Origin of the sequence: Aquamicrobium sp. LC103, from assembly GCF_001014615.2 — a bacterium.
Classification (GTDB): domain Bacteria; phylum Pseudomonadota; class Alphaproteobacteria; order Rhizobiales; family Rhizobiaceae; genus LBCQ02.
The window spans coordinates 1-50,381 of sequence record NZ_LBCQ02000003.1 but is presented as its reverse complement, the minus strand read 5'-3'; the positions used below and the strand labels follow the sequence as shown (position 1 = coordinate 50,381).

75 protein-coding genes, 1 tRNA gene and 1 pseudogene (1 of these 77 running past the window's edge) are annotated in these 50,381 nt (G+C 59.5%); 46 read left to right on the top strand and 31 right to left on the bottom strand.

Annotated elements, in window-relative coordinates:
- From XW59_RS06605 to XW59_RS06545, 13 genes are all read right to left on the bottom strand, one after another.
- Positions 1 to 676, bottom strand: partial view of an ERF family protein gene (locus XW59_RS06605; protein WP_052958022.1) — the 5' portion only. It extends 149 nt beyond the left edge of the window; only the first 676 of its 825 coding nucleotides appear in the window; the start codon lies at positions 674 to 676; its stop codon lies beyond the left edge, outside the window.
- Positions 673 to 978 (bottom strand): hypothetical protein, encoded by a 306-nt coding sequence (locus XW59_RS06600; RefSeq protein WP_136068016.1) that lies wholly within the window; start codon positions 976 to 978, stop codon positions 673 to 675. The genes XW59_RS06605 and XW59_RS06600 overlap by 4 nt, the downstream gene beginning before the upstream one ends.
- Positions 979 to 1,052: 74 nt before the next feature.
- Positions 1,053 to 1,268: a hypothetical protein gene (locus XW59_RS06595; RefSeq protein WP_047144267.1), complete on the bottom strand. Its 216-nt coding sequence runs from the start codon at positions 1,266 to 1,268 to the stop codon at positions 1,053 to 1,055.
- Entirely contained in the window at positions 1,265 to 1,399 is a 135-nt protein-coding gene (locus XW59_RS29780; protein WP_281406221.1) for a hypothetical protein, read from the bottom strand. The genes XW59_RS06595 and XW59_RS29780 overlap by 4 nt, the downstream gene beginning before the upstream one ends.
- Positions 1,396 to 1,770, bottom strand: coding sequence for a hypothetical protein (locus tag XW59_RS06590; protein ID WP_136068018.1), 375 nt, complete (start codon positions 1,768 to 1,770; stop codon positions 1,396 to 1,398). The genes XW59_RS29780 and XW59_RS06590 overlap by 4 nt, the downstream gene beginning before the upstream one ends.
- A gap of 14 nt (positions 1,771 to 1,784) precedes the next feature.
- Positions 1,785 to 1,970: a hypothetical protein gene (locus XW59_RS06585; RefSeq protein WP_047144269.1), complete on the bottom strand. Its 186-nt coding sequence runs from the start codon at positions 1,968 to 1,970 to the stop codon at positions 1,785 to 1,787.
- Positions 1,970 to 2,323 (bottom strand): hypothetical protein, encoded by a 354-nt coding sequence (locus XW59_RS06580; RefSeq protein WP_047144270.1) that lies wholly within the window; start codon positions 2,321 to 2,323, stop codon positions 1,970 to 1,972. Before XW59_RS06580 ends, XW59_RS06585 begins: the two co-directional genes overlap by 1 nt.
- 834 nt (positions 2,324 to 3,157) lie before the next feature.
- Positions 3,158 to 3,682: a YcxB family protein gene (locus XW59_RS06570; RefSeq protein ID WP_047144271.1), complete on the bottom strand. Its 525-nt coding sequence runs from the start codon at positions 3,680 to 3,682 to the stop codon at positions 3,158 to 3,160.
- Positions 3,683 to 3,887: 205 nt separating this feature from the next.
- Entirely contained in the window at positions 3,888 to 4,334 is a 447-nt protein-coding gene (locus XW59_RS06565) for a hypothetical protein (protein WP_047144272.1), read from the bottom strand.
- Positions 4,318 to 5,148 carry a hypothetical protein gene (locus tag XW59_RS06560; protein WP_136068020.1) on the bottom strand — a complete coding sequence of 277 codons (831 nt, stop codon included), beginning with the start codon at positions 5,146 to 5,148 and terminating at the stop codon, positions 4,318 to 4,320. Before XW59_RS06560 ends, XW59_RS06565 begins: the two co-directional genes overlap by 17 nt.
- A gap of 272 nt (positions 5,149 to 5,420) precedes the next feature.
- Complete coding sequence (locus tag XW59_RS06555; protein ID WP_047144274.1) at positions 5,421 to 5,603, bottom strand: hypothetical protein; 183 nt, start codon at positions 5,601 to 5,603, stop codon at positions 5,421 to 5,423.
- Entirely contained in the window at positions 5,600 to 5,920 is a 321-nt protein-coding gene (locus XW59_RS06550; protein ID WP_170990104.1) for a DUF4236 domain-containing protein, read from the bottom strand. Before XW59_RS06550 ends, XW59_RS06555 begins: the two co-directional genes overlap by 4 nt.
- Positions 5,921 to 6,204: 284 nt before the next feature.
- Positions 6,205 to 6,651: a hypothetical protein gene (locus XW59_RS06545; protein ID WP_052958023.1), complete on the bottom strand. Its 447-nt coding sequence runs from the start codon at positions 6,649 to 6,651 to the stop codon at positions 6,205 to 6,207.
- Between the two features lie 322 nt (positions 6,652 to 6,973).
- Here XW59_RS06545 and XW59_RS06535 point away from each other — a divergent pair, with 322 nt between their 5' ends.
- The 6 genes from XW59_RS06535 (at position 6,974) to XW59_RS06515 (ending at position 10,953) form a co-directional block, all read left to right on the top strand.
- Complete coding sequence (locus XW59_RS06535) at positions 6,974 to 8,386, top strand: ParB/RepB/Spo0J family partition protein (RefSeq protein ID WP_137326989.1); 1,413 nt, start codon at positions 6,974 to 6,976, stop codon at positions 8,384 to 8,386.
- Complete coding sequence (locus XW59_RS06530; protein ID WP_047144276.1) at positions 8,383 to 8,694, top strand: hypothetical protein; 312 nt, start codon at positions 8,383 to 8,385, stop codon at positions 8,692 to 8,694. Before XW59_RS06535 ends, XW59_RS06530 begins: the two co-directional genes overlap by 4 nt.
- Positions 8,691 to 8,858: a hypothetical protein gene (locus XW59_RS29285; protein ID WP_170990103.1), complete on the top strand. Its 168-nt coding sequence runs from the start codon at positions 8,691 to 8,693 to the stop codon at positions 8,856 to 8,858. The genes XW59_RS06530 and XW59_RS29285 overlap by 4 nt, the downstream gene beginning before the upstream one ends.
- Positions 8,859 to 9,075: 217 nt before the next feature.
- Positions 9,076 to 9,465: a hypothetical protein gene (locus XW59_RS06525; protein ID WP_052958025.1), complete on the top strand. Its 390-nt coding sequence runs from the start codon at positions 9,076 to 9,078 to the stop codon at positions 9,463 to 9,465.
- A 129-nt stretch (positions 9,466 to 9,594) separates the two neighbouring features.
- Positions 9,595 to 10,374, top strand: a complete 780-nt coding sequence (locus tag XW59_RS06520; RefSeq protein WP_047144277.1) for a DUF5131 family protein — start codon at positions 9,595 to 9,597, stop codon at positions 10,372 to 10,374.
- Between the two features lie 15 nt (positions 10,375 to 10,389).
- Positions 10,390 to 10,953, top strand: coding sequence for a hypothetical protein (locus XW59_RS06515; RefSeq protein ID WP_052958026.1), 564 nt, complete (start codon positions 10,390 to 10,392; stop codon positions 10,951 to 10,953).
- A gap of 47 nt (positions 10,954 to 11,000) precedes the next feature.
- Here the strand turns inward: XW59_RS06515 and XW59_RS06510 are convergent, their stop codons facing one another.
- From XW59_RS06510 to XW59_RS06500, 3 genes are all read right to left on the bottom strand, one after another.
- On the bottom strand, positions 11,001 to 11,816 hold the full coding sequence (locus XW59_RS06510; protein WP_047144278.1) for an HNH endonuclease: 816 nt from the start codon (positions 11,814 to 11,816) through the stop codon (positions 11,001 to 11,003).
- 86 nt (positions 11,817 to 11,902) lie between these two features.
- Entirely contained in the window at positions 11,903 to 12,130 is a 228-nt protein-coding gene (locus tag XW59_RS06505) for a hypothetical protein (RefSeq protein WP_047144279.1), read from the bottom strand.
- Positions 12,131 to 12,187: 57 nt separating this feature from the next.
- On the bottom strand, positions 12,188 to 12,439 hold the full coding sequence (locus tag XW59_RS06500) for a DUF982 domain-containing protein (RefSeq protein WP_047144280.1): 252 nt from the start codon (positions 12,437 to 12,439) through the stop codon (positions 12,188 to 12,190).
- A 170-nt stretch (positions 12,440 to 12,609) separates the two neighbouring features.
- On the opposite strand from XW59_RS06500, the gene XW59_RS06495 reads away from it, so the two are divergent.
- Genes XW59_RS06495 through XW59_RS06485 form a run of 3 tightly spaced genes read left to right on the top strand, consistent with a single transcriptional unit; the run spans position 12,610 to position 14,593 of the window.
- Positions 12,610 to 13,287, top strand: coding sequence for a hypothetical protein (locus tag XW59_RS06495; RefSeq protein ID WP_047144281.1), 678 nt, complete (start codon positions 12,610 to 12,612; stop codon positions 13,285 to 13,287).
- Positions 13,287 to 13,844 (top strand): hypothetical protein, encoded by a 558-nt coding sequence (locus XW59_RS06490; RefSeq protein WP_047144282.1) that lies wholly within the window; start codon positions 13,287 to 13,289, stop codon positions 13,842 to 13,844. The genes XW59_RS06495 and XW59_RS06490 overlap by 1 nt, the downstream gene beginning before the upstream one ends.
- Positions 13,841 to 14,593 (top strand): hypothetical protein, encoded by a 753-nt coding sequence (locus XW59_RS06485; RefSeq protein WP_136068022.1) that lies wholly within the window; start codon positions 13,841 to 13,843, stop codon positions 14,591 to 14,593. Before XW59_RS06490 ends, XW59_RS06485 begins: the two co-directional genes overlap by 4 nt.
- Positions 14,594 to 14,619: 26 nt before the next feature.
- Here the strand turns inward: XW59_RS06485 and XW59_RS06480 are convergent, their stop codons facing one another.
- Both XW59_RS06480 and XW59_RS06475 read right to left on the bottom strand, forming a co-directional pair.
- Positions 14,620 to 14,904, bottom strand: a complete 285-nt coding sequence (locus XW59_RS06480; protein ID WP_047144283.1) for a DUF982 domain-containing protein — start codon at positions 14,902 to 14,904, stop codon at positions 14,620 to 14,622.
- A 27-nt stretch (positions 14,905 to 14,931) separates the two neighbouring features.
- Positions 14,932 to 15,336, bottom strand: coding sequence for a DUF982 domain-containing protein (locus XW59_RS06475; RefSeq protein ID WP_348639297.1), 405 nt, complete (start codon positions 15,334 to 15,336; stop codon positions 14,932 to 14,934).
- Positions 15,337 to 15,359: 23 nt separating this feature from the next.
- On the opposite strand from XW59_RS06475, the gene XW59_RS06470 reads away from it, so the two are divergent.
- The 7 genes from XW59_RS06470 to XW59_RS06440 all read left to right on the top strand — a co-directional run bounded on the left by XW59_RS06470 (position 15,360) and on the right by XW59_RS06440 (position 20,434).
- Positions 15,360 to 16,799, top strand: coding sequence for a DnaB-like helicase C-terminal domain-containing protein (locus XW59_RS06470; RefSeq protein WP_047144284.1), 1,440 nt, complete (start codon positions 15,360 to 15,362; stop codon positions 16,797 to 16,799).
- A 592-nt stretch (positions 16,800 to 17,391) separates the two neighbouring features.
- Entirely contained in the window at positions 17,392 to 17,772 is a 381-nt protein-coding gene (locus tag XW59_RS06465) for a hypothetical protein (protein WP_047144285.1), read from the top strand.
- Positions 17,773 to 18,040: 268 nt separating this feature from the next.
- Positions 18,041 to 18,229, top strand: coding sequence for a hypothetical protein (locus XW59_RS06460; protein ID WP_136068024.1), 189 nt, complete (start codon positions 18,041 to 18,043; stop codon positions 18,227 to 18,229).
- Complete coding sequence (locus XW59_RS06455) at positions 18,226 to 18,648, top strand: hypothetical protein (RefSeq protein ID WP_047144286.1); 423 nt, start codon at positions 18,226 to 18,228, stop codon at positions 18,646 to 18,648. Before XW59_RS06460 ends, XW59_RS06455 begins: the two co-directional genes overlap by 4 nt.
- Before the next feature lie 25 nt (positions 18,649 to 18,673).
- On the top strand, positions 18,674 to 19,237 hold the full coding sequence (locus XW59_RS06450; protein ID WP_047144549.1) for a hypothetical protein: 564 nt from the start codon (positions 18,674 to 18,676) through the stop codon (positions 19,235 to 19,237).
- A gap of 5 nt (positions 19,238 to 19,242) precedes the next feature.
- Positions 19,243 to 19,320: transfer RNA gene (locus tag XW59_RS06445), tRNA-Met, on the top strand.
- 187 nt (positions 19,321 to 19,507) lie between these two features.
- On the top strand, positions 19,508 to 20,434 hold the full coding sequence (locus XW59_RS06440) for a manganese catalase family protein (protein ID WP_047144287.1): 927 nt from the start codon (positions 19,508 to 19,510) through the stop codon (positions 20,432 to 20,434).
- A gap of 92 nt (positions 20,435 to 20,526) precedes the next feature.
- Here XW59_RS06440 and XW59_RS06435 read toward each other — a convergent pair whose 3' ends face one another.
- Positions 20,527 to 20,733 carry a hypothetical protein gene (locus XW59_RS06435; protein WP_136068026.1) on the bottom strand — a complete coding sequence of 69 codons (207 nt, stop codon included), beginning with the start codon at positions 20,731 to 20,733 and terminating at the stop codon, positions 20,527 to 20,529.
- 268 nt (positions 20,734 to 21,001) lie between these two features.
- On the opposite strand from XW59_RS06435, the gene XW59_RS06430 reads away from it, so the two are divergent.
- Positions 21,002 to 22,462, top strand: coding sequence for a hypothetical protein (locus tag XW59_RS06430; protein ID WP_047144289.1), 1,461 nt, complete (start codon positions 21,002 to 21,004; stop codon positions 22,460 to 22,462).
- Positions 22,463 to 22,638: 176 nt separating this feature from the next.
- Here the strand turns inward: XW59_RS06430 and XW59_RS06425 are convergent, their stop codons facing one another.
- Together XW59_RS06425 and XW59_RS06420 are read right to left on the bottom strand one after the other, a co-directional pair.
- A complete protein-coding gene (locus XW59_RS06425) occupies positions 22,639 to 22,953 on the bottom strand; it encodes a hypothetical protein (RefSeq protein WP_052958030.1) in 315 nt (104 codons plus the stop codon).
- A gap of 295 nt (positions 22,954 to 23,248) precedes the next feature.
- Positions 23,249 to 23,581, bottom strand: a complete 333-nt coding sequence (locus XW59_RS06420) for a hypothetical protein (protein ID WP_047144291.1) — start codon at positions 23,579 to 23,581, stop codon at positions 23,249 to 23,251.
- Between the two features lie 281 nt (positions 23,582 to 23,862).
- Between XW59_RS06420 and XW59_RS06410 the strand changes: the two genes are divergently transcribed.
- Complete coding sequence (locus XW59_RS06410) at positions 23,863 to 25,260, top strand: ISL3 family transposase (protein WP_136068028.1); 1,398 nt, start codon at positions 23,863 to 23,865, stop codon at positions 25,258 to 25,260.
- Positions 25,261 to 25,428: 168 nt separating this feature from the next.
- Here the strand turns inward: XW59_RS06410 and XW59_RS06405 are convergent, their stop codons facing one another.
- Entirely contained in the window at positions 25,429 to 25,851 is a 423-nt protein-coding gene (locus XW59_RS06405; RefSeq protein ID WP_047144294.1) for a hypothetical protein, read from the bottom strand.
- On the opposite strand from XW59_RS06405, the gene XW59_RS06400 reads away from it, so the two are divergent.
- Positions 25,850 to 26,314, top strand: a complete 465-nt coding sequence (locus XW59_RS06400) for a hypothetical protein (RefSeq protein ID WP_137326988.1) — start codon at positions 25,850 to 25,852, stop codon at positions 26,312 to 26,314. The two genes, XW59_RS06405 and XW59_RS06400, sit on opposite strands and share 2 nt — an antisense overlap.
- On the top strand, positions 26,244 to 27,749 hold the full coding sequence (gene terL / locus XW59_RS06395; protein ID WP_246666018.1) for a phage terminase large subunit: 1,506 nt from the start codon (positions 26,244 to 26,246) through the stop codon (positions 27,747 to 27,749). The genes XW59_RS06400 and terL overlap by 71 nt, the downstream gene beginning before the upstream one ends.
- Positions 27,750 to 27,789: 40 nt before the next feature.
- On the opposite strand, the gene XW59_RS06390 is transcribed toward terL, so the two are convergent.
- A complete protein-coding gene (locus XW59_RS06390; RefSeq protein WP_047144296.1) occupies positions 27,790 to 27,996 on the bottom strand; it encodes a hypothetical protein in 207 nt (68 codons plus the stop codon).
- Between the two features lie 271 nt (positions 27,997 to 28,267).
- On the opposite strand from XW59_RS06390, the gene XW59_RS06385 reads away from it, so the two are divergent.
- Positions 28,268 to 29,629, top strand: a complete 1,362-nt coding sequence (locus XW59_RS06385; protein WP_047144297.1) for a phage portal protein — start codon at positions 28,268 to 28,270, stop codon at positions 29,627 to 29,629.
- Between the two features lie 7 nt (positions 29,630 to 29,636).
- Here XW59_RS06385 and XW59_RS06380 read toward each other — a convergent pair whose 3' ends face one another.
- Positions 29,637 to 30,041, bottom strand: coding sequence for a GFA family protein (locus XW59_RS06380; RefSeq protein WP_082137458.1), 405 nt, complete (start codon positions 30,039 to 30,041; stop codon positions 29,637 to 29,639).
- Between the two features lie 30 nt (positions 30,042 to 30,071).
- Between XW59_RS06380 and XW59_RS06375 the strand changes: the two genes are divergently transcribed.
- From XW59_RS06375 to XW59_RS06360, 4 genes are read left to right on the top strand one after another with little or no spacing between them, the layout of a single operon-like run.
- Positions 30,072 to 31,265 carry a DUF2213 domain-containing protein gene (locus XW59_RS06375; protein WP_047144298.1) on the top strand — a complete coding sequence of 398 codons (1,194 nt, stop codon included), beginning with the start codon at positions 30,072 to 30,074 and terminating at the stop codon, positions 31,263 to 31,265.
- A 13-nt stretch (positions 31,266 to 31,278) separates the two neighbouring features.
- Entirely contained in the window at positions 31,279 to 31,776 is a 498-nt protein-coding gene (locus tag XW59_RS06370; RefSeq protein ID WP_047144299.1) for a hypothetical protein, read from the top strand.
- Between the two features lie 26 nt (positions 31,777 to 31,802).
- Positions 31,803 to 32,774 carry a DUF2184 domain-containing protein gene (locus XW59_RS06365; RefSeq protein ID WP_047144300.1) on the top strand — a complete coding sequence of 324 codons (972 nt, stop codon included), beginning with the start codon at positions 31,803 to 31,805 and terminating at the stop codon, positions 32,772 to 32,774.
- A gap of 15 nt (positions 32,775 to 32,789) precedes the next feature.
- Positions 32,790 to 33,125 carry a hypothetical protein gene (locus XW59_RS06360; RefSeq protein WP_047144301.1) on the top strand — a complete coding sequence of 112 codons (336 nt, stop codon included), beginning with the start codon at positions 32,790 to 32,792 and terminating at the stop codon, positions 33,123 to 33,125.
- 38 nt (positions 33,126 to 33,163) lie between these two features.
- Here the strand turns inward: XW59_RS06360 and XW59_RS29280 are convergent, their stop codons facing one another.
- Complete coding sequence (locus tag XW59_RS29280) at positions 33,164 to 33,340, bottom strand: hypothetical protein (RefSeq protein WP_170990102.1); 177 nt, start codon at positions 33,338 to 33,340, stop codon at positions 33,164 to 33,166.
- A gap of 66 nt (positions 33,341 to 33,406) precedes the next feature.
- Between XW59_RS29280 and XW59_RS06355 the strand changes: the two genes are divergently transcribed.
- A complete protein-coding gene (locus XW59_RS06355; RefSeq protein WP_047144302.1) occupies positions 33,407 to 33,871 on the top strand; it encodes a DnaT-like ssDNA-binding protein in 465 nt (154 codons plus the stop codon).
- Here the strand turns inward: XW59_RS06355 and XW59_RS06350 are convergent.
- The gene (locus tag XW59_RS06350) at positions 33,868 to 34,329 is read right to left on the bottom strand and encodes a MucR family transcriptional regulator (protein ID WP_047144303.1); all 462 of its coding nucleotides are present in this window, start codon (positions 34,327 to 34,329) and stop codon (positions 33,868 to 33,870) included. The genes XW59_RS06355 and XW59_RS06350 overlap by 4 nt on opposite strands.
- 76 nt (positions 34,330 to 34,405) lie before the next feature.
- Here XW59_RS06350 and XW59_RS06345 point away from each other — a divergent pair, with 76 nt between their 5' ends.
- Positions 34,406 to 34,834 carry a hypothetical protein gene (locus XW59_RS06345; RefSeq protein WP_052958031.1) on the top strand — a complete coding sequence of 143 codons (429 nt, stop codon included), beginning with the start codon at positions 34,406 to 34,408 and terminating at the stop codon, positions 34,832 to 34,834.
- Positions 34,835 to 34,839: 5 nt separating this feature from the next.
- Here the strand turns inward: XW59_RS06345 and XW59_RS06340 are convergent, their stop codons facing one another.
- On the bottom strand, positions 34,840 to 35,142 hold the full coding sequence (locus XW59_RS06340; RefSeq protein ID WP_047144553.1) for a helix-turn-helix transcriptional regulator: 303 nt from the start codon (positions 35,140 to 35,142) through the stop codon (positions 34,840 to 34,842).
- A 34-nt stretch (positions 35,143 to 35,176) separates the two neighbouring features.
- Between XW59_RS06340 and XW59_RS06335 the strand changes: the two genes are divergently transcribed.
- Genes XW59_RS06335 through XW59_RS06325 form a run of 3 tightly spaced genes read left to right on the top strand, consistent with a single transcriptional unit; the run spans position 35,177 to position 37,133 of the window.
- Positions 35,177 to 36,238, top strand: coding sequence for a phage minor head protein (locus tag XW59_RS06335; protein ID WP_047144554.1), 1,062 nt, complete (start codon positions 35,177 to 35,179; stop codon positions 36,236 to 36,238).
- Entirely contained in the window at positions 36,238 to 36,690 is a 453-nt protein-coding gene (locus tag XW59_RS06330) for a hypothetical protein (protein WP_047144304.1), read from the top strand. The genes XW59_RS06335 and XW59_RS06330 overlap by 1 nt, the downstream gene beginning before the upstream one ends.
- Complete coding sequence (locus XW59_RS06325) at positions 36,687 to 37,133, top strand: phage tail terminator-like protein (RefSeq protein WP_047144305.1); 447 nt, start codon at positions 36,687 to 36,689, stop codon at positions 37,131 to 37,133. The genes XW59_RS06330 and XW59_RS06325 overlap by 4 nt, the downstream gene beginning before the upstream one ends.
- Here XW59_RS06325 and XW59_RS06320 read toward each other — a convergent pair.
- Complete coding sequence (locus XW59_RS06320; protein ID WP_047144306.1) at positions 37,130 to 37,453, bottom strand: addiction module antidote protein; 324 nt, start codon at positions 37,451 to 37,453, stop codon at positions 37,130 to 37,132. The two genes, XW59_RS06325 and XW59_RS06320, sit on opposite strands and share 4 nt — an antisense overlap.
- Position 37,454: 1 nt before the next feature.
- Positions 37,455 to 37,745 (bottom strand): type II toxin-antitoxin system RelE/ParE family toxin, encoded by a 291-nt coding sequence (locus XW59_RS06315; protein WP_047144307.1) that lies wholly within the window; start codon positions 37,743 to 37,745, stop codon positions 37,455 to 37,457.
- 113 nt (positions 37,746 to 37,858) lie between these two features.
- Here XW59_RS06315 and XW59_RS06310 point away from each other — a divergent pair, with 113 nt between their 5' ends.
- From XW59_RS06310 to XW59_RS06300, 3 genes are all read left to right on the top strand, one after another.
- Positions 37,859 to 38,311 (top strand): hypothetical protein, encoded by a 453-nt coding sequence (locus tag XW59_RS06310; protein WP_047144308.1) that lies wholly within the window; start codon positions 37,859 to 37,861, stop codon positions 38,309 to 38,311.
- Positions 38,311 to 38,763 (top strand): hypothetical protein, encoded by a 453-nt coding sequence (locus tag XW59_RS06305; protein ID WP_047144309.1) that lies wholly within the window; start codon positions 38,311 to 38,313, stop codon positions 38,761 to 38,763. Before XW59_RS06310 ends, XW59_RS06305 begins: the two co-directional genes overlap by 1 nt.
- A gap of 80 nt (positions 38,764 to 38,843) precedes the next feature.
- Positions 38,844 to 39,050 (top strand): hypothetical protein, encoded by a 207-nt coding sequence (locus tag XW59_RS06300; RefSeq protein ID WP_047144310.1) that lies wholly within the window; start codon positions 38,844 to 38,846, stop codon positions 39,048 to 39,050.
- Here XW59_RS06300 and XW59_RS06295 read toward each other — a convergent pair.
- Positions 39,047 to 39,316: a hypothetical protein gene (locus tag XW59_RS06295; RefSeq protein WP_047144555.1), complete on the bottom strand. Its 270-nt coding sequence runs from the start codon at positions 39,314 to 39,316 to the stop codon at positions 39,047 to 39,049. The genes XW59_RS06300 and XW59_RS06295 overlap by 4 nt on opposite strands.
- Positions 39,317 to 39,371: 55 nt before the next feature.
- Here XW59_RS06295 and XW59_RS06290 point away from each other — a divergent pair, with 55 nt between their 5' ends.
- The 12 genes and pseudogenes from XW59_RS06290 (at position 39,372) to XW59_RS06235 (ending at position 49,313) form a co-directional block, all read left to right on the top strand.
- On the top strand, positions 39,372 to 41,675 hold the full coding sequence (locus XW59_RS06290) for a tape measure domain-containing protein (RefSeq protein WP_052958034.1): 2,304 nt from the start codon (positions 39,372 to 39,374) through the stop codon (positions 41,673 to 41,675).
- Positions 41,675 to 42,340 (top strand): hypothetical protein, encoded by a 666-nt coding sequence (locus XW59_RS06285; RefSeq protein WP_047144311.1) that lies wholly within the window; start codon positions 41,675 to 41,677, stop codon positions 42,338 to 42,340. The genes XW59_RS06290 and XW59_RS06285 overlap by 1 nt, the downstream gene beginning before the upstream one ends.
- A complete protein-coding gene (locus XW59_RS06280) occupies positions 42,337 to 42,927 on the top strand; it encodes a hypothetical protein (protein ID WP_047144312.1) in 591 nt (196 codons plus the stop codon). Before XW59_RS06285 ends, XW59_RS06280 begins: the two co-directional genes overlap by 4 nt.
- Positions 42,920 to 43,324 (top strand): hypothetical protein, encoded by a 405-nt coding sequence (locus XW59_RS06275; protein WP_246666017.1) that lies wholly within the window; start codon positions 42,920 to 42,922, stop codon positions 43,322 to 43,324. Before XW59_RS06280 ends, XW59_RS06275 begins: the two co-directional genes overlap by 8 nt.
- A 16-nt stretch (positions 43,325 to 43,340) precedes the next feature.
- The gene (locus XW59_RS06270; protein WP_047144314.1) at positions 43,341 to 45,899 is read left to right on the top strand and encodes a phage tail protein; all 2,559 of its coding nucleotides are present in this window, start codon (positions 43,341 to 43,343) and stop codon (positions 45,897 to 45,899) included.
- Entirely contained in the window at positions 45,896 to 46,336 is a 441-nt protein-coding gene (locus XW59_RS06265; RefSeq protein WP_047144315.1) for a hypothetical protein, read from the top strand. The genes XW59_RS06270 and XW59_RS06265 overlap by 4 nt, the downstream gene beginning before the upstream one ends.
- On the top strand, positions 46,336 to 46,794 hold the full coding sequence (locus tag XW59_RS06260; RefSeq protein ID WP_047144316.1) for a hypothetical protein: 459 nt from the start codon (positions 46,336 to 46,338) through the stop codon (positions 46,792 to 46,794). Before XW59_RS06265 ends, XW59_RS06260 begins: the two co-directional genes overlap by 1 nt.
- On the top strand, positions 46,787 to 47,227 hold the full coding sequence (locus XW59_RS06255) for a hypothetical protein (protein ID WP_136068030.1): 441 nt from the start codon (positions 46,787 to 46,789) through the stop codon (positions 47,225 to 47,227). The genes XW59_RS06260 and XW59_RS06255 overlap by 8 nt, the downstream gene beginning before the upstream one ends.
- Before the next feature lie 56 nt (positions 47,228 to 47,283).
- Positions 47,284 to 47,499 (top strand): hypothetical protein, encoded by a 216-nt coding sequence (locus XW59_RS06250; RefSeq protein ID WP_047144318.1) that lies wholly within the window; start codon positions 47,284 to 47,286, stop codon positions 47,497 to 47,499.
- Between the two features lie 2 nt (positions 47,500 to 47,501).
- Positions 47,502 to 48,560, top strand: a complete 1,059-nt coding sequence (locus XW59_RS06245) for a hypothetical protein (RefSeq protein ID WP_052958035.1) — start codon at positions 47,502 to 47,504, stop codon at positions 48,558 to 48,560.
- Positions 48,560 to 48,850, top strand: a pseudogene (locus tag XW59_RS06240) (hypothetical protein); the annotation flags it as partial. The gene XW59_RS06245 and the pseudogene XW59_RS06240, both read left to right, overlap by 1 nt.
- A 130-nt stretch (positions 48,851 to 48,980) precedes the next feature.
- Positions 48,981 to 49,313: a hypothetical protein gene (locus XW59_RS06235; protein ID WP_047144319.1), complete on the top strand. Its 333-nt coding sequence runs from the start codon at positions 48,981 to 48,983 to the stop codon at positions 49,311 to 49,313.
- Positions 49,314 to 49,567: 254 nt separating this feature from the next.
- Here XW59_RS06235 and XW59_RS06230 read toward each other — a convergent pair whose 3' ends face one another.
- Positions 49,568 to 49,786 carry a hypothetical protein gene (locus tag XW59_RS06230; protein ID WP_047144320.1) on the bottom strand — a complete coding sequence of 73 codons (219 nt, stop codon included), beginning with the start codon at positions 49,784 to 49,786 and terminating at the stop codon, positions 49,568 to 49,570.
- A 166-nt stretch (positions 49,787 to 49,952) separates the two neighbouring features.
- Here XW59_RS06230 and XW59_RS06225 point away from each other — a divergent pair.
- On the top strand, positions 49,953 to 50,381 hold a 429-nt coding region (locus XW59_RS06225), incomplete at its 3' end, for a lysozyme (protein WP_137326987.1).

Genomic DNA, 50,381 nt, shown 5'->3' with positions numbered 1-50,381 from the left:
CCTGTTCTTCGGTGATCGGTCCGCCGGACTGGCCCGATGCTTTGGCATCGTCATCCTCGGACGCAGCCAGGCCGAGCGCGGCCTTGAGCGTCATGCGCTGGAGATAGGTCAGGGTGCTCCCGACCTGCTGGAGGCTGTTCTTGTTGCCGCTGTCGTCCCGAGGGCCGGTCAGGGTCGTTTCCTCGGAATACCCAAGACGGTGCGAGACGATGCACGTCACGCTGATTGGCGCGTTGACCTCCGACTGGACGCGGTAGCGGTAAGAAAGCCCGTGCTTGCCGAGCACCGGATTGATGGTGCTGGCGATCTCGGCAAGGTCTTCGTGCCGATAGTGCGTCCGCCCCTTGCTCGACGTGAAATCGACTGTCCGGTTCTTGCGGATCGTCGGGATTTCCGCCTTGGCAGCGGCCATTGCCTCGTCGAAAGCTTTCCGGCCCTGATTGGCCTCCCATCGCTCCTGCAGCGCCAACAGCTTTTCGAGCGTGCCAGGATCGGCACCCATCGCCAAAGCTCGGTCGATCATCGCCATCGGCGTTGCGGTGGCTGGCAGATTGTCCTGCTGCTGGCGAGCGGCGAGGGACTGCCCTGCCTGCGCCACGACGCGTCCGGCTGGCTCGGAAACGTGCTCGAACGTCTCGACTTCTTCTGCTTCAATGGTCTGCGGTTCGGCGTTCATGTGCGCCTCCTGTCTGCTTCGTCGTTGATGATTTCCGCCACGATCTGGCGCGCGCCGCCGAACCCATAGATGCGGGCGAGGTCGCGGAACGTCGTGCGGAGCGTGTATTCGAGGAACCCGGTCGGCTTCTCGGGCGCGGCGGCAAGCCGGTCGCCCAGATCAGCAGCCGCGGTTGCGATGGCGCGGGTCTCGCTCCTGCATGCGCAATGCGGCTCTATGAGCGGCCCCAGCGTTCGCGTAGGTCTTGTTCGAAGTGAAGTAGAGGTTCCCAATGCGAACCTGGACGCGGTACTCGTGGACAAGGCGAAAGCTATCCACCTTGCCGAAGATGTTGTCGGTGCGTCGCTCGTACCTGCTTGTCTGTGTCGCGCGGGCTTCAAGCATCGGATGCCTCTCCGGCGGGCAGCGGCCACTGGCACAGGTACGCGAAGCGCTTCCAATGACCGGCCGCGTTGTGTTCGATGGTGATTTCGCCGTCGGCCCGGTACTGTCGCGCGTAGTGCATTATTTCGGCTTCAGCCTCGATAGTGAGCGGGCTTGTAACCTTTGCGACCGTCTGGCCATTCTGGCGGATGCGGAATGAAATGCTCATCGAGGCATACCTTCTGCTGCGCCCACGATCAGCGCCGCACCAAGGCAGGCGCACATGATCAGCGTGGGGAAAACGGGGAGGGAGGCGAGGCTGTCCGTCACTTGCCACATGAAGCGGTCGAGGGAGGTCATGACTGCTCACCCTTGGCTAGGAGAAGGGCAGATCGGATCGCGCTCGTGGCCTCATCAAAGGCGTTGGCGAAGTCGTTCGGGTCCACGTCTGCGGGATAGTGGAGGGAGGGAGGGTCGGAATCCTCCACCAGCATGAGTAGAGCGGACTGCGATTTCTCCAATGCCTCCACCAGCTTCTCGCGGACAGGATCGGGAGCGCGGCGATTCCATGCGGCGGCGACCTTCTCGGGAGTTGCCGCTTCGATCGAGAACGGCGGGATGGTCTTGCACCGATGGACGATCCGATAGACGCCAAGGATTTTCGTCGCATCGACAATCTCCGATGGCGTTTCTCCGCAAAACGGACAGCAGGCCAGCGGCGTATGCTTCACTGTATCGGCTGGCATCAGGCGGCTCCCTTTGGCTGGTTCGCCAGATCAGCGCGCGCGGTCACGCCCATCAGGACGCGCAAGAGCGCCGTCTGCTGATGTTTTGCGGTCGGGTCATTGAGGCTCTGCGCTAGCGCCCCGTTGATCAGGGCAAGCTTCTTGAGCGCGAGCACTTCAATCGGTGTGATTTCGATCGAGGCCATCACGCCGCCTCCGTCTTGACGATGGCCCACCCGGTCAGATCGCCGGCGAGAACACGGTCAAGATCAGCTAGCATCGCCTCGGCACGAGCCTGTTGCACGTCCGACCAGCCGAGCTTTTCAGCCTTCGCGATCCACTGGCGAAGCGCCCAAGCCGCACCCTCGATCGTTGCGTCGAGACGCGAGGCGAATTCCAGGCGGGCCAGAGTTTTGAATTGGTCGGCATCCGCATCGCCGCGGGCGCGCTTCATGCGCAGCACGTCGCGGAGGAGCGTTGGCTTTGCCTTGGGCAGCAGGCCCGGCTTCAACGCCGAGATCAGGCCATCGCGGGTCTGAATTCTGGCTTCTGCGTTCATCGTTCTTCCCCATCAATTCGAGCAGATCGGCCAAGGGCTTCTTCGTGCTCGGTGGCGCCATTCGCGGCGGGTTGATGGATGAAACGTACGTTATGTACGATTGATCGTCAAGTACGTTTTGTACGATTTTGGTTGATCTGGTCAAAATGTACGACTATGACTCGCTGCGCCTGGCCAGTTTGAGTTTGCCTGGCAAAGCGGCGACCCGGTGCAATTCCGGTGCAGGTGAAGCCGCTGGCGCGGGAAGCGAAAGTCCTACCGTGCTGCCTGAAAGTGAGGACGGATTGCCGAGAGGCGTCCTGGCGCGTGTCCCATCCCGGCTCCGGCCTTCAGGACATCGGCTATCGCTTCTCCCGCCTCGTGGCTAAAGCCATGGGGTAGGGGGAAGCTTTGGCCGGAACCCTCCCTCACCACCCTTCAAAACCTTGGTAATCTGACGGAGAGATCAGTTCTCAAGATGGTTCTGAACCCTAGAAAGGAGTGATGGTGTGGCCTACCATGGGACAAGGGGCAACGGACCAAAATCGGAGGAATGATGCGACAGTGCCTTTTTGCCGTTCTGCCTCTTCTGGTTGCCGCGTGCAGCCAAGCGCAAACATCTGCGCCGCTCCCTGGCAGCGATCGGGACAGTCACGGCTGCATCGGGTCCGCCGGCTATTCATGGTGCGAGCGGACGAAACAGTGCGAACGTCCTTGGGAGCTGGCGCAATCTAGGGGGTTCGAGAATACCGCCGAGGCATACCGATCGTTCTGCGACTAGGGGATGGGCTCTGAATAGCAGAAGGAATGGTGCTGGTGGGCAGGTTGGACAGGAAGACAGTCTGCTCCTGCTAGCTAAATTCGACGCAGTCCGGATTTCTCAAGATGGCCAATCAGATCCTCGGCCTGCTCACCGCTCAAGGCGTGGCGCGGCAGCATCTGAAAGAGAACCGGTGACTGCATGAGGAGCACCATCTTCTCATCGGCGCTCCAGCCGAAGTAGTCGCTCCAGGGGATGGTATTCGTCACCGTGGCGGTTGAGGCAAAATAGGCGTCCCGGGTCCATGATGCCTCGATGGGGTGTTGTAGGGTCTTGTCCTCACGATAGATTTTGCGCGCTTGCCACGGGATTAGGAGGAAGTAAGCAAGAAGTGGCCAGATGGCTGTTCCGACCATCACGACGATCGCCACAGTGGTCGGGGTAGGATCGAAGCCCGAAGCGATCATTGCGATGAGGCACAGAGCAAACATGGCCGCGATGAAAAGCTTGGGCCCGCTTTTGGTAACCCAGTAACGACGCATGTGCAGGCGAAGTGCGTTCGCATAGTCCTCGGCGGTGATGGTAAAGGATGCGGACGTCGATGGGGTCGCAGTGATCATGACGCGAGGAAAAGTCGATGCGCCTCAAACTGTCAAGCTAGAGGATTGGCTGTCAGCGGTCTGAACCAAAAAGAAACCCTGCCTCAGGGCAGCGTGACGAGGTTTCCTTAGGTGTGGTGTGTGATCCACGGCAGTGCTTCCGGCAGGCGGTTGCTTGCGCGAGGCTGGGTAAAAGACGAAATCTCCGCCGGAGCGGATCGGAGCGTTAAAGGTCTGGTTTCAGAGCGAAAACAGCCTCTGTAAGAGCGGTCAATATCAACACATTCCACACAACAACAAGGATCGCGGTTCCATTGAATAGGGTCTGTGACCAATCGTTTGTCGCGAGGATCGGCTTGAAGATCACGAGCGCAACCGAAAAAACAAACAGCCAAATTAGGGCGAAGGCTGCACGGCGAATGCCCGTCCTGGTATCAACGAAACTGTTTTTGTTCTGGTGCTTCTCTTCGATCTGATTGAGGGAGAGATGCAACTGTCCTGCGGAGGCCAGTGTGATCGTAACGATGACGCCGAGCACGCTCAGAAGGCCATCGCCGACGAAACCGAAAAGAAAGACGTTCTTATTGCTGAGCAGTTCGGGGGCAACCAGCGCCAAAACGCAAACCAAGCCTGCAACGACGATCAGAACGCAGACACTAATCGGGGTGCTCATTGCGCATTGCCTCCCAAATTCGCTCAATGATAGAGGATTTCTTTCCTAAATTCTCCTCAATTATTATCACTCTCGCCTGATTTTTGGTGCTGAACCGCTTATTGGATTTGGTGAGTGCCGAAATGTTTCCGCCACCCTCAGTTGTGTATTTTGCCGTTTGCTTGGTGCGGTCAGTTAAGAGGTGCAGCCCGTCGTCACTTTCGAGGGTCAGGTCGACTTTCATCGCCTTTTCGTTTTCCTTGAGCTCTCGCAGTTCTCGATCGAGATTGTCCCGTATGCCGAACATATTGGGCGGGTACATCTCAAAAGAGACGCGCTTGATCTGCCCTTCGTTCTCCTCAACAAAGCGCCAGAATGTTGCCGGGTCGACTATAGGATTGGGTTCGAGCACGTACGGCTGAGATGGCGCGCGCTTGTTGACCGCCGACGCGAGTGAGCGGAGCACAGCTATCGGCTTCTGCATTTCTCGAGCTATTTCTATCGCCGCTTTCTGCCCATCTGAATGTGGACGCGGATCGATGACGATCTCCCCGGCTTTCCAAGCCGGCCGCTCAACTTCAGCGAATCCAGCCTCCGGCGGCTCGTTCTCAGGTACAAGGTACCGTCTGCCTATACGGCCCGTAATAAATTCATTCTTCGCGACGTCGTCATTCGGGACATAGTGGAAAACTGACCCGTAATGCATGAACTCGATGCTTTGCGAAAAAAGCCGCCGCAGCCATTGTTCTCGGCTCGGAGGGCTCCCCCTCCAGTCGTCAAACAAGTCGGTTGACTCTCGTGCCAGCAGCACAAGGCGCGCAAGTTGTAGTCTCAATGCCCTCTCGACGCCACATGGGCGTCGCCCCCTATTATTGGCGCTCCACTCGAGCCGCTACCCTATTGCCCCCTAGGCCTAATCACTTCCCTTTCAGCCCCGCCGCTTCCATGTGGCATGGCAGCGGTTTCGATCCACGCCGCAGCCTTCGGCTGGATTTCCAGTTCACCGTCGAGCCATGCACCAATCAGCGACACGTCGCACTCAAATACCCGGGCTAGCATATCTGGCGACCAACGGATCAGGGAGGCTCTCGTCAAGCCGGTCCGGGGTCATGCGCTTCCCGCCACCTCACTGCCCTCATCCATTTCGTCCAGCATCTCCAGATAACCCGTCCCGATCAGCCAATCCCGCAACGCTGCAGCAGCAGCATCCTCAAGTGACCTGCCGTTCTCGTTTGCGAATCGCCGCAGCGCCAGGCGCTCATCAGTGGAGAGTTCGATGGTGATGGTCATGCCATCGCGCCAATCGCTATGACTGCAATGGTAAGCAGGAACAGCGCTGCGGCCAATGAGAGCATGATCCTTGCGCTTGTGGTTGGTGGCGCCGGCGAGGCTGTGATTTTCTCGGAAGCCCTGCGGCGCGGTGGCGCGATCTGCTCGCTTACGTGGATGCCTGAGCCAGGTATGCCGGCGCTGACATGCTTTCGCCCATTCGCATTAACCGTATAGCCCAAGCCTTTCGGCCCGATCCGCGCCGATGCACCTCGATGCGTAACGTTCAGCCGAACACCGGGCGCGATTTTCAATGTGCGGCGGAACTTAAACGCCATTCCCCAGCCCTCCCAAGATTCCCCGCACCGATTTAAACGGCACTTAGCGAAATCCACAAGCAGGAATATGTTCCTCATTCGTTCTTGACTTATGGTGTCAGGAACGTTTTCCTATTGCGAGCATTGCCAAGGGTTTGGGAACGGCGGGATGGCGATAAAATATGTGCCGCGCTATGGGTCGCGGAATGAGGAAATCATTGCTGAGCTCCGGCAAGTCGCAGGTGCGGCCGCGCCACTGGATCCCAAGACTGTCGTAAAGCGAAAGACGGCCGAAATCGCGGTGGCTATGGCGCTTTTACACGGGGGCGATTGGCGGATTCAGATTGATCACGACGCTGGCTTTGTGATGGTTGTTCGTCGTTAGCGAGCTGAAAGCCCTCGATCGCAGCTAGTAGAACCTTGATGTTTGCTGTCGTAAGACCGTCGATGCGCCCGAGCAATTTGCGAATCTCCTTCGGGTCGCTCACCTTCTGAGTGGAGGGGGGGCTTTCATTCGCCGGCGCAGATGTTTGACCAGCCTCGCCGTAAAGGTACCAACCGGCTGTGCGCCCAAACACCTCCGCATATTTCTCAGCCGCCTTGCGGGAGATGGGGCGGTGACCATTGGCGTTGCTGATCATGAGGTCTTGGCTAATGCCAAGTGCGCGCTGGTTCGCACGCCACGCCTCGGTGGGCTTTGTGTAGCCGGCCTCACGAATTGCCTGCATCAATCGGTGCTTTGGTTCAGTCATTCGTACACAATGGCCGATTTGTGTCGTTCAAGGTGTACGATTTAAGCTTGACTGTCAGTCGTACGTAATGTACGAAAACCCGCATGACACGCGAACCAGCTTCCATTTCAGCCTTAATAGATACCTGGCCGACCATTGCCGAGTTCGCCTCGGAAGTTGGGTGTGGGTACGAGGCAGCACGGCAGATGAGGCGCCGCGAGAGCATCGCTCCAGAGCATTGGGCTGCGGTCGTCGTCTCGTGCGAACGCCGCGAGATCGAGGGTGTTACATTCGAATGGCTAGCTCGCCAGCGGACTAAGGCGACCGCTTCCGGAGAAGCCGCATGATCTCCTACGACTCCATCAAGTCGGGGGAGGTGGCGGCGCCGGTGAGCGAAGCTGTCCGCGATCTCGATATCGATCTCTCCGAGATCAAGCTTGACCAATCGGCGCAGCCACGCGAGAGCCTGAACAACGACCGCATCGCGGAATACGCCGAAGCCATGAAGGCCGGCGATCAGTTCCCGCCTCTGACGGTCTTTCATGACAGTGATACCTACTGGCTGGCCGATGGCTTCCATCGGCACTACGCGGCGCAGCACGCCGGCCGGAAGCATGCCCGCTGCAATGTCCGCCAGGGCGGCTTGCGAGACGCGATCCTCTGGAGCGTCGGCGCCAATGCGAAGCATGGGCTGGCGCGGTCGGACGAGGATAAAAAGCGCGCCGTCATGCGCCTGCTCGATGATGCTGAGTGGTCTACTTGGGCCGACCGCGACATAGCCAAGCGCTGCCTCGTCTCGCATCCGTTCGTCGCCAAAATCCGGAAGGCTCATGCCGGTCTCACTGGAAACGTTACCAGTGAGAGAACCTACACGACCAAGCACGGCACAGTCGCCACCATGAAGACGGCCGGCATCAACGCCAGTCGCACTCAATTCCAAGCGAAAGCCTCCGAGGACAACGGCAGCATCACCGGCGGGGCCGGCACTGTGACGGGAGAGGCGAGTAGGCTCGCATCCGGGCGAACGGATGCAGGGGAGGCGACTTCGGTCGACCTCCCCACCGATTCCGCCGACGCGATCGAACGTGCATGGAAGCACGGATACCTGATCGGCTTCGGTTCCAGCGCAGAAGGATGGAACGGCGAGTATCCATTCCAAGGCGACGATATCGCGCTCAACAGCGACCCCCGATGGGTTGAGTGCCGCGACCTCGCGTTCGACGCGCACCGCCACGATCTTCTCAAATCCTCCGACGGCATGGCGTCCGGTTCGGAGCACCCCAGCGCCATTCGCAACGGGCCAGACATGGAGCAAGACGATGTAGACCGCAGCGCATTGCGCGCCAGCAGCGCCGTGGAAGTCGGCGCAACCAATTCGCCCGATGGGGCAACAGTTTCGGCCAGCAGTGGCCGTCCGGAGGGCAGTGAGCGGTTGCAGGTACTTCGCGAGCCCACAAACGCGGCAGAACCTGACGGGTGCGATCCCGAGAACAGCGCAGATGACGGATGGGATGTTGAAGCCGCTGGTGGAGCAGCGTCCGTCATCACCAATTCGCCGTCCTCCCAAGCGGCGGACCGCGCCCCGGAGGTATCCCCCCCAGCCTCCGAGGCATCCATTCTCAAGACGTTGAGCAAGGCTGATCAGATTCGCCGGCTCCGTCCTCATTGTCAGCATCCTGGTTCTGATCTCTGCGGCGGTTCTGGCAGGTCACACTGCCACGTCTGCAAGAAGGCGATGGAAGGGGAGGCGGCATGAACTCGCTGGTCGCCACTGCAGCAGAGATCATCCGCACCGATCCAGCGCTCGCCGCCGAGATCGCTCGGCAGATGGCGCCGAAGCCGGCCGGCGGGCTCACCCATCGCCAGCGTGAAGTTCTGGAGTTCATCCGGGCCTACTGCTCTGCACATGGCGTAACGCCCTCCTACAGCGAGATCGCGGCCGCGCTTGGCATAGCTTCGAAGGCAAGCATTGCGCGCCTTATCGGAGGGCTGGTGGAGCGCGGGTTTATCGATCGCATCCCGCATCGGCCGCGATCGATTGTCATTCGCGAGGTGGCGGCATGACGATCATCGCATTCCTCACGGGGCTGGTTCTAGGTGGGCTCACCGTAGGGTGGGCAGCGAGCCAGCAAATCCGTGAAGTCAAGGCTGAGGCGCTTCGGCTTATCTCCGCCAAGCATTCCATTGACCTCTCTGTAGAAGACGCCGCGCGGCAAGTAGAGGTCTGATGCGAACGGGTCGTTGTCATTCGAGGGTTTCGGTCTGGTCGCCCTGGGGCAACCAGCCGTTTCAAACAGATCAAGCTGCACAGGCTGAGGTTGGCGCTTCGAACTGTGCATTCGTGATCCCTTTCCTTCCGTTTTCTATCAGGCCTTTCCTGACCGGCACTCAGAACCAAGCCGGTCAGTCCCTTGACGCTCACGAGAGTGCCAAAGGGGATTTGTCATGCGTAACAAAAATCGCGGAACGGACGACATCATGCATGTGACGCGTATCGATGATCCGATCTGGCTTGGTGAGGAAGCCAAGCGCATGTCCACGGAGCTTCTTCGCAAGGAGCACCGCGGCCCGGGCGACACCATCGAGGCGGCAGCTCACCGCCTCCAAACGAAGCACCGCGTGGATGCTTCGATAATCCTACAGGGCTGGCAGCGTCCCGCTCGCGAAATGAAGGTTTCGCGGTGGATGTCGGTTTTCAAAGCCTACTGGGCCGAGTTCGGCGCCCAGCAGGCAGCAGCTTACGAGGAAAAACGAAATGGCACTTCGGCCCATCCGGCATTGGTTGGCCTCGCGGATTTTATCGCTGGGCGATCTGCTCAGCCGAGTGGGGACTAGGCGGGCGCTCTACGCGGTGACCGCCGTCGCCTCTCTCCTATTCCTGGCTTCGGTTGTGTTCGGAGCTGATGAGTTCACCGGCCTGAGCGGAAGGCCACAGGTTCAACGGGCAACGGCGGGAAGCTGGTGATGGCCGAAAACAGCAAGATCGAATGGACTGACCATACGTTCAATCCGTGGATTGGATGCACAAAGGTCTCGCCCGCATGTGACGGCTGCTACGCCGAAAACCTCATGGCAAACCGCTATGGCCGGGTCCGGTGGGGCGCGGGCGAATGTCGCCAGCGCACCGGCGCCGCGAACTGGCGCAAGCCCATCGCCTGGAACGAGGAGGCGGCAGGCAAAGCCGAGCCGACATTCGTGTTCTGCGCATCGCTGGCAGACGTCTTCGACAACGAGGTCGACGAGAGGTGGCGCTACGACCTCATGAACCTGATCGAGACGACGCCGCACCTGACCTGGCTCCTGCTGACCAAGCGCATCGGCAACGTGATCAAGATGACGGACCCGCTGCGTGGTTGCCGGATGCTGCCGAGGAACGCCGCAATCGGCGCGACCCTTCCGAACCAGTTTGAATACGACCGCGACCGCATGAAGCTTTGGGAGGTGAAAGAACGGCTGGAGCCGGCATTCACCTTCGGCAGCTTCGAGCCAATGCTTGGTCCGGTCATCCTCGACAAGCACGCGCCGGATTGGATCATAACCGGCGGCGAAACCGATCAGGGGCCGCACAAGGCTCGCGAAGCTGACCCGGCGTGGTTCCGGTCACTGATGCGCCAGTCGGGCAAACTCGGCCGCGCATTTTTCATGAAGCAGATGGCACGCAAAGCGCCGATCCCCGACGACCTACTCGTTCGGCAATGGCCCGTCGTCAATTCCCCATCCATCCAGCGCGCCACGGCGTGGTGACCAGAGGAGATCAGCATGAGCGAAGTTGGACATAACAGCGAACTGACACCTGCCGAGCGCGCCGCCCTGCGCATGCACCATGTGCGCAAGCTGCTCGAAATTGCGGATCGCATGAAGCCGATCCTCGAGGAACGGAAGTCGGCGCGCGCGTTGGCGAAGGCCGAGGGCTTCAAGCTGTCAGAAATCGACGCCGCGATCAGGCTGGCGACGATGGACGATACCGACATCTTCGTAGCCGAGATCAAGGAACTGATCGAGATCGCGAAGGCGTTCAACGCGCTGCCGCCGGGCGAGCAGGGTGATCTGTTCCCGGACCCGAGGCCGCTCGACGAGAAAGCATTCGACGAGGGCAAGGTCGCCGGCCTCAAGGGCATGAACCCGCAGCCGCCCTATGACGCAGGCAGTCAGTCCGGGCAAGCGTGGCTCCGTGGCTGGCACGAAGGCCAACGCATCATGCGCGAGGAACTGCAGTCGGCCATGGAGAAGGTGAATGCCGGATCCAAAGATGGCGATGAGCTGATCCAGGGCGCGGACGCTGATCCAGTCGAAGACCCATTCCCAACGGATGAGGCCGCTTAGGTGCTTCAGACCTTCGCTGCGGAACGCCCGATATGAGCAGTAACGTTTCACCCATCCTCCGGCTCGATCTCCTTCATCTTTGCAAGGAGGGCAGTGTTGTATTCTTTGCCGTCGGCGCCGTGATGGACTCGCCTGTGGCAAGTCTCGCACACGCCAATGACGAAGCGGGGATCGTCAGGGCCGCCGTCGCTCACTCTCCTGATGTGGTGTGGTTCGAGGTAGGGCGTTCCATCGACGCGTTTGAAGGAAGCGTCCTTCCCGCAACCTTCACAACAACCCTTGGCACGGGCAAGAACATAGTTCCGAACATCCTTGCTGCGTTCGTAGATCGTCCGCGCGGCGGTTCCTGCCTTTTCCGCAGGGACGCTGATGGCCGCGTATGCGCGGGCGCGGAGCGTCGCCAGGTCGAGCTTTACAATCGGGCCTTCATCTTCAACCGACGTGGAGATGGCATCGATCGGCCGAAGGAAGAAGATAATACCATCGCGAAAATTCTTCTTGCTGTCGCGGATGCGACGCCACTCGTAGCCTTCGCATACCATTTCGCCATCATAGCGGATGAGACCTCCGCTAATTTTGGTGAACATCAGCAACTGCTTGCCATTCTTCGAATGATCTCGGATTTCGAGATTGCCGTTCGTGAAGGTCTGGTCGCCTACTTGGCCTTCTCCACAATATTCGAAGACGCCGTCATCGCGCCATCGATCTTCGTACCCGGCCTGCTCTCCGGCTTTGCCGGTTACAAAGAATATCGTGAATCCGTTGGCAGCGTAGGAAATCCCAGACTGCTGGTTTCCACCGAGGATCGGGTGAACCTCGTTCCGCCGATTGTAAACGCGGCCGATCTCAAAACCCCAGGACATAGCGTGCTCCCCTTTGTTGCCCGGAAAGCAGCAAAGCAGGCCAGAGCTACTGCTTCGTTAAGGAGCGCCGCATGAACTCGCAGTCGTCAATCTTCATCCATGATTGGATAAAGCTCAAGGTCTTGGGGCGTCCGACCTGCCTGGAGACGCTTCAGGTCCGTCTCACCGACTTCGTACATGTTCCCATCGACAATGACACGCGCGGTCATGCCGTGCCGGTGAAAGAGCTTGCTGCTGATGAACACTCTCTCCAAGTGGGCCGCGACGGCCTTGCGTTGGGCAAGCTGCTTCTTGACGATGGCCCTTTTGGTCATGACCGAACTCCTCCCCGGAACCGAGATAAACGGGCAGGCAGGGGATTCGGTTGCAAATCAGCAGGCGAGAATATCGGCTTCTTTCGCGGCCTTCGTGAACGCCTTTCGCGCGGTCTCCGGCGGTTCGCTTCCGCCCAGCACCTTCATGCAGGTCATGCGAGCTTCCATCCGCGCACCGGTCTCGCCGATGGGCCAGTCGTACATCAGCATCTCGGCTGCCTGAAGTGTAGAGTAGACGTCGAGCTCCCTCGCGCCGATCTCCACGCGAACGGGCTTGTCGAAATCTCCTGCGTCTATGAGGTCGTCCATAACAACACCTCCTTTTTCAATGACTTACGCGGAGGTGCGCCACTTGGTTTCGTCACGAATGACGGGGCGGCATCATTAAAAGTGACCGAGACGCGGCGGCTGATGGCGGTCGTGTGGGCCATTGCGCTTCTTGGGATGGCAGTGTTTGTCGCTGTGATCGGAGGTGCGGGATGACGGCATCTGCACGCGGCCTATTCCGAGCCACTGGCAAGCAGTCGAAGCCTGTCGCCGCAATGATGCTCGACGGCACGATCGCCAAGGTCGAGTATCTCGAACGGGAGAAGGACGAGTTCTACCCAACACCGCCTGAGCCCACTCGAGCCTTCCTCCATGCCGAGATCGACCGGCTGCGTGACTTCGGCACGGTCTGGGAGCCGGCGGCTGGTGACGGCGCCATGGTGCGCGAGTTGGAATCGCTCGGGCTCCGCGTCGTCGCCTCTGATCTCGTCGACCGTGGATGCGGTGCCAAAATTCGTAGCTTCTACGACTGGAGCTGTCCCGTCGCCGGAGCCATCGTCACGAATCCTCCCTTCGCGGAATGCGGATGGGGCAATGGCAAGGCCCGTTGGTTGAAGCATGCGCTGAACATCCTCGATGTCGAGTACATGGCCCTGCTGCTCAACTGGACATGGCCCGGAGCCGGTGGTCTCGCTCCGTTCTGGGCAGAGCATCCCGCGGCTCGTGTGTACCTCATGCGCTGGAAGATCGATTTCACCGGCCAGGGTGCGCCGCCGATGCTCAATGGTTGGTTTGTCTGGGACAAGTCGCACCGCGGCGAAACCGTTCTTCGCATGTTGGATCGGAAAGACGCGCGACAGGGCGAACTCTTCGGCGGGGAGGCAGCATAATGGCTCTCATCCTCGGTCTCGACATCGCTACGACTACCGGTTTCGCCTGGTACGACGACAAAGCCAGCCTGTCGGCCGTCAAAACCGGCCTCATCAAGGCGCAAGGTGACAACGCCGAAGAAAAGGCGGCATCGCTGGCACAGCAGCTCGTGAAGATGTTCCGCGAGGGCAAGCCCGACTTCGTCGCGATCGAACAGCCTATGCGCAACGTTGTGTCGTTCAAGAAGAAGCGGCAGGACCTGGGCGGCGAGGTTGAAGAACAGACGATCAATCCGAATGCCTTGCAGCTTTCGAGCCTATCGGGAGCTGCGGTCGCGATCATCTCTGCGTATCGAGTGCCATGGGAGACGATACCGTCTGCGACGTGGCGCAAGGCGTTCCTAGGCATGGGCAGGTCGCCGGGATTCGATCGCGCGACTTGGAAGAAGGCAGCCGTGGAGCGTTGTCGCGCGCTCAAGATCGAGGTCCGCAGCGCTGACGCTGCGGAGGCCGTCGGGGTGGCGATCAGCGCAGCGAGCTCTCAGACATTTAAGATGCTTTCTAGGAACGCGGCATGATCGAACTGCAGCAAGGCCAGTGTTTCGGAGCGTGGACTGTTATCCGCTTCTCCCACATGGAGAGCGGCAACCGTCCGAAGTACCTATGCCGATGCCGTTGCGGCGTCGAAAAAACCGTCTTCTCTCGATCGCTACGTGAAGGAACGTCGAATAGTTGCGGGTGCGTAGCCAAGCCGGTCTGGTCGGAGGCAACTCGCCGAGCCAAGCTGAAACACGGTCACACGACTGATCGGTCCTATTCCCCCGAATATGCGGCCTGGATGGGGATGAAAGCCCGCTGCTACAACCCGAGCGAAGCCTGCTTCCCACGGTACGGCGGGCGCGGCATCGTCGTGTGCGACGAATGGCGGGGCAGTTTCGAGGTGTTCTTGGCTGACATGGGAGCGAAGCCAACTAGGGCTCATTCGATTGAGCGCAAGGACGTGAATGGTAACTACACTCCTGACAACTGCTGTTGGGAGACGCAGAAGCGGCAACAGCGCAACCGGCGAAATTCGCTGATCATCACTGCGTTCGGGCTCAACGTCCAAATCAATGACTTCTGCGAAGCAGTCGATGACGACCGACAACTGATCCGCACGAGGATCCAAAGGGGATGGTCGCAGGAGGGTGCGATCCTTCGCCCTTGCGGCAACAATCACGGCGATCATTCCGGAAGGCTGCCCGTCAACCTGAATAAACTGATCGCCTTCGTCGGGGCAGCCACCCAGACGTTCAAGCAGATGCTCAATCAGGCGAGGGCGGCATGACGACCGCCCTCATCTTTGCTGTCGAACTAGACGTGGCTTGGCCGTGTGTTGGCAGTGCCAGGCGGCATCTCCCCGTCTTCCATCAGAATGTCCTTCTTCCGTGCAAAAGCGACAAAGACGCCTCTCGCCGTTTCGGCATCGACTTCACCAGCCAACGCGGCCTTGCAGGCGCGGATAGCGGCTTTCTGTTCCGGGCTGTTGCCGCACCAATTCATCATGAATTGGTAAGCGTCAGCGACGGTGTTGAGTTGACGGGGAAATCCAAGCCCGACCCATACGCGGATTGGCTTTTCGAAAGGCTTTGCAAGCATCGTAGCCTCCCTCGATCTCAATCAAAATCAAGCGGGAATGCCGCCTTGGCCGGGCTTAGGCGCCGTCATCCAAGGCAGCGGTGTCGTGACTTCCTCGAAGATGTTGGCCGACTTCGCGAAGGTCGCGAAAGCTTCCCGCGCGCCCGAGAGCGAGAAATCACCCTCAAAGGCTCTCTGGCAAGCTTTCATTGCCGTCTCATATATCGGGCCACGTCTGGATTTCGGCCATTCGTAGAGGAATTCAAGCGCGTCTTCGAGGCATGCAATCTCCTCGATAAGGCTTCTCCCGTTCTTCACGAATACGGGTTTGTCGAACATCCGATCGTTCATCAGATCCTCCAGGTAGAACGAATTTTGGCGTTTCGGAACAGGGCGAAGCCACGCATGGCATCGGCCCCACGAGAATATGTGGTCGGAAATTTTCTTGATCAAGATGGATTTGGGGAGATGGCCGAATGAACGCCTATAGCCGAGACATTCGCCCCGCCCTTCCCGACGCCATCGAGGCCGAGCAGGCCTTGCTAGGCGCGATTCTGATCAACAACGACGCCTACTGGCGTGTGGCCGGCTTTCTCAAGCCTATGCACTTCTCGGAGAAGCTGCACGAGACGATCTACGAGACGGCCGGCACGATGATCGCGCAGGGCCGTTCAGCAAACCCAATCACAATGAAAGCCTACCTTCCTGCCGATCAGGTCATAGGCGACATCACTGTTGCGCAGTACCTCGCCCGGCTATGCACTGAAGCGGTCAACATCGTCGGCGCATATGACTACGGCAGGGCCATCATCGAGGTATGGGCGCGGCGGCAGCTCATATCGGTGGCGCAAGACTTGGACGAACTGTCGCGCTCCATGCCGGTCGACATGAGCCCGGAGAAAATCATCAATGAAGTGTCGGGCCGGCTTACCCAGATCGCTCAGGAGGGAAATGAGCGGGCCGGATCGGTCAAGTATGGCGTCCTCCTGCCGAGCGCCATCGACAAGGCTGCCAAGGCGGGCGACGACGCATCGTCGCGCATCCCGTGGTTCCTGCCGGAGATCACGACTGCCCTGGGCGATATCCGCCGCGGCAACCTGATCGGGCTCATGTCGGATTCGGGCGGCGGCAAGACCTCCTTCAGCCTCCAACAGTGCCGCTATGCCGCCTCGCTCGGCTTCAAGTCTGCGTTCTTCTCGATCGAGGTAACAGACGAGGAAGCCGCGCTCCAGGCTGCAGCTCAGCAGTCACATATCAGCCTCGGCCGGATTGACGCCTTCACACTCAACACCAAGGAGAAGGATGACCTCGAGCGCGAGATGATGGCGTCGACCGATTTACCGTTCTTCATCGTCGGCTTCGGTGAGTGTTCATTGTCGGATATCCGCGTGAAGGCCGAGGCGATGGTGAAGAGCCAAGGCCTGGACCTGATCGTCATCGACCACGCCAAGATGATCAGTTTGCCGAACCCAAAAGACATCTTCGCGGATCGGATCAACGCCCTCTATCGCGGACTCAAGGCGTTGGCGAAATCGCTCAACGTCGCGATCGTCATCCTCATTCAGAGGAACGATGACTGGAAACAGCGCTGGAAAGCTGGCGGCTCCATCCGGCCAATGATGGGCGACGCTTACGGCGGCTCAGGCGTTAAGCAGAACCTCGACGTTTGGTTCAGCCTGTACCGGCCGGAGCCGCTTTACAAAGAGCTGATCCCGCAAGCCCAGAAGCAGGAAAAGCGTGACGAGCTGATACAAAAGTACGACCGGTCACGCGGTACCGCCTGGGTCATCAATCACAAGCGCCGCCGCGGTGAACCGGGCCAGTCACCCGAGATCGGCTTTGAGGCGGAATTCACCATGTTCAAGTCGCTCGGCGCGGAAATGCCGCCGGCCTTTGAAGGATTCGAGAACTTCTGATGACCAAAGCTATGACATGCTGTGAAGCTGGATGTACGCGCCCTGTAAAGTGCCGAAACCTTTGCAATGCCCACTACCAGCAAGCGCTCAAAGCTGGACGGAAGACAGACGGACCGGGAACCAACCATGGCGCGCCACTTCTGTTTATCGAGGAGGTAGCTCGACGATGGGATCGTGACGAATGTCTCCTGTGGCCTTTCTCGACATCTGATAGCGGCTACGCCTTAGTATGGCTGGAAGGCCGGATGACGCGCGTCTCCCGCATTCTTTGCAGTGAAGAGCATGGACCGGCACCGTCAGACAGGCATGAAGCAGCACACGGTTGCGGAAAGGGGCATCGGGGATGCATCAACCGCCATCATCTTCGTTGGGCAACCCCTTCGGAGAACCAAGCTGATCGCATCAGACACGGAACCTCAAACCGAGGCGCTCGCCACGGGTTATCAAAGCTCTCCACCAATGATGTTCGCAGGATACGCGAGTTGGCGCGGACCCGGACTCGAACGGCCATAGCTGACGAGTTTGGATTGTCGGTTTCGACCGTCTGCGGGATTGTCAACGGTAAGTCTTGGGCGTGGCTGGAGGGTTCGGCATGTCGATGACTGATCCGAAGTCATTCTTGCCCGACTATAGTGCGCTGAACATCAGTGGGCGCTATCGCCCAGCCTTTAAGCTCTTCGCTGGAGAAAACTGGCGGTTCGTCCGCAAGGACGGCAAGCCCGTCGAGTGCGACACTGCTGGCCAGGCGATCGAGGCTGCGAAGGAGTGCGTCAAGCGCATCCTGAACCCGGAAATTCGGGCTGAGCAAATCGAGGCGCCGGTGAATGATGCGCTGGCCGACGAGGTACAGGCGTTCCTCGCTCGGCGGGAGCAGGAAGTCGCCGAGGAGCGCGCGAAGTTCGGCGCCATGTCCACGGTGTTCACGCGGAGTGGGAAGCAGGTGCCGGTTGAGGTAAAGAGGAGGCGGGCGTGAGACGTCCTCACAAATCCTGGCTGGCATCGGATGACTCCGAAGAATGGGCGGCGGCGATGGTCGCTTGTCAGAGCGGAGCACCGTGGGAGTGCAGTGAGCGGGGCGAATGCCAAAATGGCGGCGACTGCTTTACGAGCGATAGTGAAGGAGCGTGTGCAGCTTGGCGGATGATCCAAAATCTCAAGACGGAAAACGAGGTCACGCAGAAGCACCTTGATAGAGCTGTCCGGTTCCTCCGGTACGGTACCGATCGGGAGCGAGACCCACTATGAAACCTCTCAGTCTACACTGTATCGCTTGCGGCAAGGGCAAGCTGATCACCGTAGACAGCCGGCCGTGCCATGGCGGTATCCGTCGGCGCAAGGAATGCACGCGCTGCGGTTATCGCGTCACCACGATTGAAAAGGTCGTGGGCGAGATCAGACAGCGCAGGAAGCGCGTGCGGGAGGTGGCATGACCAAGCCAAAGGGCCAACTCGATGCGCTTCTCGACGGTCTCGGCATCAAGTTGGTGCCGATCTATCGCCGGCGTGCGGCGGCGCAAAGCCATGCCCGCGGCACCATGCACGAAATACGGAACCAATACGGTGATGGCCATCTGCTGTTCGTTCTGCGCTGTATTCGCCAGACTAAGAATAATCGAGACGAGCTCTGGAGCGAAACTATCGGTGCGGTATCCGACATCGTCATCCAGCGGCCTGATTGGGCCGAGCGCGCATCAGAACTGCTCGACGCCTTTGACCAGATCCCTCTTGGCGTCATGCGCGGCAAAGCCGTCCACCGCCGTCCCTGGCCCGTGCGCGCAACCTTGCGCGCTCTGATCTACGAACGCCTCGAAGCCATCCTTGACGAACCGGAGCAGCGTCTTGCCGTCTGAAATCGACTACGAATACGAGGCCGCAATGGCTGACCTGATCACCATTGTGAAGGCGCGCTTCATCGAGGCGGCCGACACCATCGCGCACATGGATGTCGGGCGCCTGAAGCCTTCACGTGAGCGGTCTCTGTGGCCGGCCTATCTGACGGAAAACGTTGGAGGCCATCATCCCGGCTACGGCATCAACGGGAACTACGTGCCCTATCGGCCGTCGAGCAAAACCATATCCAGAGCCGAAGAGGTGATGTACGGTTGGCTCCTCCGCCACGTCGCGAATGACGAGAGCAGGATGCTCGTAGGCAAGTGGGCTGCATGCCAGGCAACGCCGAAGCGGGTAGGCTCGTTTCGCGATTTCTGCAAGAAAAACGGAATTTCCCGTAGTACGGCAGATAGACGTGTAGCCGATGCGTTCAAAGCGGTTGCGGCTGCAATTCTCAAAAACGCTCAATCGTTACAAGGCCCTAACTGGTCGAGGGTGATGCCAATGATGCCAAATCAGCGTATTGATTTGGGCAAGATGGCGACAGTCACATCGTGGATGGCAGACGACGCCAAGCCGGTCGCATTCTGCGGTGAGGAGGCGGCTTAGAATTTTGCCGGTGTGGAGAAGGGGTCTATCTCGCCACGCTCATAACGTGGAGATCGCGGGTTCAAATCCCGCCACCGCAACCAGATCAGTCCGGCGGTGCTCGGCGCCGTGAAGGCTTGGGGATGTTCCCAGCCGTTCTGGACTGGCGTCATTGGGCGGCCTAAATCCCCTCCGACTATTTTCCCGGTCCAGCCAAAACATTTTGCTGATGGTAGGCGGAACATTCGATGGTGCGTGCTGTTCGGTCAGTTTCTCGAAGGGAGACTGGCTATGTTTTTGCGCGTCGACAAACTTCAGATCGAATTACCATCCCCCGCTAGGCAAGATGTCAACGCCGCCGCCGCGCTTCAGGAGTTGCTGGGTGGAAAGTACGGAGAGATGTCAACACTTGGGAACTATCTCTTTCAAAGTTTCAATTTCCGGTCGAAGAGCAAGCTGAGACCGTTCTACAGTTTGGTAGCGGCGATCACGGCCGAAGAGCTTGGCCATGTTGAGCTGGTTAGCAACGGAGTTGCTATGCTTGCCAATGGCCCTGACGAGCCCGACGGGGATATGGTCGGACCGACCGACATCACCGATGCTCCCTTTGACATGATGAAGGATGCCAGGCTCGCTGCCGGTTTCCTATCTCATGGCGGCGGTGCCGTGCCGATCGATTCGAACGGACTGAGCTGGAACAAAGATTTCGTGACGACGACCGGCAACGTCATCTTCGACCTCCTCCATAATTTCCATCTCGAATGCGGGGCCCGTTTGCATAAGTTACGGGTCTACGAGACGTTAACTGATCCCACTGGCCGGGAAGTCTGCGGTTACCTGCTGGTACGAGGATCTGTGCATGCTCACTCTTATGCTCTCGCGTTGAAGAAGATTACAGGCGTTGAGATCGAGAAAATGCTCCCGACGCCTAACATCCCCCTGGCAAACATCCCCGAAAGCCAGAAGTACCTCGAGGAAGGTTCGCACCGCCGTCTCTACACTTTCAGCCCTGACGACTATCGAGAGATATCCGGAATCTGGGGCAACGGAGAAGTGGCTCTCCCGGACGATCCTCCGGGGGAGTTGGAGGTTGTCGAGGGCCTGCCTGACGGCGGCAAGATCCAGGAGCTGGTTGGTGAGCCCTCCGCCTTCACTCCGGACTATGCTCCGGAGGAGATGTTTGAGATCGCAACCAAGCTGTATAAGGCTTCGCGGTGATCACGCTCTAGGGAGAGGGTCGGGCTAGGCCACCTCGTGATCGATCGGGCTAGACGGAAAAGCCTCAGTGGCTTTCTCGTTTAGTGTCCGGACTATGTCGGGTCTCCGATGGCGTCACCTTCGCACATTTCCATGTATTGGGTCAGGGCCTCCATGATGGTCTGCGCTCCCTGACGTGACATGAGGTAATCCACGCGACCGCCTTCGCTGATCAATCCGAGCAGACAGACAAGTTCGCCATCTTCGGCCTTGAGGACGTCCAAGTTCACACCCGAGAGGAATTGCGGTTCGTCAGGCATTGGTGCCTCCATAGGGTCGCGCCAAGGAAATGCCGCCGAGAGGAAGGGAATAGAAACTCCCGGCGGCCAATAAGCTCCCCGCCTCTCAGCACAGAGGCAGATTAACCTTTGCTAATGAAGATAGTTCCTTTGTGTAATGTGACGGTCGCATTACCGCTAGCGGTGGCAAGAGTTCGAACTTCGAGGGTAATAGTTTCAAATTATAGTGATTAATATGCGGATTGAGTTTGGTCACACCTGCTGACCTGACGTCATTAAGGAGAGCTAAATGGTGGCGCTAAGCGAACACTATGTCGACCTGAGGGATTGGCTCATTCCCACCGGGGCGCCAGGTTCAGATGTCCAAAACAACGCTGCCATGGTGGAACTACGCGCTTACCTGATTGCGAACCCTGGAAAGACCGTGGTTGGTCACAAGGGTGATATCTACAAGATCTCCGGTACCACCCAATACATTTGGCCGGCAGGGACGAGATTTTGCATTGATGGCGGCCGCTTCCAATGGAACGGTGACTACGGAGGAGGGGCGAGCAACCTTTTTGTGTTCAGTTCAGGGTGCTCTGTCGAGGGGCTGGAAATTGAAATTCTTGCAGGTTCGGCATTTCGGCGGCTTGTCGATTTCTTGGGCAATTGCGACGTCTCTGATCTCTATGTCCATGCTGAGCAGCAGATCGGCAACTCGGGTTCGGCGCCTCTACTCGATTATGCGGTGCGGTTTTATTACGACAGCAATCGCGTCAGGCGTGCTCGCGCGAAGAACATCGATTTCGCATTCTTTGCGTATGGCGGTGCCGACGCAATGCCCGGCATCGGAAACAGATTCGATGGCGTGGAAGTGGAGAGCTATGTCAATGGCTTCACGCTTCGAAATCTGACAGATGTCCGCAATATTGGATTTCGCTCCAAAACCCGTTCGCTCAACGCTACGCAAGATCCTGGTCACAACGGCCTCTTACACGGTGCCGTTCAGGACTACACGCTAACTGATTTCAAGGTTAGGGATGCCGGTGAGCACGGGGTCCGTTTCGGAGGGGCACGGGGCGCCGAGCAACACTCCCGATCACTCACGATCACTGGTGGCACGATCGAACGATCGGGTCAGTCTGGTCTCAAATTCTTCAATGGCGCTGCCGGCCAGCGATTTACGGACGTAAATGCTTCGGCCATCAACGTGATCGATTGCCAGTATGAGCCCGAGAATCCGACGGAACTGCCGGGCTTCAATGATGAAGGGTTCCTACTTCAACAGATTCAGAATGGCACGTTCACTGGACTTTCCTCCACACGTGCAGCGAATCCGACGGGGTTCGGCAGCGATTGCAGTGTGATTATAACCACGTCCAGCAATGTACTTGTTGATGGCCTCCTTGGTGGAAACCCAAGAAGGAATCTCATCCGCATTCAGGAGTTCGATGACGCATTCGGAACCGGTCACGTTGAAAGGCTGTCCAGCAATGTCATCACGATCAAGGGCGCAGTTGGCTACGGCATTGGCCAAGATGGTGTGTACCTCGATCACCCGACACAACCGATGCGTGACTTCGACGTCGACGCCGATATGATCGGCTCGGGCGCGGCCGGCTTTTACGCTCTAAATGGCTCTGCATCTGCCGCGCGGTACATGCAACCGGTCTTGCTTCGGGTGAAGCAGCGGAATTTTGCCGCTGGTCTCCACGGCCTACCAACGGGCGGTAACCCAAATCTAAAGATCGTAGACCTCTTCGCCTAGTGGCGAGGTGAGAATCTAGTGCCCGACCACGTGCTCCGGCTTCAGGAAAGGATCCGAAAACTTGGTGCTTACTACCTCTCGACCATAAACCGAGGTGCGTCTTCGCCTTCACCGGGTTATCGCCGGATTGTGAATCGAGCAGCCAGATCAGACCGGCGGATGGACGAGAAGGCCCGTCAACTGAGGAATGGCTTCCCTTGCCCGCTAATGTCGCTCCAGCCAGTGAGCATCTGCTTTACCCACTTGATGAGTTCGAGGCGATCGAGCGCAGGGCTGTCGGTGTCCTCGCGAGTTGCGCTGTAGGCGTCTTCTAGTCGCTTAAGGAAACGGGCCTGAAAGGTTGGGTCGCCTTCCTGAAGCGTCTGAACAATGCATGTGGCGAGTATGGCAACGCCCCGCTTTGCGTCATGGATCTGCTCGTCGATGGTGCCCCGGTCGACTTCGGGGTTTTCGTCAGGAACGGTTGAAGGGTAGACTGCGCGGATCGTCACGAACGGTTGATCGTGGGGCGCTGCCGGAAGCCCTCCCGGAGCGCGGAGACCTCAATATCGCAGCGTGGAGGGAGGGCGACTTAGTATCGGCTCTTGATGTGCTCCGCGAAAGGGGAAACCCAGCCAGAATACCCAAGAGCACCAAGAGAGATTAGGGCGTGGCTTGGTATCTCGGCGCGGGCAATGCTCTTCCATCCCCACCAGCGCTTCTCCTGAAGCACCTGGTATCCTTCCCAGGTGCGACGGCTGCGATACTCACGAACTCTGAGGCGGCGGGTGCCTGACATCTCCTTCATCATCCCACCCCAGTCTCTGGCATTTGCTTCAGCGCCGAAGCGGGGGGCTTCACGGGTCCATGCCAAGTGACGAGAACCTCCTCGTGCCGCGAGCCAGTACGGATGCCAAGGTAGATAGTGTGCCAAGGCTGCACGACCTGCGGTTCAAAGTTCTTCACCTCGAACTGACGATCGCCATCTCGCGCGTCGGCAAAGTGGCATACCGCACCGTCTTCGAAGGAGGACAGCCCGCTATAGTATTCCACGCGCACGACAGCCACTTCTACGTTGCCGTCCCCGTCATCAAAAGTTGCCCAATAGAGACCGGGCTTCGTCGGATGCTTACGTGTCATGTCCTTGCCTCCGTATCCGTCTACGGTTATAGATGTAACCGTTAACGCTTATGCTGTCAATAACCGTTAACGGTTATTTTTGCAGGAGGCCTTTTTGACTCAGTTACCGATAACGGATAATGCTCCGCGAATGGGGCGACCACCACTGAACAGAGATTCCGAGACGAAGATGACGGGCGTTCGGCTGACCGAAGAGGTTCGCCAGCGCATTGAAGCTCTCGTTGGACCGAACCGCATGGCCGCCTTCATTCGAGAGGCGATAGATGCGGAGCTAGAGCGGCGTGAGCGGGACACCGGACTTTCTGGGCCTACCAAACCTTCGAACGACTAACGTCGTCTACGGTGAAGAGACGATTGAGGTTGAGGCAGAGACGGTCGAACCCGTGTTCCATTGCTGCACCATCCAGCGTCTCGGCAAATGGGGCGACGCAGGCCGTCGCATGATCAACGATACCCACCACGGCGGTCTGCCTGTCCTGATCAAGCTCAGGGTGCGCCGGGCGCAGTGCTACGAGTGCGGGACGCGTGGCATCCGGGAGCACTTCACCTTCATCCAGCCAAAGAGGCACATGACCCGGCGGCTCGCGGACTACATCGCCAAGCAGACCGTCTTGGTCGGCGATACCAGCTCGGCAGCAGGCCGACACGTCTACGTCAGCGCCTCATCGGCGCGCCGGATCACCAACGCCTACATTGACAGGCACATCGACCGTCTGGAGCGCCCCACGCCGCGCGTGCTCGGGATCGATGAGAAGTACCTCGGCAGGGTCTTTCGCGCCGTCGTCGGGAACATCGAAGAGCGAACGGTCCTGAACATGCTGCCCGACCGCGACAAGAGCCTAGAGGCGTTCATCCGCGACCTTCCCGAAGCCGAGAAGGTCGAGGTCGTCTGCATAGACCAGTACGACCCCTACCGGACGATGATCAAGGATCTGCTGCCCGGCCGCGCCATCGTCACCGATCACTTCCATGTCGTCCGCAAGGCCAACGATGCCCTCGACCGGATCAGGCGCGGCATGGTCTCAGCCCTGAAGGATGAGGACAAGCGCACCGCCACCCGGCTGCGCATGAGCCAGAAGCTGTTCTATTGCCGCTCGCACGATCTGAAGGACGAGTGGCGGCGGTCCATCATGAGGTGGGAGCAGCGCTTCCCCATCCTGGGCAAGGCGTATTGGGCCAAGGAACGCTTCTACGACATGTATCTGGAGTGCAGCACCCCGGCCGAGGCGGAGGCCTATTACAAGCGCTGGAAGCGGGCGCTCGACCCGGACATCGCCGATCACTTCAACAACGTCGCCAACATCCAGCAGCGATGGCTGCCGCACGTCTTCGCCTACTTCGAGCACCCGTTCACCACGGCCTATGTCGAATCGCTCAACCGTGGCCTGAAGGCGCTGGCGGCCGAAGGGCGGCGCTACAGCTTCGAGACGATCCGGGGCAAACTTCTCCTGGCCGAGAAGCTGGAGAAGAAGACCTTCCGTGATCGGAACCCCGGCGCATCGGCGACAGGCGACACGACCCCGCTGGAGACGTTCAACTGGGGCATCGACATCGCCGCCATGAATCGGATGCTGGAGACCGAGGAAATCCACTACCAGCAGACCGAACGAGGCTATCGGATGGTGCGGGAGCGGAAAGGTCTTTCAACCGTCGAGCCCGTTTGGGACGAAGCTGCTTAGAGGACCCGTTCAACCATCCGTGGCGAATACCCCGACTTCGTCATTAGTCATATCGGCCTCCCACAAAAACAGCCACAGGAAACCAAAAATGGCGGTGACCGACAAGCAGAAATGCTTCGTCGCTCGGATCAGGGATGGCCATCGCGATATGAATGAAACGGTGGGCGTCTATTCGCCACCCCACATGTAGGCTGGAGCACGGAGATAATCCGTTTTGCATTCTGGGCATTTCCTAGCGCCACCGACGATCATGCTCATGCGATAGAATCTGCCGTGGTTTATTTCACATCGCGGGCAAAAAGGTTCTCCGCGTGGAGTGCCGTCTGGAAAGGCCTCGAACTTGAAACCTTCCTTTTCGACAAGTGACGCCTTGAATTCGAACGCTGACTTCAGGTGAGCAATCTCGGCGTCCTTATCCCGGAGTTCGTCAGCTATCTCAACCAGTCCGAGTTTTGCATCAGCAAGCGATCCCGTTAATTCGGCGATCTTGAGCTTCAACTCCGCTTGGTCGATTTGAACATCAACGTTGTTGAGTTCGCGAGCGAACCCAATGGCCGCAGTCACTGCGGAAATGGCCCCACCAATATCCATGTCTGTCCTCCCAAACCCACGCCATGAGAGCTTTGCCCAAGCGCTCGCAAAGGGCAAGACGGCAGCGGACGCATATGTTGAAGCGGGATATAAACCGAGCCGACACCATGCCTCGCGATTGGCAACAAATGGCAACGTGCAGGCAAGGGTGAGAGACATCCAGTCCAGAGTGGCCGAGAAGGCCGAATGGAGCGCCGCCGACAGGCTTGCCGCTCTCAAGCGCATCTCGGATGCCTCCGAGAAAGAAGACCCGCGGGTAGCCGTCTCCGCCATCTCTGAGGCCAACAAGATGCATGGCAGTCATGCGCCGACGAAGCACCAGCATGGCGGAACGATCGCAAGCGTCGACGTGACGAAGCTGAAGGGCATGACGGATAAGGAGCTCGAACTACTTGAACGCGCCCTTGTCCAGATCGGAATTGTTGACGGCGATCCGAGCCGAGCAGGAAGCGAGGAAATCTGAGGCCGATCGAGCACGAGAGCGGAAAGTCCTGCTCGGCTCGCACCTAGCCTTCACAACGAAGTTCTTTCTAGAGAAGGAGGGGCAGCCGTTCTCTGTCGCGCCTTTCCATCCGGTCATGTGCGAGACGCTCGACCGGGTGTTCTCGGGCGAGATCAAGCGGCTGATCATCAACATCCCGCCCGGTTACGGTAAGACCGAACTAGCGGTAATCAACTTCATTGCCCGTGGGTTTGCGGTCAATTCGCGATCCCGGTTCATCCACGCCAGCTATGCTGAGCCGCTGGCGCTGGATAATTCGACCAAGGTCAAGGACGTCATCAACCTCGACGGATACCAGGCCCATTGGCCGGTACGGATGAGGCAGGACCAGAACGCAAAAGGTCTCTGGAGGACCACCGACGGAGGGCATCTGCGCGCCGCGGCAGCGGGTCAGCCGATCACCGGCTTTCGCGCCGGCATTTTGGCTGAGCCTGGATTTACCGGCGCTCTGGTTATCGACGACCCGCTGAAACCGGACGATGCTTCATCGGATCCAACCCGCAAGTTTATCAATGCGCGGTGGGATAACACCTTCAAGTCTCGCCTGGCGCATGAAGATGTGCCGGTCATCGTCATCATGCAGCGCCTGCATGTCGATGATTTCGTCGCGCATCTGCTCGAGAAGTCCGGTGAGGAATGGCACCTTCTGCGCCTCCCGGTACTCATAGACGGAGAGGTTGAACCGCCGGCGGGCAGGGCGGTGATGATCCCCCATGGCCTCCCTGATGGCCCACTATGGAAAGAGAAACATACCCTCGACCAGATCAAGGTCTTGCAACTGTCGCCGCTGGTCTACGCAGGCCAGTATGTGCAGAGCCCGACAGTTGCGGGCGGTAACCTGTTCAAGACCGAATGGCTGCAGGAGTACGATGATCTGCCGCTTCTGTCTTGGCGCGCGATATACGCTGATACGGCGCAGAAGACGAAGGAGCGCAACGACTATACCGTCTTCGAGCATTGGGGCGCCGGCGTAGACGGCAAGGCCTATCTGATCGATTTGGTGAGAGGCCGATTTGAGGCTCCCGAGCTTGAAAAGACCGCGCTCGCCTTCTGGGCCAAAGCCAAGGCGATGTCTGCCGATCGGTATGGCCATCTCCGCAAGATGGCGGTGGAAGACAAGGTTTCAGGAACGGGCCTGATCCAGGCCGTGAGTAGGAAGGCCATTCCCGTCGTTGCGCTGCAAAGGGACCGGGACAAATACACCAGGGCGCTCGATGCCATTCCTTCCGTTGCAGCGGGCTTGGTGGTGCTGCCGCGGCTAGCGCCGTGGAAGCTCACCTTCACGTCCGAATACGCCGCTTTTCCTGATGGTTCCTTCGACGACCAGATCGACCCATTTATCGACGCCGTCGTTGAGATTTGCGGCGGCGGCACATTTACGCTCGACAACATCTAGACGGACGGCGACGAGATTCACCCCGCCGCCGTCGCCACAATTAGAGCTCTGCGCCTGCAAGCTTGGTCACAAGCTTCTGCCGATCCTCGAGAGATTTCAGGCGGATCGTTAGAGCCTCGCTCTTGACCGGCACCTGAGGCGGAAGACTGACCTCTACGTCGGGAGCATGTTCAGCGGCCCAGTTCTTGAAGCGAGGCAGCTTGTTCGGCCCGCTGATGGGAAACGTGAAGCTGTATTTGAAAGTCATTTGGCTCACCCAAAGTGAATGGCGACCAGCGAGCGAAGCGCAACCAAGCGCGGTTCGGCCGGTGCTCGGACAGTTCTGATGTCTTGGATTCACTTTCCTGGCGCCGCTCTTGCTCTCGCAGGTAGCGGCACCAGGCAGTCAGCCTATTTGAAGGCCGCCTTTGCAGACGGGGAAAAGGGCAAAGGAATTGGTGTGCATCGACGGTATGTCGGCCATCTCGCCGGTAATGTCAATTTGACCGCCCGCGGTCAGTTCGCCGCACGGAGGCAACATGGGATCGGTCGTTAACTTCGCTCGTGTGATCGGCGACAGCCTGACGAACCTCGTTTCTCGGATGGGGACGGAGCGAGACAAGGCGGCACACACCTTCTATGGCATGCCGCTCCTGTCGGATGAGCAGATAATCAATGCCTATCGCGGCGCCTGGCTGCCGCGGAAGATCGTCGACATTCCTGCACTCGATAGCTGCCGGAACTGGCGCAATTGGCAAGCCGGCGATCGCCAGATCGAGAAGATCGAAGCCGAGGAGAAGCGGCTGAACCTCCGCGGCAAAGTGCTGGAGGCGCGGATCAAGGCACGGCTTCTCGGCGGCGCGGGCATTCTGATCGGCACGGGCGAGCAAGAGATGATGCTGCCGCTCGATGTGGAGCGGATTGGGCGCGGCGGGGTGCAGTACCTGACGGTATTCACGCGTAAGCACCTCGCGGCGGGCGAGATCGATCGCGATCCTGGCTCGGAATTCTACGGAAGACCGTCATACTATCGAGTGAGCGCGAGAGACGGCCGGACGATCGATGTGCATCCGTCGCGGCTGGCTATCTTTCAGGGCAACTCCACGGGCGACGAGGATCTGGCATTCCACCAGGGCTGGGGAGATAGCGTGCTCGTCTCTGTTCTGGACGCGATCAAGAACGCCGATAGCACCGCGGCGAATATCGCCTCTCTAGTTTTCGAGGCGAAGGTCGACATCATCAGACTGCCGAACTTCATGGCTTCGCTGGGAGACGAGACCTACAAGAGGAAAATCCTCGAACGCTACACACTGGCCAACACGGCGAAAGGCATCAATGGCACGCTGCTCCTCGACAAGGAGGAGGAATATGAGAGCAAATCGGCCTCGTTCGCGACGCTGCCCGACATTCTCGACCGTTTCCTGACGATCGTCTCGGGCGCGGCCGACATCCCGGCTACGCGCCTTCTCGGCCAGTCACCTGCCGGCCTGAACAGCACCGGGGAAGCGGATTTGCGGAACTATTACGACCGCATTTCCGCCATGCAGGAAATCGAAATGACGCCAGCTCTCTACCGGCTGGACGAAGCTCTGATCTGCTCGGCACTCGGTTCACGCGATCCGTCCATCTACTATTCCTGGGCTCCGCTGTGGCAGATGACGGACAAAGAGCGGGCTGAAATCTTCAAGACGAAGGCAGATGCGGCGCGCGCGATCGCGGGTAGCGGTGGCATGTCGCCCGAGCTCATCCCGATAGAGGCGCTCAGCGATGGTCTGGTGAATGCGCTCGTCGAGGATGGTTCTCTGCCTGGGCTTGAAAAGGCCATCGAGGAGTACGGCCGCCTTTCCGAGCAAGAGGAAGACGAGGACGAAGCGGTGGCGGCCGTAGTGCCAGAGGGCTGAAGGGTTTTCAGTTCCCTGCCGCCGCATTCCCGGGAAGCTTTGGCAGCCATGCTAGAGCAGATTGAAACCAGTACTGCCGATTCGGCTTAAGTTCACCTCTCTGATCGAGAACGCCGACGCGTAAGCCAAAGGTTCGGCTTCCAGGTGGTTCATCGCTCGTTGCGTACAAGGGTGATCCGCAGTTCGGGCAGAAGACTTGTAGCCTCCGCCGGCCACTCTGTGCCTTTTTTGTATAGATCGCTGGCGAACCCTGGAGCAGTCGAAAAGCCTCTTCGGGGCACGGAGCTGTCACCCGAAAGGCCGTTCCAGACAGCTTCTGACAATCGTTGCAATGGCAGATGCGTACTCGATTGGGGTCAATCTCAGCCTCAAATGCGATCGCGCCGCAGTGACATGAACCGTTAACCCGCATCGGTCTCTCTCCCTCCAAAAGGAGACAATAGTGCAATTCACAGACGCTGTAACCGTAGCGGGAACGCGGCGGCGCGACGACGGCTACCTTGTTGCCGACGCCAGGATCGCACGCACGGGCATTCAGCTCTATGCCGGCCATGAAGTCGGCAAGCCGGATATGCCCTCCGTTCGTGTCTACCGGCCTGGCGACGAGGTTTTTTCGGAGACGACTTTGCGCTCCGCTGCCCATCGCCCGGTCACCAACGATCATCCCGACGAGCATGTGACCTCCGAAAATTGGAAGGAGTATGCCGTCGGCCAGACCGGTGACGAGATTGCCGGCGAGGGCATCTTCCTTCGCGTGCCCCTCATGGTGAGCGACGAAGCTGCCATAAGGGACATCGAGAACGGCAAGCGGGAGCTTTCGGCCGGTTATTGCTGCGATCTCGACTGGACCGCCGGCAAGACGTCTGCCGGTGAGGAATACGACGCAGTTCAACGGAACATCCGGGTCAACCACGTTGCGATCGTGCAGCGGGGAAGGGCCGGTCATCAGGTTCGCATCGGCGACGGTGCGAATGAGTGGGGCGCCGCCCCAATTTCCACCTCAGACAAGGAGAAAGTCACGATGGGTGACGCACTTCGTACTGTGGTCGTGGACGGACTGTCGGTTCAGACGACCGACCAGGGCGCCCAGGCCATTTCCAAGCTGATGAAGGATCTGGAGTCTTCCGCAGCCAAACTCGCCGATGCCGAGCAGCGCCACCAAGCCAAGCTCGCGGAGGTGAATGACGCCCATTCCAAGGCGTTCGCCGCCAAGGATGCCGACCTCGCCAAGAAGGACGAGGAGATCGGAGCTCTCAAGGCCGATCTCAAGAAGGCGCAGGACAGCGCGCCGAAGCCGGAAGACATCGACAAGATGGTCGCCGACCGTGCCCAGCTCGTCACGACCGTGAAGGCGATCGACGGCTCGATCGAGACGAACTGCAAGTCCGAGGCGGACCTGAAGCGCGCGGCGGTCAAGGCCAGGCTCGGCGATGAACTGGTGAAGGACGCTTCCGACGCCGAGGTCGCCGGCATGTTCAAGGCGATCGCCAAGGACGTGAAGGCGGCCGATCCGTTCCGCTCCGTCGTCCAGAGCGGTCTCCAGCCGATCAATGACGCCGACAAGTCGGCGGCCGATGCCTATGCCGCCATGGTGAAGGACATGCAGTCCGCTCACCTGCCGGCCCAGGCCAACTGAGGAGGGCCTGCACATGGCAACCTATCAGACGACCTATTCCGAAGCTCCGGCGAAGGGCCTTCACGGTCAGATCGCGTCGGAGGAGAAGAGCAACCGGATCAGTCGCACCGTGGAGAATGCTGATGGCGTTCGCTTCGGTCAGCCGGTCCAGCGCGGCGCGGGTGACCATGGCGTTGTTCCGCTGGCTTCGGGCACGTTCCTCGGCATCGCCATCCTGAACCCCGCGGTACCTGCGAGTGCGACGCTTCCCGACGCCTATCCGCAGTATTTCACCGGCGCCTTCATGACCCAAGGCCCGATGTATGTGATCGCGGGCGGCGCCGTCATCGATGGCGGCGAGGTTTTCTACAACACGTCCACCCACCGCTATGTCGGCGCGGCCGGTGCGAACATCGTCGGCCCGATTCCGGACGCTGTGTTCGACACGTCAGGCGGCAACGGTGACATCGTCGAGATCAGCCTGCGTTTGCGCGCCACCATTCATCCTGAAGCCGATACCGGCGGCGCCTGAGCCAGATCACGAAAAGGATCAATACAATGAACCAGATCATCCGCCAGCCTTTCGCTGACGCGCAGGCTGCATTCCCCTTCGTGATTTCGCAGGGGCGCAACATCGAGACGCGCATCTACCAGAAGCGCTATCCGACGTTCGATTACGGCTCTCACGTGCCGGTCATCACCGAGGGGAACGAATGGGCCATCGGTACCATGTTCTTCACGGTCGACATCGCCGGTGAGGCGAAGTTCATCTCGGGTGCGGCGAACGACATTCCGTTCTCGTCGGCCACCCGTGACCAGCACAGCCATGACTTCGCGATGATCGGCGCTGGCTGGGAGTGGAACCTGGAGGAGGTCAATCAGTCCTCGCTCTATGGCATTCCGCTCACCGACACCAAGGCCATGGCGTCGTCGCAGGCGATCGAACGGCTTCTCAATGGCATCGCCATGAGCGGTTCGGCCGAGAAGAACTGGACCGGCTTTGTCAACGATCCGACCGTGCCTCGCGTCGACGTCGCCGCCGACGGCTCGAGTTCGTCCACTTTCTGGGCCGACAAGGACAACGACCAGATCCTGCGCGACATCAACGACCTGATCGGCAGCGTCCGCGACAACACGTCGGAAATCGAGTGGATCGACAGTCTTCGTCTTCCGCCGTCGGCGTTCCGGCTCCTCAACAACCGTCGTCTCGGCGCCGGCGATGGCGTGCTCAACCTGCTCGATTACCTCCGGAAGAACAACGTCTACACCGCGGAGACCGGCCAGCAGCTCGACATTCGTCCGCTTCGCGAGCTTGCCTCGGCGTCTCAGGATGGCGGCGGCCGCATGATGGTTTATCGCCGCGACCCGGAGGTTGTGCGCTTCCACCTGCCGATGCCGCGCCGCGTGCTCCAGCCTCGGCCGAAGTCGATCATGGCCTTCGAGCAGGGTGTGATTGCGCGTACCGGCGGCACTGAATGGCGCCTGCCAGCCGCGGCGGCCTATGGCGACGAAATCACCGCTCCGGCGTAATGTGAGGAGGAGACGATGAAAGTCACCAACAACTCCAAGGCCCTCCAAGGCGTGTATTCGGCGAAGGGCGTGATCTACTTGAAACCGGGTGAGACGAAGGAGATCACCTTCTCGGACGTTGGAGCCAGGCAGGCCAGACGCCTGCCGTTCCTGAAGCTCGAAGGTTCGCCGCAGAGGGCGGCGGTGCCCGAGGTCGAGAGGACGCCGGCGGAAGTGCTCGCCATGGCCGAAGACGGCAGCGTGCCGTTCATGGCGTTTAAAGCGGCCGCAGCGAAGCTTCTCGGGGCTGCTACGCCAACGAAAAAGGATGAGATCGTCGCTGCACTCGTGGAGCTCGGCAATAAGGGCTGATCCCTGCTGGGCCGCGAGCGAATTCGCGGCCCACCTGCTCAACCTTTGAGACGGTCCCGGATTTTATCTTCGTTCTTGCCGAGACCGTGTTTTGTATCCTGCGCGAGACCGCCGGCAGTTCCGCCTGCTTGCATGCTTTTATCGCCCTTGGTTTTGCCTGACTTCTTCGTTTCGTCGCCGCGTTTTTCAGAACCCTTTGTTTTCTCTTTTGGCATGGCTCTCTCCCTGAGTGATGCCACCAAACATTGGCATCGGATTAAAGTTCCAGGAGGCAATAGGGCATGGCTGGATATGGAACCGATGACGGCTTCACCGACTATGTGACCGCGGCTGGTTACGACATGCCTGCCGGCAGTATTCCCGCCGCTCGTCAGCGCGGCAGTGCCTATATCGATGGTACCTTTGGCGCGCGATTTATCGGCATGCCGACAGGCGGATTGGAGCAGGAGCGGGAATGGCCGCGCATTGGTGTGCCGGAGGTAAGAGACGATCAGATACCCAAGCGGGTCGTGAACGCCTCCTACGAGGCCGCGCTGATAGAACTGCGCGAGCCTGGTTCCTTGTCCGCGGTCGTCAGCGGCACATCACTGGTGAAGCGGGAGAAGGTCGAAGGCGCCGTTGAGATGGAATATGCAGTGTCGGACCGTACCGATCTGACCACTGCGGCTCGCCCGGTTGTTACGGTGATCGAGGGTTTGTTGGCGCCTCTCTTGAAGACGCCAACGCCAGGCATTCTAGTGGTTTAGGCAGCTTTCTTGCGACCGCGCTTCTTCGGCTCTGGTTCGGCGGCCTTCTTCCTGCCGAGGCCCATCTTCTTTGCCATTTCCGATCTTACAGCGGCATAGCCCGGTGCTACCATCGGATAATCGCGCGGCAGGCCCCATTTGGCGCGGTAGTCATCCGGCGTCATGCCATAGTAGGTGGTCAGGTGACGCTTCAGCGACTTGAACTTCTTTCCGTCCTCAAGACAGATGATGTAGTCGTCATGCACCGACTTCTTGATGGGCACGGCGGGCTTTTGAAAAGGCTCTGAGTCTCCCGCTGGCGCGGCCCCTGCAAGTGCTCTTAGGGTCCCATGGATACTCTCGATCAGTGCGGGAAGTTCGGCCGCGGGAACCGGATTGTTGGAGACGTAGGCAGATACGATATCCGCGGTGAGTTCGATCTGGGAGTTTACTTCCGCGCGATCCGGATCAGTTTCCATTGCTGTGCTTTCCCCTTGGGTGTTGCCTGCAGCCTTCTAGGGCAGATGTTCTTGCGATTGCAATGAGACAATTCGAATGAGCGACCGTTTCGACTACGCGCGGATGCAGGCCACGGCGACGCGGTTGTTGGGACGCTTCAAGCAGGGGCGGGTTACCGTAATCCGCACCACGCAGGCGGAGAAGCCCGATGACTGGCCTACGTGGCAGCCGTGGGAAGGCGAGACGACTACAAACGTTTACGAGCTCGACGCGGTGGTGAAGGGCGTCAGCGCCAAGCTGGTCGACGGCGATGCGGTCGTTGCCACCGATCTCGAGCTGACTTGCTCGCACAAGATGGTTCTGGTCGAAGTGGATGGCGTGGCAGTGACACCGGCTCCGGTCGCGTTCGACGCCACCTTGCTCGATACGCTGAACATCGACGGCCGGCCGGTCACCATCGTGCGCGATCTCACGGTGCCGGCAGCAGGAATGCCGGTGGCGCATCGGTATGTGGTGAGGGCGTAATGGGGCTACTGAACATCATCCTTGGCTGAGGGGCCGCCTTCGTTTTCCAGGTTTCCAAGCCTCTTGGTGACCGATCGGCTGAATTTCAATCGTACGCCGGCGCCGTTGGAGCCTTCTTCAGGGATGAAGATAGCACCGAGTTCTTCCAGTGCGGCCTGAAGAGATGCGATCGTTTCATCGGATGGGGTGTCGATGCCGCGCTCGAACATTTCGATAACCGCTCCATCTACATTTGAGTTTTCAGCCAATTTGGAACGGCTGACCTCGACGATGGCACGTGCTGCCTTGCAAATCGGTCCGGTAATCATCGGATCCTCCATGACGTTCCAAGGGGTATCGCAAATGCTGAAGCGTCTTTCCAGCCGCGAAATCCTTGAAAACCTTGCCGCCGATTGGGAACCGCAGCTTCGAATCGGATGGATCGAGGCTGTCGCGGCGATCCGATCTAACATCATTCTGCGACGCATCGTCGAGCGGCTGGAGCGCAATGACGTGGCCGGCGCCGTCCGAGATCTCGGCATTGAGGATGGCGTCTTCGCCCGCTTCGAGAACACCATCGTGCAGGCGTACAATGCGGGCGGCTTCGCAACGATCGATGCGATGCCTCGGCTCCGCGATCCATCTGGTAATCGGATCGTCTTTTCGTGGGGCGTTCGCAATCTGGAGGGTGAGGCGGCCATCCGTCGGCACGCCGCGCGCGCTGTGACTGGCATGACGCAAGACATGCGGAGCGGTCTGGCTGAAATCTTCGCCGAGAACCTTGCTGCCGGAGCGAGCCCGCATCGCGCCGCATTGAATGCAGTGGGCCGCATCAATCGGGTGACAGGTAGGAGGGAAGGCGGCTTGTTGGGCCTCACCAGTGAGCAGATGCGCACTGCCAATTGGATCAGGCAGGCGATGCGCGACGGCGATACCAAACTGATGCGTCGGTATTTGGGTCTTCAGCTTCGCGACAAGGGGTTCGACCGGTCGGTGATCAAGGCGCTGCGAGAAGGAGTTGGCATGCCGGATATCGCGGAGCGCATCTCCTCACGGTACTCAGACAAGGCGCTCTACTACCGTGGCAAGGTCGTGGCCCGACATGAGACGATGACAGCACTCGACATGGCTCGGGATGATGCCTTTCGTCAGCAAATCGCCGACGGCAAGCTAAACGTGCAGGACATCACGAAAACCTGGCATCATACCGCACGTAAGAACGAGCGGCCGCAGCACAAGGCGATGCAAGGCCAGACGGTAGGGTTCAATGAGCCGTTCGTTGCGCCGGACGGCACGCGGCTTCGGTATCCGCGCGATGAGAACGCGCCGGTCGAACACACCATCGGCTGCTTCTGCCGGGCTGAGTATCGTATCGACTACACTGCGCAGGCGTTGCGCCGATATCAGGAACACGTGGGCGGCTGATGGCGCAGACATTCACGGCAACGATCGAGAACTGGACCCGTCGCGTCATAGGAGCCGAGGAAGCGGTCTTTAAGGAATCAGCGCAGGAACTGCTCGAAGAACTTAATCAGCAGCTTGAAAGCATGATCTACGAGACGCCGGAAAGCGAGGGCTACAAACGCACGAAGTTCCTCCAGGCCTCACTTATGGCATCCACTAGCGAGATGCCGCGCCTCAGCGTCGACAACCCCGGTGCTTCGGTCGTGCCAGACTTCGGACAGATCGAATTAGTCATCAACAACGCGGAGCTCGGGGAGACGATCTACCTCGGCTACACGGCGCGCTATGGCGCCTATGTCCATTATGGCACCTCCAAGATGCCGCCTCGCCAGTGGGTGGCATTGGTTGCCCAGCGATGGCGCGAGATCGTCGCCAGGGTTGCAGCTAGAGTAAAGGCGAGGTTCGGCTTATGAGCGCGACCGTGGAAACAGGCGTCTGGCAGGCGCTGCGTGCCCGTGTGGCTACACTGCCGGGCTTCACCATCAATTGGCCGATGGAGCCGTTCACGCCGCCTTCGGCTGGCGGGAAGCTGCTGCCGTTCGTCGAATGCCGGCACATGCCGAACCGCGTGAACCGCGTATTCATCGGCTCGGACGCACCACAGGAGCGACCGGGCATTCTGCAGATCACGCTCTGCTGGCCAGCGTCGGAGATAGGCACAGGATCCGGCAAGACGCACCCCGACGTTCTGATCCAGCGGGCAGGGGAGATCGCGGCGCATTTCCCGACAGATCATCGAATGACGTTTCAGGGTGTTTCCGTCCGCGTCGAGCGCGCGCCGGACGTGGCCCAGCCGTATCGCGACGACGCATATTGGCGAGCGCCTGTGAGCGTTCGGTACCGCTGCTACGCCTAGGCGCCCAGCCTAGCCTCTGCATGGTTGTCGTTCGCATCAGCGGGGGCGACCGTCAGCTTGACGCCCAGCGCGCGGGCAACGCCAAGGAGAGTGGAAAGCTTCGGGTCGCCTTTCTCGCTGAGCGCCTTGTAAAGCCCTTCGCGGGTGATGCCGGCCGCCTTGGCAACATCCGTCATGCCGATGGCGCGGGCAACATCGTTCAACGCGTGGGTGATGAATGCAGGATCGCCTTCCTCGAAGGCTGCTTCGAGATAGGCGGCGCGGTCTTCAGGGGTCTTGAGGTAATCCTGGATATCGAACTTGGTCGTTTCGAGGGCCATATCAGAGTTCCTTTGCCATTCGCTTGGCTTGGGTGATGTCGCTGCTTTGGGATGACTTGTCACCGCCGCACAGCAGGATGACGACCGTCTCGCCATCCCGAACGAAATACACCCGGTAGCCAGGGCCATAGGTAATCCGCATCTCGCTAACGCCTTCGCCAACGGCCTTCACGTCGCCGGGGTTTCCAGTCTCCATGCGCCGAATGCGGGTAGCGATGCGAATGCGAGCATTCCGGTCACGAAGCCCATCGAGCCATTTGGTGAAGACAGCGGTTTTGCGAACTTCGATCATGGCTTTTTGTAATCTGTAGTTCACAACAAGTCAAGCAAATTGTGATCTACAGTTCACAATTTTGGCCGTCTCCGCCCCTTCGGCAAGGGCTTCATCCAGCACAGGAGGCCGACATGGCCCTTTTCCCGGTTGCCGGTTCAAAGCTGTTCATCGGCGGCGTTCTGGCGGACAAAAGCACCGATTTCGTTGAGGCTGATTTCGACGGTCAGACGTTCGTCGAGATTGACGGTTGGTCGACCATGGGTGCCGCAGGCGACACCGCCGCGCTCATCACCACTTCGCTCATCAACCGCGGCCGCGACATCAAGCAGAAGGGCACGTGGAACGCTGGCCAGATGCAGAACACGTTCGCCATCATCGAAACCGATCCCGGCCAGATCGCGCTCATCGCAGCGTCCAAGACCCGAGACAACTACGCGTTCAAGGTCGAGCTTTCCTCCGGCGGCGAACGCTACTTCATCGGCCTGGTCATGAGCGCCGAAGAGGCGGGCGGCGATGCGAACACGATCTCGAACCTCAACGCGACGATCGAGATCAACTCCAACATCGTGAAGGTGGCTGCGTAATGGATATCTCCGCGCTCAAGCGAGACAGCAAGGCTGCAGAAGCCGGCGAGTGGGTTTCTGACATTCCCGGCCTGGAAGACGCCCGGCTGCGAGTTCGCGGACTTGCCAGCCCGACGGTGGTCGCTTTGCGGTCCCGAAAGGAACGCAAGGTCTCCCGCGAAGGTCGCGAGCGCGATGGCTCGCTGAAGCCCGAGGTGGCGATGAGGATTCTTGGTGAGGTTTTGCACGAGGCGGTGCTCCTCGAATGGGATGGTTTCACGGACGGTGGGAATCCGCTTCCGTATGACGCCGATCTTGCCAAGGAGTGGCTCACCAACCCTGACTATATGGCATTCGCAGATGCCGTGACCTGGGCGGCGAGCGTCGTCGACAAAGGCCGCGCCGATTATCAGGCGGACGCTGAGGGAAACTCCAAGCGGTCGTCGCACGCAGCCTCGCTGGCGACGACCTAATCCTGGAGGGTGATCTGTCGCCGGGCACCCTTGAATGGCTCAAAGCGTTCTGGGAACTGTCTACAGATCGTCAAATCGGCATGGGTGTCGGGCCGATACCTGCTTCCTCAATCCGTGCATGGGCTGAACGCTCCGGTTACGACGACGCCGAGACGGAGACGTTCCGGGCCTGTATCCGCGCGATGGATAGAGCCTACCTCGACTTTGCCAGCAAACCGGAAAGCGAGCGTCAGAAGGTCGAAAGCCGGACGCTCAGCGGTGAATTGTTCGATGCGCTGTTTGGCTAGAGCCGGGGTTCCCGTCGCGTTGAAGCTGGAATGTCTTCGTCTCGCGAGACTCCCGCTAGCTTGGCAAGATGACGTTCGATCAGAACCAGATAGGCAATCACGCCGCAGGAAAGCGCGGCAATCAGCAGTCCAATAGCCGCGCCGAAGAAGACGCCGAAGGGCGAACCGCTGAATAGGCGGTAACCCATAAATGCTGCCCCAATGACAATCGCTATGGCGATGACGCCATTCAGCGCAGTCAGCGTCTCTGCAAGAATTCTGTTCACCAAGCTCTCCCCGAATTGATCGGGAAGATAGCCCCAACCTGCCCGTGAGGTAAATATGGATATCGCGACGCTGGGCATCGCTGTCCGGTCGGATCAGGTTGATCAGGCAAACCGTTCCCTGGAGCGCTTCTCGCAAGTCTCAGGCACGGCTGAACGGGCCGCCCGCAACGTCGGGTCGGAATCGTCGAAAGCCGGCCGCATGGCTGCCGCCGCCAACGACAACGCCGCATCATCTGCTGCCCGAGCAGCCGCAGCCTATGGGGGGTTCGAACGTGCTGCGACGCTTGCGGCGCGCGCGGTCGGTGCTGTTGTCGGAGCTGCGGCCGGTGCTGCCCTTGTTCAGTTCGCAGATACATGGTCCGACATCAGTTCGCGTGTGGGTATCGCCGTGAAGGACATGGATGCCGCGCCCGCAGTGTTGGCGCGCATCGCCCAGACCGCGCGCATGACCTATTCCAACCTCGAACTAACGGCGGAAGGTTTCGTTCGAAACGCGACCGTTCTCAACGAGCTGGGCAAGTCCACACAGCAGCAACTCGACTATCAGGAAGCGCTCAACAACGCCTTGGTCGTTTCTGGTGCGAAGGGCCGGGCCGCAGAGTTCGTGCAGGAATCGCTCAACCGATCGATGGCACTCGGAGCGATGCGCGGCATCGAGCTCAACAACGTTCTGAATTATGGCGGCCGAGTTGCTGAGTTACTGGCGAAGCACTTCAACACCACTACCGGTGGGCTGATGCGCCTGGCGCAGGAAGGCAAGATCACAGGCGAGGTGCTGTTCAACGTCCTGACAAAGAATATGATCCAGCTTCGAGAAGAGGCTGAATCGATGCCAGCGACCATTGGCGACGGCATGATCCTCATTCGCAATGCTCTTCTTCAGTTCGTCGGCAGCATGGATCAGGCGCTCGGGGCATCGGAGACCTTTGCGGACGGCCTGATCATCGTGGCGGACAACATCGGCCGCGTCGTTAGCATCGGAGCAGCGGCGGTGACGATGTATGGTACCTATTATGTCGCATCATTTGTTGCCGCTCAGGTTGCCACGATGTCGCTTACCGGCGCGCTGACGCTTCTGCGCGCGGCTCTCATCCGGACCGGCATCGGCGCACTGGTCGTCCTGCTAGGTGAGTTCATCTACCAAATCGGAGAAGCCCGCCAGCACGTCGACACGTGGGGCGAAGCCTTCCAGGATGTTTTCGACCGGTCCAGAGCAATCCTGGTAGCTTTTGGCTACGGCTTCGAGAGCATTGTCGCCAATCTCCAGTCGATCTGGGCGACGTTTCTCGCAGATATGGTCGAGGGGTTCGAAGCATCCTTCGGTGGCATCCTCAGAGCGTTCGGCGTCGGCGTCGAGCAGGTTTCGGGTATCATTTCCGATCTACGCAACGAGGCTGAAATTGCTTCGGCGCTTGCCGATGCGACGGGAAATCTGGCCAAATACGCTTGGGACCATGCTCTCAGGCCGCGAGAAGGTGCGAACGATGGGATTCCCAACGGCGGGGGAAGGTCTGTTGCAGGTGCCGAGAGTGTCGACAAGGCTGCACAGCGTGCCGCTGATCGATACAAGAGAATCGTTCAGAGTGCCCAACAGTTCATAGCTGCTCAGCAGCTTGAAGCGCAGGTCATTGGTATGACTGAGCGTGAGGCGAACAAGCTGCGCTACACTCAGGACCTACTCAACCAGGCACAGAGCGCAGGCATTAAACTCACGGCGTCGCAAAAGGCCGAGCTGGAAGGCCTTGCCGCTTCAATGGCGGAGACCGAGGCGCGCACAAGTGCATTGCAGCAGGCGTTCGACTTCGCGAAGGACGTCACCAAGGGCTTCTTCAACGACTTCCGTTCCGGTTTGGAGCAGGGCAAGGGCGTGCTCCGAAGCTTCGCAGACGCGGCCATGAATGCGCTGAGCCGCATTGCTGACAAGCTCATCGATATGGCGATAAATAATTTGTGGGCGAACGCCTTCAGCGGAGGGACTTCATCTGGCGGCGGATCGGGCGTCTTCGGCAGCCTGTTCAACGGCCTTGGGAAGCTTTTCGGCTTTTCCTCGGGCGGATGGACCGGCAACGGAGCGACCAGCGCGGTCGCTGGCGCCGTCCATGGTCAGGAGTTCGTCGTTCGCGCCGGGCCCGCGGCTCAGCATCGGCAATTGCTCGAGGCGATCAATGCCGGACGGCCAATCGGCGCCAACAACAATGTGCCTGTCGCATCAAATCAGAACGGCACGTCGACGGTGCGTATTGAACTTGCCGACGGTCTGAAGGCAGAGATCATCGGAGAGGCGAACCAGAATGCCATTCAGATCGTCCGCCAGAACAACCAAGCCATGGCGAACTACAAGCAGAACGGAGGCGAGTGATGGTGCCTCCGGTTTTCACTCTGCCCGAACTCGGCTTTCAGCAGGTGCGATTCGACCTCATTGTGCCGGAAAACCTCAACCGCATGGAAGGTCGCTTTACCGAGGGCCAGGTGTTCGGCACACCCTATTGGGTGACGGAGCTCCGTTATGGTCATCTCGAGCCGCTTCCGTATGGAAAGGCTGATGCCTTCGTTCGGCGCGTGACGACACGGGGCGGTGTGTTCAGGGCCTGCGACATATTCAGGTCCCGGCCGATCGAGCACGATGATGGTAACGGGACGCCGCTCTCCGGCACTCGTGCGGGCGGCGGCGCGTTCGATGGCACCGCGACCCTCCAGTCGATCACCAATAGCCGAACGGTTGTCGTCAGTGGCCTTCCGCCGCTCTTCCAGTTCCGCGAAGGCGATTATGCCGAGTTCCGTCGATCGGCAAATGTGGTGGCGCTGCACTCTTTAGAGGCTGATGCCCGCGCATCCAGCTCAGGCGTTGTGACGCTCAGCCTGGATCCTGCCTATGACGCACAGAATTTCCCGGTTTCCGGCACAACGGTCAATTTCGAGAAGGCGAGTTGCCTGATGAAGATCGAGCCCGGCTCCTACTCAGGGCAGAAGTCTCAGCAAGACAGATCGCCATCGTTCTCAGCTGCGGAGATGTTCTTTTCATGAGCCTAGACCCCGCCGTTCAGGATCAGCTCGACAGCGGGCAGATCGCGCGCCTCGACCTGATCCGGTTCGACCTGCCCGGCAAGTCCGTCGGCTATCATCGGGGAGGGCGGCCGTACACCTACAACGGCCTAACCTATCTGCCGAACCGCTGGCTACAGATCGGATCGATGACGTCGGCCCTAGGCGTGGCGGTCACTACCCGGACGATCGTCTTCTCCAACGTCCCTGTCGAAAACCCTGACGATGCGATCGCCAAGATCGAGCTCTATGACTACCAGAATGTGCCGGTCATCATCTCGCATCTGGCGGGCGAGCCGGGCACGAACAACGTTCTGGGCATTCTGGCGTCCTCGATCTACGAGATCGACCAGGTGCGCTATCAGAAGGGTGCCATGGGAGCCAATGGCGAGCGCTCTCTGACGCTGGAAATCGACCTCCAGCCGCCGGGCCGCTCAGCGCGCGGTGCGACGCTGGTAAAGGTTTCTCCGGCCGAGCAGAACTTCGACAACGATCCGACAGACACCAGCCTTGAATATGTCGCTGTCAACGCGAGTTGGCCGCAGGAATGGGGGCAACGCAGTGGCTAAGACGCGCTTTGAGATAGTCGCTGTCGTTGTCGAGAAGGAGATGGCGAAGGCCTACCGCTATGGGACGGCCGATTGCTTCTTCTTCGGCTGCCGCGTTGCCGATGCTCTCGATAAGAGGCTCAAGCTCACCTCGACTTATCGCGGCTCCTACAAGACGCTGCTCGGCGCCCAGAGAGCCTTGAGAAGGCGAGGCTTCAAGTCGCTCGTCGACCTCTTCGCCACGCATTTGGAGCCATGTGCGCCGGCGGCGGCACGCATGGGCGATGTCGTCATACTCCAACTCGACAATGCCGAGCATGTCGGCATCTGCAACGGCGCCCGCTTCGTCACCAAAACCGAGCGCGGTCGTTCGTTTCATGACCTCTCAGCCGTGAAGGCTGCGTTCCACGTCGGCTAGACCCAGGTAGCATTTCATGGCGATTTTCACCGCGATCGGCACGGCGATCGCCGGAGCGCTGTTTGCTGGCTCGGCGCTGGCGGCCTCTATCATCTCCGGCGGCTTGGCGTTCGCCGCCAATCTGGCCTTCAGCTATCTCAACCGTCCGAAGAAGCGCACCTATTCGGCTGTACAGGGCGACGCGCAGTTCGGCGGCAATATACCGGTCGGCACGCTTTACGGCATCGGAAAGATCAATCGCGGTCAGCGGCTTTATTGGGCGAAGTGGGGCAGCGGAAATAAGTATAACGTCGACGTCTGGCGCCTTGCTAACGGCTGGTGCGATGGGCTGGAGCCGGAGGTCTATTTCTACGGCAAGAAGCACATCCTTGAGCCGGTCGCCACGATCGGCAACGAGGCGGCGCGCTATCAGGTCTCCGGCTTCGGCGAGAAGTTGACGATCCGTTTCTATGACGGCCGCCCGGGACAGCAAGCAGACGCTCGTCTCGTCAGCGTCACGAACTCGCTCGGCACGCCTTGGAAGGCGACCAGCCGATGCACTGGCATGGCCTATGTCATCATCGAGCGCGAATGGGATGAGAACCTGTTCAGCCAGGGCCATCCTGAGATCGAATTTGTGCTGCGCGGCCTGCGCCTCTACGATCCGCGCAAAGACAGCACCGTTGTCGGCGGCAGCGGTTCACACAGGCTTAACCAGCCGTCCACATGGGAGTTTTCTCAGAACCCCGCGCTCCAACGCCTGAACTATCAGTTGGGCCTGCGCGGTCTGATCTCGCAACGGTCGCTCATCGGCGAAGGCAAGAGCCTCGGCCAACTCGACCTCGGCACCTACTTCGCGGCGATGAATGTCTGCGACACGCTGCGCAACGGCAAGCCGACCTATCAGGCCGCGCTCTACGTCTCCTCCGATGACGATCATACCGAGGTGCTGAAGGAGTTCGACGATGCGATGGCCGGCTATGGCCTCAATCGCCGGGGGCTATCTGGTGTCATCCCGGGTGCGCCGCAGATTCCGGTGGCGACGATCACAGCGAATGATATCCCGGTCGAACGCGCGCAGCAAAAGCAGCTCAGGAAGTCTGCGTTCGAGCTCTACAACTACCTTTCCGGCCAATTCATCTCGCGGGAGGATCAGTGGAACCCGGCCAGTTTGAAACCGGTCTATGTCAGTGCCGACGTCGCCGCCGACGGCAGGCCCCGGCAGACCTCGAACGACTTCCTGCAGGTCTCCGATCCGGATATCGCGCAATACCTGCTCAACATCCGCTACCGCCAGAACCGGAAGGGCGGATCAGCTACGGTTCCCGTTTCGCGCCGGCTGGGCTTGGGTGTCCAGGAAGGCGAATGGATCACCTTCGACGGCCGGACCTGGTTGATCCGCGAATGGCAGTGTGACGAGAGCTTCAACGTCACGCTGACCCTCGCGGAGACCGGTGCCGATGTCTATTCGGAAGCTGGTATCGAGCCTGGCCCGATCATCATTCCCTCGACGCCGCCGATCAATCCATCGCTGCTTTCGACGGTCCAGAACTTCAATGTCGAAGTGGGGATGATTGGTGGTTCGGAAGGCTATCAGGTGCCGGCGCTCCGCTTTACCTGGGATCCGCCGGCTGATCCGACGATCAGGGCGGTAAGGTTCTTCTACTGCGTCGGTATGAGCTCGACCGGAGCCACCATCTATGAAGACCAAACGGCAGATGCTGAAGCTGGCGAGTGCATCACGACCAAGAATGTTGTTTCGGGCGTTTTCTACACGGCCAGAGCGACGATCTCGACAAGACCGGATCGGTTCAAGAGCTTCACGCCTTGGAAGACGACGGCGACGGTCACTGGGCCGCTGACGGTCTATCCGGAGGGTCTTGTCGAGGAAATCCAAGAAGTGGTCGCAGAGGCCACAGAATGGATCGGTAACGGCACCCGTGAGCTGATCGAGGAAGCGCGCCGCAATCTGAACAATGACAGCGGCGGTTCGGCTCAGTCGTATCTCGACAGGCAGGTGCTTCGGCGTGAACTGACGTCGACGTCCCAGCGGGCCGAGGCAAAGTGGACCGAGGACATCCTTGCGGCGACCGGGCCGGGCTCGGCGATCGTCCTTCGGCTGGAAACGCTTGAGGTCAAGGTCGAGGGCGACATTGCGACGGCGGTTGACCTGCTTCAAACGCAAATCACCACGATCGATGGCCGGGTCACGGCGAATGCGAATGCGGTGACAGCGCTCACCGCACAGGTTGGTAACTTTACGGCGGCCGGGCTTTTCCGTGTTGAGACGGTTGCGACGGAAACGGGCGCTCAGTCGACCATCGGACTTAGTGCATCCGCCACGGGCGGCGGTACGACGCACACAGCGGCATTGTTCATCAGCGCTCTCACGGGTGGGCTTAGCCGCGTGACGGTCGTCGCCGACCAGTTTGCGATTACCGACGGCTCGTCGAGGGCTAATCCATTCATATTTCAAGGTGGTGTGGCTCGCATGAACATGGCTAACATCGGAACAGTCACGGCCGGCGTGATCCGATCGCCCGACAACCGGTTCATCATAACCCTCTCCAACGGCAGCATCGAGTGGTTTGAATGATGGCTTCACGTGGCTTTCTGAAGGATGTCGGGGGGCAAAAGCGCATGCGGTTCGTCAAAGCGCCGCATGACGCCAACAATCTTGCGGTCCCCAACAACCAGGTGATCTTCGACAGCGAGGACATCGGGAACTTGTCCATTTATCGATACGGTGAGTGGGCAAGTCCGCAATATACGGGGACCGGTGTGAAAGTAGACAGCAAGGTCATTACATGGCCAACTCTGCCCTACATTCCGCTAATCACGCTCCAATGCGACTATTCGCTGTCAGGAGCGACGTGGACCGGATGGGCGCATGCTATGACGGCACCCATTGCGTTCAACCAGTTTCGCATGTGGTGTCATAACGACGGATTGCACGTCTACTACGAAAAGACGTTCAATTCCGATCCCGACTACATCGCGATCAGGTGGCAGACATATAGGTTCTCGACCTGATGGCTAAGCGGGGAAAAATCCAGCTTTCCGGCGCCAATCCGATCTTTCGAATTTCGAAACCGGGCGTCGACGTGGATTCGGCGGGAGAGAATGATTTTCTCCTGCATGAGGATCATCTCTATTCGCAGCCGTTTTGGTGGCAATTCATTGCCTGCCCATTTTCCGGATACGAGGGAGTGGAGGTTCGAGACCAGACGGTGAATCGGACCATACCGAACACCGGTTCTGTGCCGATGAGCATAATTTATCCAGTGGGGAGTAACGGGACCATCATCTTTCCATTCCCCAAGTCCGAAGCCGCGGGCTCAAGTGCGAATGGCTTTCCGGGCTTGGAGCGCTGGTACATTTGGCACAGTGTGACGCGGACACAATTATCGGTACGGTTTCTGAAGAACGACAATAGCCGTCGCTCCCCTCAAGGCTGCTACGTGATGCTGATGAGGCTGCCAAGTGTCTAGAGCAAGACTGGATGCGAACGGCCCCATCATCGCGAAACCCGGCTATGACGTCGACACAGCGCCACTCGCGCAGCTTGCGTTCTCACCAGCTTGGGTGGCGGCACGCATCGCTTTGAGTGGCACCGTAACGGTGGCGCCGTTCTCGGGGTTCATGGATGCCTTTTATGACCGCGCCACGGTGAGCTATGGGCGCACCTTTGCAATGCCACCCATTGTTATGGTGGCGGGAATCGAGAGCGGACGACGCAATGTCACCGCGTTCTGGGCTGCTGGTATCCCGGCATCGGGTACGGCGCGACTGTTCCCATATTACGAAATAGAGGCTGGAACTACCGGTTTCACTCTCAACGTTTTCAGGAAGACACAGGGCGGCCCAACAGATGCGCCAGCCACTTGGCGTTATGTCGTCCTTGAGAACACTCTCCAGACCTAACGACCTGACTCATCCTTCAGCCCCCACAAACCTAACCCATCCCACCGGAGCATTCCATGAACACCGACACCCTGTCGGCCGGCGAAGCCGTGCCGCAGCAGCGGACGATTCAACTCGACCGTGTCGCTGCCTACTTCCAGCGCCGTGCGCTCGCGGCCGAGAACGACTGCCTACTGCTCGCGGCGGAGGTGCGTGACCTCGTCGGCATTGTGAGCCAACTGCAGGAGCAGGTAAGCCGACTGCAGCAGCCCGCGGAAGAGGGGGGCGAATAGCCATGGTGCAGGCCTTCTACAATATTGGTACGGCGACCGTTGCTGCCAATGGAACAGCGGTAACGGGGCAGGGGACGCAGTGGCAGCAGTCCGTTCGTCCAGGTGACCTCTTTGGAACCCACAAAGGTACAGGCATCCGCATCGCGTCAGTGAACAGCAACACTTCGCTGACGCTGGCGTACGCCTGGACCGGATCCGCGCAAACCGCGGCCGCCTATGAAATCCAGTTCACGCCGTACGATGCTGGTTATCAGGCTGCCATCGAACAGCTCATTTCCATGATCGGAAGCGGCAACAACGCTGCGCTTGGTGCTTTGGTTGGGGCAGCAAATCGTCTGCCGTTTTTCACCGGCGCCGGCACAATGGATACGACCGCGCTGACGCCGTTCATGCGAACGCTGCTGGACGATGCAAATCAGGCCGATGCTCGAGGAACGCTTGGGGCTGCTCCGACCGCATCGCCGACATTCACCACCCGCGCCGACTTTGCCGGCGGCCCGGCTGGGCTTGAAATTGTTTCCGGTGCGGCCACGCCTGCGAAGCACACCCTTCGATATGGCACCGGCAATCTGGTTCTCAGCGCTGCCCCTGGTGGCAACCTCTACTTCAACTTCGATAGCGGCAATGACGTCCTGATCGGCCCGCAGGGCCGAGCGGCCTATCATCGTGGGAACGTCCTCGGAGCGGTCGGCCAATCTGGAGGAGTGCCCACCGGCGCGATCATCGATCGTGGATCGAATGCGAATGGTGAGTTCGTCCGGTTTGCGGACGGAACGCAGATTACCTTCCGGCAAGTGATTTATAGCACCACCATTACGACCGCAGTGGGTAACGGATTTTGGGCGAGTGACGTTGTCCATGCGCCGTTCGCTGCCAGCTTTGTCGCTGCGCCCATAGTACAGGTCACGGCACTGCGACCGGCTGGTTGTCCCTACGGGACCTACGCATCGCCGAACATTCCCACCACATCAAGCATGTCGATATCGATCGTTAGTGTTTCATCGATCGGTGCCGCCTTTGAGCACCCGGTCAATGTTGTGGCAGTTGGAAGGTGGTTTTGATGCACATCATCCTCTCTCCTCAACTTCGCGACGACGCTCTCACAGTTTCCAAGGCCAGTGACGTGCTGACGATCAATGGTGAGCCTTTCGACTTCTCGGATCTACCTGATGGCGCGACTATCCCGGCCGGCGAAGTGCCATGTGAATGGATCGTCGGTACTGTCGAACGCGTAGGCGGCGATCTGCGCCTGACGCTCATTCTCCCGCACGGACCGAAGCCGGAGTCGTGGCAGGCCTTCCCTGAGCCGATAATCTCGCCCGAGGACGGGCAGCTTGATCTGCCATGGGACACCTATCAGGAGACTACAGAGGAAGAGGTTGTCGGCGGCAAACGCGTCACCGTAACCACCTATCGGTGGCACCAATCGCCAACCGTCGATTCAACCTTCATTCCAGCACCAGAAATCGAGGAGCCCGGCGATGTGGAAGCCTGATCCAGCGAACATCATTACAGCCGAGCAGAAGGTGGCACAGGCGCAGGCTGCACTCGTCGAGGAGTTCCGCACGGCGATCCAAGCGCATGTCGACGCTACGGCGCAGTCCCGGCGCTACGACAGCGGCAACTCTCTCGCCAGCTACGTCGCCAGCACCAATCCGATCTGGGCGACCGAAGCGCAGGCCTTCGTTGCCTGGCGAGATGGCGGCTGGGCCTATGCCTATGCCGAACTCGACAAGGTGCTTGCCAGCGAGCGCGAGCAGCCGACGGTCGAGGGCTTCATTGGCGAACTGGATCCGATGATGTGGCCGGACTAGCCAACCCACCTAAAAAAAAGACCGGCGCGGTGGCCGGTCTGTAACAGGGACAATACAGATGCTCCCGGGGATGGAGGGGGATGGGTGCATCTACCACTTCAACGGCTGGTTGCCGATTTGGTTCCTGTAAAAGAAAAACGGCCGGCTTTGGAGCCGGCCAGTTGATCCCGACAAGATATGTAACCATCCATGCGGAGAGAGGGTATCCATGGTGGCTGCACCTATTAAAAAGCCATCGACTGCGTCTGCTCTAGTTACCCAATTGGTCGCTCCAGTGCATCCTTAAGCGCGGCGACACACTCCGGACAAAGCTCAATTGTGTATCGGTAGCGGGAGGCGTCATAGATGCCATCAGCCTCGAAGGTGAGGACGAGGCAATCGCCGTCTCGTTCGATGTCCCCGGCGTTTAGCGATTGTTTGCTGATGAGCTTCTTCCGGCCCGGCCTTTTCGCCGGCTCCACGTAGATGCGCATGGTTTACCCTCAAGCCCGTGTTGAGGCGACTGACCTTAGCCAGCCAATCACGGGGTGGCACCTCCCATTTGGTAGTAGCGCTACCAAGGGCTAATTCCCGGGGCCCCAACCCACCTTCTGACACAATGCCAGCAATCGCCCGCGCGAGCGGGGGAAAGGACTTCGCATGCGCGTAGACTACGACATCGCCATGGAGATCGCTTCGCATGAGGCGATCGTGCGCCAGGCCTACAAGGACAGCGTAGGCGTCTGGACCTGGAGCGTCGGTCTGACGTCGGCGACCGGTCATATCGTCGACCGTTACATCGGCAAGTCGCAGTCGCTCGAGCACTGCCTTCGCGTCTATGTGTGGGCGCTCGATAACTACGCCGATGCCGTTCGAAAGGCATTCGCCGGCATTCCACTCACCAAAGCGCAGTTTGCCGCGGCACTGTCGTTCCATTGGAACACCGGCGCAATCGAGCGCGCCTCGTGGGTGAAGAAGTTCAAGGCCGGCGATATCATCGGCGCCCGCAAGGCATTCATGGACTGGCGCAAGCCAGCATCGATCATCGGGCGCCGCGAGAAGGAGCGTGATCTGTTCTTCGAGGGCAAA

Excerpts from the sequence above, each read along its gene's own strand:
- XW59_RS06595 (WP_047144267.1), bottom strand. The coding sequence starts at position 1,268 with ATGAGCATTTCATTCCGCATCCGCCAGAATGGCCAGACGGTCGCAAAG.
- XW59_RS29780 (WP_281406221.1), bottom strand. The coding sequence starts at position 1,399 with ATGACCTCCCTCGACCGCTTCATGTGGCAAGTGACGGACAGCCTCGCC.
- XW59_RS06585 (WP_047144269.1), bottom strand. The coding sequence starts at position 1,970 with ATGGCCTCGATCGAAATCACACCGATTGAAGTGCTCGCGCTCAAGAAG.
- XW59_RS06580 (WP_047144270.1), bottom strand. The coding sequence starts at position 2,323 with ATGAACGCAGAAGCCAGAATTCAGACCCGCGATGGCCTGATCTCGGCG.
- XW59_RS06570 (WP_047144271.1), bottom strand. The coding sequence starts at position 3,682 with ATGATCACTGCGACCCCATCGACGTCCGCATCCTTTACCATCACCGCC.
- XW59_RS06565 (WP_047144272.1), bottom strand. The coding sequence starts at position 4,334 with ATGAGCACCCCGATTAGTGTCTGCGTTCTGATCGTCGTTGCAGGCTTG.
- XW59_RS06555 (WP_047144274.1), bottom strand. The coding sequence starts at position 5,603 with ATGACCATCACCATCGAACTCTCCACTGATGAGCGCCTGGCGCTGCGG.
- XW59_RS06550 (WP_170990104.1), bottom strand. The coding sequence starts at position 5,920 with ATGGCGTTTAAGTTCCGCCGCACATTGAAAATCGCGCCCGGTGTTCGG.
- XW59_RS06545 (WP_052958023.1), bottom strand. The coding sequence starts at position 6,651 with ATGACTGAACCAAAGCACCGATTGATGCAGGCAATTCGTGAGGCCGGC.
- XW59_RS06535 (WP_137326989.1), top strand. The coding sequence starts at position 6,974 with ATGATCTCCTACGACTCCATCAAGTCGGGGGAGGTGGCGGCGCCGGTG.
- XW59_RS06530 (WP_047144276.1), top strand. The coding sequence starts at position 8,383 with ATGAACTCGCTGGTCGCCACTGCAGCAGAGATCATCCGCACCGATCCA.
- XW59_RS29285 (WP_170990103.1), top strand. The coding sequence starts at position 8,691 with ATGACGATCATCGCATTCCTCACGGGGCTGGTTCTAGGTGGGCTCACC.
- XW59_RS06525 (WP_052958025.1), top strand. The coding sequence starts at position 9,076 with ATGCGTAACAAAAATCGCGGAACGGACGACATCATGCATGTGACGCGT.
- XW59_RS06520 (WP_047144277.1), top strand. The coding sequence starts at position 9,595 with ATGGCCGAAAACAGCAAGATCGAATGGACTGACCATACGTTCAATCCG.
- XW59_RS06515 (WP_052958026.1), top strand. The coding sequence starts at position 10,390 with ATGAGCGAAGTTGGACATAACAGCGAACTGACACCTGCCGAGCGCGCC.
- XW59_RS06510 (WP_047144278.1), bottom strand. The coding sequence starts at position 11,816 with ATGTCCTGGGGTTTTGAGATCGGCCGCGTTTACAATCGGCGGAACGAG.
- XW59_RS06505 (WP_047144279.1), bottom strand. The coding sequence starts at position 12,130 with ATGACCAAAAGGGCCATCGTCAAGAAGCAGCTTGCCCAACGCAAGGCC.
- XW59_RS06500 (WP_047144280.1), bottom strand. The coding sequence starts at position 12,439 with ATGGACGACCTCATAGACGCAGGAGATTTCGACAAGCCCGTTCGCGTG.
- XW59_RS06495 (WP_047144281.1), top strand. The coding sequence starts at position 12,610 with ATGACGGCATCTGCACGCGGCCTATTCCGAGCCACTGGCAAGCAGTCG.
- XW59_RS06490 (WP_047144282.1), top strand. The coding sequence starts at position 13,287 with ATGGCTCTCATCCTCGGTCTCGACATCGCTACGACTACCGGTTTCGCC.
- XW59_RS06485 (WP_136068022.1), top strand. The coding sequence starts at position 13,841 with ATGATCGAACTGCAGCAAGGCCAGTGTTTCGGAGCGTGGACTGTTATC.
- XW59_RS06480 (WP_047144283.1), bottom strand. The coding sequence starts at position 14,904 with ATGCTTGCAAAGCCTTTCGAAAAGCCAATCCGCGTATGGGTCGGGCTT.
- XW59_RS06470 (WP_047144284.1), top strand. The coding sequence starts at position 15,360 with ATGAACGCCTATAGCCGAGACATTCGCCCCGCCCTTCCCGACGCCATC.
- XW59_RS06465 (WP_047144285.1), top strand. The coding sequence starts at position 17,392 with ATGTCGATGACTGATCCGAAGTCATTCTTGCCCGACTATAGTGCGCTG.
- XW59_RS06460 (WP_136068024.1), top strand. The coding sequence starts at position 18,041 with ATGAAACCTCTCAGTCTACACTGTATCGCTTGCGGCAAGGGCAAGCTG.
- XW59_RS06455 (WP_047144286.1), top strand. The coding sequence starts at position 18,226 with ATGACCAAGCCAAAGGGCCAACTCGATGCGCTTCTCGACGGTCTCGGC.
- XW59_RS06450 (WP_047144549.1), top strand. The coding sequence starts at position 18,674 with ATGGCTGACCTGATCACCATTGTGAAGGCGCGCTTCATCGAGGCGGCC.
- XW59_RS06440 (WP_047144287.1), top strand. The coding sequence starts at position 19,508 with ATGTTTTTGCGCGTCGACAAACTTCAGATCGAATTACCATCCCCCGCT.
- XW59_RS06435 (WP_136068026.1), bottom strand. The coding sequence starts at position 20,733 with ATGCCTGACGAACCGCAATTCCTCTCGGGTGTGAACTTGGACGTCCTC.
- XW59_RS06430 (WP_047144289.1), top strand. The coding sequence starts at position 21,002 with ATGGTGGCGCTAAGCGAACACTATGTCGACCTGAGGGATTGGCTCATT.
- XW59_RS06420 (WP_047144291.1), bottom strand. The coding sequence starts at position 23,581 with ATGACACGTAAGCATCCGACGAAGCCCGGTCTCTATTGGGCAACTTTT.
- XW59_RS06400 (WP_137326988.1), top strand. The coding sequence starts at position 25,850 with ATGTCTGTCCTCCCAAACCCACGCCATGAGAGCTTTGCCCAAGCGCTC.
- XW59_RS06405 (WP_047144294.1), bottom strand. The coding sequence starts at position 25,851 with ATGGATATTGGTGGGGCCATTTCCGCAGTGACTGCGGCCATTGGGTTC.
- XW59_RS06390 (WP_047144296.1), bottom strand. The coding sequence starts at position 27,996 with ATGACTTTCAAATACAGCTTCACGTTTCCCATCAGCGGGCCGAACAAG.
- XW59_RS06385 (WP_047144297.1), top strand. The coding sequence starts at position 28,268 with ATGGGATCGGTCGTTAACTTCGCTCGTGTGATCGGCGACAGCCTGACG.
- XW59_RS06380 (WP_082137458.1), bottom strand. The coding sequence starts at position 30,041 with ATGCGGGTTAACGGTTCATGTCACTGCGGCGCGATCGCATTTGAGGCT.
- XW59_RS06370 (WP_047144299.1), top strand. The coding sequence starts at position 31,279 with ATGGCAACCTATCAGACGACCTATTCCGAAGCTCCGGCGAAGGGCCTT.
- XW59_RS06365 (WP_047144300.1), top strand. The coding sequence starts at position 31,803 with ATGAACCAGATCATCCGCCAGCCTTTCGCTGACGCGCAGGCTGCATTC.
- XW59_RS06360 (WP_047144301.1), top strand. The coding sequence starts at position 32,790 with ATGAAAGTCACCAACAACTCCAAGGCCCTCCAAGGCGTGTATTCGGCG.
- XW59_RS29280 (WP_170990102.1), bottom strand. The coding sequence starts at position 33,340 with ATGCCAAAAGAGAAAACAAAGGGTTCTGAAAAACGCGGCGACGAAACG.
- XW59_RS06355 (WP_047144302.1), top strand. The coding sequence starts at position 33,407 with ATGGCTGGATATGGAACCGATGACGGCTTCACCGACTATGTGACCGCG.
- XW59_RS06350 (WP_047144303.1), bottom strand. The coding sequence starts at position 34,329 with ATGGAAACTGATCCGGATCGCGCGGAAGTAAACTCCCAGATCGAACTC.
- XW59_RS06345 (WP_052958031.1), top strand. The coding sequence starts at position 34,406 with ATGAGCGACCGTTTCGACTACGCGCGGATGCAGGCCACGGCGACGCGG.
- XW59_RS06340 (WP_047144553.1), bottom strand. The coding sequence starts at position 35,142 with ATGATTACCGGACCGATTTGCAAGGCAGCACGTGCCATCGTCGAGGTC.
- XW59_RS06335 (WP_047144554.1), top strand. The coding sequence starts at position 35,177 with ATGCTGAAGCGTCTTTCCAGCCGCGAAATCCTTGAAAACCTTGCCGCC.
- XW59_RS06330 (WP_047144304.1), top strand. The coding sequence starts at position 36,238 with ATGGCGCAGACATTCACGGCAACGATCGAGAACTGGACCCGTCGCGTC.
- XW59_RS06325 (WP_047144305.1), top strand. The coding sequence starts at position 36,687 with ATGAGCGCGACCGTGGAAACAGGCGTCTGGCAGGCGCTGCGTGCCCGT.
- XW59_RS06320 (WP_047144306.1), bottom strand. The coding sequence starts at position 37,453 with ATGGCCCTCGAAACGACCAAGTTCGATATCCAGGATTACCTCAAGACC.
- XW59_RS06315 (WP_047144307.1), bottom strand. The coding sequence starts at position 37,745 with ATGATCGAAGTTCGCAAAACCGCTGTCTTCACCAAATGGCTCGATGGG.
- XW59_RS06310 (WP_047144308.1), top strand. The coding sequence starts at position 37,859 with ATGGCCCTTTTCCCGGTTGCCGGTTCAAAGCTGTTCATCGGCGGCGTT.
- XW59_RS06305 (WP_047144309.1), top strand. The coding sequence starts at position 38,311 with ATGGATATCTCCGCGCTCAAGCGAGACAGCAAGGCTGCAGAAGCCGGC.
- XW59_RS06300 (WP_047144310.1), top strand. The coding sequence starts at position 38,844 with ATGGGTGTCGGGCCGATACCTGCTTCCTCAATCCGTGCATGGGCTGAA.
- XW59_RS06290 (WP_052958034.1), top strand. The coding sequence starts at position 39,372 with ATGGATATCGCGACGCTGGGCATCGCTGTCCGGTCGGATCAGGTTGAT.
- XW59_RS06285 (WP_047144311.1), top strand. The coding sequence starts at position 41,675 with ATGGTGCCTCCGGTTTTCACTCTGCCCGAACTCGGCTTTCAGCAGGTG.
- XW59_RS06280 (WP_047144312.1), top strand. The coding sequence starts at position 42,337 with ATGAGCCTAGACCCCGCCGTTCAGGATCAGCTCGACAGCGGGCAGATC.
- XW59_RS06270 (WP_047144314.1), top strand. The coding sequence starts at position 43,341 with ATGGCGATTTTCACCGCGATCGGCACGGCGATCGCCGGAGCGCTGTTT.
- XW59_RS06265 (WP_047144315.1), top strand. The coding sequence starts at position 45,896 with ATGATGGCTTCACGTGGCTTTCTGAAGGATGTCGGGGGGCAAAAGCGC.
- XW59_RS06260 (WP_047144316.1), top strand. The coding sequence starts at position 46,336 with ATGGCTAAGCGGGGAAAAATCCAGCTTTCCGGCGCCAATCCGATCTTT.
- XW59_RS06250 (WP_047144318.1), top strand. The coding sequence starts at position 47,284 with ATGAACACCGACACCCTGTCGGCCGGCGAAGCCGTGCCGCAGCAGCGG.
- XW59_RS06245 (WP_052958035.1), top strand. The coding sequence starts at position 47,502 with ATGGTGCAGGCCTTCTACAATATTGGTACGGCGACCGTTGCTGCCAAT.
- XW59_RS06235 (WP_047144319.1), top strand. The coding sequence starts at position 48,981 with ATGTGGAAGCCTGATCCAGCGAACATCATTACAGCCGAGCAGAAGGTG.
- XW59_RS06230 (WP_047144320.1), bottom strand. The coding sequence starts at position 49,786 with ATGCGCATCTACGTGGAGCCGGCGAAAAGGCCGGGCCGGAAGAAGCTC.